Raw genomic sequence first — 57671 nt, 5'->3', positions numbered from 1 at the left:
ATGGGTGAGGAAGCGATCGCTCATTCAGGCACGTCCCTCGGCTCGATCGACAGCGACGACAGGCGGGAAGCCGGTGCGGCACAGGGCATCGAGACCTTCGAGATCCAGTCGCTCGAGGCCCAGTTCCGGAAGGAGGTCGTTCTCGCCTTCGAAGTCTCGGCCGTACATGGCCGAGAAGATGCGGATACCGGCCTCGTGCAGGTCTGCCGGGCATCCGGCAAGGCGCGCGAGCTGCGCCGTCACGACCAGACCGAAGGGGACATCCTCTGTTACATAGCGGCTGTCGGCCGTCGCAGGACCCGTGCCGTTATGTCCGGCCTCATGCATTTCCTGGTTCATCTGCGAGATCGTGCTGACCGGCACATGGAACGACAGGTGGAAATGCTGAAAAATGTCGCGCACCTTCAGCTGCAGCTTCTCGGCGACAGCCAGGCGTTCGAGGTCGAGTGTCTCCAGGAGACGACCGATATTGGGGGTGACGTTCTGGGCCTGAACCCAGGTCTCGCCGCGCTCCATGCGCGACATGTTGCCGAGCGCGATCCCGAGGTGGTTTTGCGGATTGAGGTTTGAAAGCGCGATCGCCAGAAGGCTGCCGCGATCGACAAAATGTTCGCCGAAGAGTGCCGTGCAGACCGCATGGCCGCGCGCACTTTCCGATGCCGGAACGGTCGCGAGATCGACCTGCTTGCGGATGGTGTTCACCTGCACCAGCGCAGGGCCGAGCTTCCGGCCGCTGACGATCGTCGTGCCCCAGGCAACGATCGGCAAGGTGATGCCGCGTGCTGCCAGAAGCGACGAGAGATAAAGCGCTCCGAACGAGGTATGCGAGCTGAAGATCACCACTTGACCGGCAGTCAGATGCGGCGCGATTGCGTCCAGCACGAAGCGGTGACCATAGGCCGGCAGCGCGATGAGGATCGCATCGGTATCGTGGACGAGATCTTCCGCACGCTTGGCAACGGCCGGAAGGAAGGTGCCTTCGATGGCGCCCTCGGCCGTGAGGCGCCCTCCCTCTGCGAGTGCCACAGTGCCGGTGCCGGACGGCGACCAGAGCGTTGCCTTGTGTCCCAGTTTTTCAAGAAGTGCAGCGGTGCCAAAGGCAATAGAGCCAGCACCTGCGATACCTACGCGCATGTCGTTTTCCACTTTCATTGATATCGGGTGACGGGCGCAGCCGGGGCGCCCGCTGTCGAGGTGTTGCGGCTAAGCCGCGTTTCGGGCGGGGATGAGCGTGGTCGCTTCGGACGACCAGCCGACCCAGATGTCGTCGCGGCTTAGGCCTTCCACCTCGCTCGGATGAACGAGCGCGTTGAGCAGATGCCCCTCGCCGATCTCGACCTTGAGCGATGTGTGGTTGCCCTTGAAAACCCGCTGGCGGATCCGTCCACGGATCCGGTTGGCGACACCCGGTTCCTGCGCCGAGCATTGGATCGCTTCCGGCCGCAGGACGACGTAGATCGCGTCGCCGGCCTTGGGCGAGAGCGCGCCGGCGGACGCCTTGATCGTCATGCCGTTCCACCGCACCGCCGCTTCGCCGGCGTCAGTACCGACGACGTCGGAATGCAACAGATTGGTTTCGCCGAGGAAGGTCGCCACGAAGGCGGAGCCGGGGCGCTTGTAGAGGGTCGCCGGATCGCCCATCTGCTCGATCCGGCCATTGTTCATGACCACGATCGTATCCGACATGGTGAGCGCCTCTTCCTGGTCGTGGGTCACGAACATGAAGGTCTTGCCGGTCTGTTCCTGGATCGCCTTGAGCTCGATCTGCATCGTCTGGCGAAGCTTGGCGTCGAGGGCGGAAAGCGGCTCGTCCAGAAGCAGAACGTCGGGATCGGGCGCCAAGGCGCGCATCAGCGCGACGCGCTGACGCTGGCCGCCCGACAGCTCGGACGGAAGACGTCCGGCAAAATCCTGCAGCTGCACGAGTTCCAGAAGCTCCGATACGCGCCGCTGGATCTGGCGGTTGTCGACACCCTTCAACTCCAGGCCGAAGGCGATGTTCTTCGCGACCGACATGTGCGGGAACAGCGCGTAATCCTGGAACACGATGTTGACGTTGCGCCGGTTCGGCGGAACCATTGTCACGTCGCGGCCGGAGAGCAGGATGCGGCCCTCCGTCGGCGTTTCGAACCCGCCCAGCATGCGTAGCGTTGTCGACTTGCCGCAGCCGGAGGGGCCGAGCAGGGTGACGAACTTGCCGCGCTCGATGTTGAGATTGAGATTATCGACGGCGACAAAGCTGCCGAAGCTCTTGCGGATATTTTCGAACTGAACAACCGGTTGCATCAGCGGATCCTCGAACGACGTGTGAGATATTCTGCGTAGAGCCCGACCACGGCGGTCACGACCAGGACGAGCGTCGCCATGACGTTGATCTCCGGAGACATGCCGGACTGCACCCGAGCGAAGATCAGCATCGGCAGCGTCGGGCGATAGCCGCCGAGGAAGAAGGTGCGGACGAAGTCGTCGCTCGACAGCAGCAGGCAGAAGATCATGCCGCCGAAGATGGCCGGTCCCAGATAGGGAAGCGTGACGCGGAAGAAGGTTACGATACTGTCGGCACCGAGATCGCGCGCGGCATCGACCAGATTGCCCGGCATCGAGCGCAGCCGCGTCAGCACCATGACCACCACGAAAGGCACGGCGTGGACGACGTGGCCGAGGATGATGGCGACCGTGCCCGTCGGCAGATCGATGGTGGTGATGAAGATGCGCAGCGAAATCGCCGAGATCATGCCCGGCACCACGGCCGGCAGGCAGGCCACCGCAAAGGCCACGTATTGAGCGGCCCCGCGCAGCGACCCGATCAGCATCGCGATCCAGACACCGATCACCGTTGCAATGGCCGTCGTCGCCGCGGCGATCATGATTGTATAGAGGCAGGCGTCCAGGAACTGCTTGTCCTGGATGACCTTGGCGTACCAGTCGATCGTCAGGTTTCCGAGCGGAAACGAAATGAAGCTCGCGTCCTTGAAGCTGACCGCCACCATCAGCGACAACGGCAGAAACAGGTACAGGACAAACAGCCAGTAGAAGGACTTGAGGGCCAGCCCGGGCCAATCGTGAAACAGGGCGCGCATCAGAATGTCCTTTGCTTCGAGCCGCCGACGACCCGCATGAACAGACCGACGGTGACGAGGGATGCGGCAAGCATGATCATCGCGAAGGCGGCACCGGCCGGCCAACGGCTGCTGGCGCCGTGGAAGAAACTGCTGATCGTCTCGGAGAACATGCTGGTGGTCGGCCCGCCGAGCAGAATGGGAGCGGCAAACACGCCCATGCAGGTGAGAAAGACCAGCGAGCATCCGGACACGATGCCGTCGCGCGAAAGCGGCAGGATGATGCGGCGGAAGCGCGTGAACGGCCCTGCCCCGAGATCGGCTGAGGCATCGAGCAGCGACTTCGGGATCTTCTCGATCGCCGAATAGAGCGGCAGCAGCATGTAAAGGCAGACCATGTAGACGAGGCCGAAGCTGATCGAAAACGAGGTGTAGAGCATCTGGATCGGACGCTCGGTCAGCCCGATTTCCCTGAGCAGCACGTTAACGGCACCGCGATTGGCGAGAAGCATGATGACCGAGAAGATACGGATGATTTCACCGGCCCAGAACGGGGCCAAGAGCAGGAGCAGCGCCCGTGACCTGTTGCCGGTCGCAACCACCTTCGCCACGTAATAGGCAACCGGATAGACCACGACCAGGGTGACGGCGGTTGCGATGGAGGCATAGATGAAGCTGCGCAGCAGCGGCATCCAGTAGAGCTTTTCACTGAAGAAGAGCGCGTAGTTGTCGAACGTGAATTCGGCCTCGACGCCCGGCTGCGGCGGATAGCTGGACAGGAGGCTGATGCGCAGCATCTCGTAGATGGGGCCGATATGCATCATCAGCATCCAGACGACCGGCACGCCGGCCAAAAGCAGGATGCGTCCGTATCGCCACTCGGCAACGGCGCCCAAGGTGTAGCGATAGAGCAGTGAGTTGATCACCCTCGCGACACCGGTCGAGTATTTCATGTGCGCAGCACGGACGGGGAGACCGCCACCTGCCGTATGTGTTCCCACGGCCATTGAATTATCCCAAAGCTTGTCCGCGACCCGACGGGCGTTGGCAGAACATGCGTCACCGTTCTGACCCCGCCGCCACGGCGAGGTCAGTCAGTCAGTCATCGCAATGCGATTGCTTAGGCCGCTTTCAGTTCGGCGACGGCGCGATCGATGATCTCGTTCTTCATCGAGCGGTTGAGCGAGCTGAAGAAGGTGACGCGCTCGAGCTCGTCCTGCGGCAGGGTCGATGCCAGCCGCTCCCTCTCGTCGAGCAGCTTTTCGACACCCGATATCGTCGAGCTGAAGCCGGAGGTGCGCGTCATCGCCGCCCCGACCTCGGGGTTCGCCAGGATCGCGTCGAACAGCTTGTAGGCGTTCTCGGCGTTCGGCGCGTTGTTGACGATGTTCAGCGTGTAGCAGAAGCCGTAGGTGCCTTCCTTCGGCACGGAGAGCTTGACCGGCACGCCGTCCATGATCAGCTTGGCGGCCGGGCCCGACCAGGCCTGCGCCAGATGGATGTCCTCGTTGATGAACATCTGCTGCACTTCGCTGGCCGCATCGTAGTATTTGCGAACCATGTGCTTGTGCTTGATCAGGTGGTCGCGCGCTTGGCTGGCGGCCTTCTGGGCCTCCTCGACCTTGTCGGTGTAGGTGACGAAGTCGCCGTCATGGCCCAGATACTTCATGGTGATCGACATGAAGTCGCCCGCCATATAGGCGGTCAGGCCTTCGTACTTCTCGTCGAACATGATGCCCCAGCTGTCGGCCTCCGACACGTAGTCGGTGTTGCGCACGAGGCCTTCGTAGCCGGCAAGGATCGGCAATCCCCAAAGGTTGCCCTCGAAGCGCGCCCAGGCGGCGTCCTGATAGGCGGGGTTGAGGTTCGCCCAATTACGCAGCTTTGCCGTATCCAGCGCCTGCACCAGCTTGGAGCCGATGAACTGGCCGTAGCGGTGGCCGGCGACCGTCACGATGTCCGTGGTCGGGTTTGCGCCTTCCGCCGTCAAGAGATTGTACTGCTTGCCCTGGTCGTCGGTCAGGCGGATGCGAACCTCGATGCCTGTGTCCTTCTGGAACTGCTCGATGAAATCCTGCGGCAGGAACTTGTCATAGGTGGTGATGTTGAGAACCGAGCTCTCAGCACGCGCCGACCGGATGAGGTAAGGCGCGGTGAGCACCGTTGCACCGCCTGCCCCCAACAGCTTGAGCGCGTTCCTGCGATTGATCTTCTGCCCGATAATCATTTGTTTCTCCTCTCGCCTCCCAGCGTGACTTGATGGCGCCAGAGCGCGCATACGCGCTTCTGATCCCGTCGCCGATCGCGCAGCCGGATCGATCCAGTTGCAGCCTGCATAAAGATTGGCGCAGCAAATTTGGTCCGTCTAATTGTTTTTGAGCCTGCATCCATTCCAAAAGGTTATAGCCCAGAATTTAAGCCGGCACGGCAAACGGCGATATTTTGCGGGGGTCTTGGTCGGCCGGATTGTCAACCTCCGCGCGCAAAGCTAGAGTATGGGCAAGTTTGCCCCGAATGAAGTTATGAAATGAAGCGCGCACCGAACCTGCGACAAATCGAGGCTCTTAAAGCCGTGATCGAATGCGGCACGGTCAGCCGTGCCGCGGAAGTGCTGCATATCTCGCAACCCGCCGTGAGCAAGCTCCTGGCGCATCTGGAAGAAGATACGGAGCTTGAACTCTTCGACCGCATCAAGGGGCGGCTCATTCCTTCGGAGCATGGCATGCGGCTCTACAAGGAGATCGATCGTGTCTTCGCCGGCATCAAGCAGATCGAGCGCGCCGTCGACCTGATCCGGCGCGAGGAACTGGGGCAGATCTCGGTCGGTGTGATGCCGGCGCTTTCCGGCCTCTTCATCAGCGACACCAACAAGCGCTTTCTTGCGGGGCATGGCGACGCCTACATCTCGGTGGTGATCCGCAGTTCGCAGTTCATCGTCGAATGGCTGCTATCCAAGCAGGTCGATATCGGCCTCATCAACCGCAATACGGACAACCCCTATATCGAGTGCGTTCCCTTGCGCGGCGGAGACCTCGTCTGCATTGCGCCGCGCGACCATCGCTTCGCTGCGAAACAGGAGATCGTGCCCGCCGATATCCACGGCGAGCCCTATATCGGCTTTGCAGCGGACAACCGCATCCGGCAAAAGATCGAAAGCACGCTCGATGTCTATGGCACGCGGTTGAACTACATCATGGATGCGACCCTTGCGCCGGCGGTATGCGAAATGGTCGCCAACGGACTGGGGATCGCCATCGTCGATCCGGTGTTCGCCTTTGGCCAGCGCGACCGGCTGACAATCAAGCCGTTTCTCCCCAGCATTGCGTCGGATCTCAGCCTCTGCTGGCTCCGCGAAACGAGAAACCGCCACCTGGTCGACGCCTATGTCGAGGCGACCCGCGCCACGGTGCAGGATATGCGGCTGGCGATGGAAGCGAACTGAGGCCCTGTCGGCGGCCCGTGGGATTTCGCGGCTTTACAAGCCCCGCCCCACAGCCGAGATTTGCGGCCCCGACAAAATGGTGAACCATGCCGACCGCTCCCCTCCTTGTTGACGCATTTTCCGAAGCGCATATCCCCGAGATGCTCGACTGGTTTTCAAGCCTGGAGGCGCTGGTGCAATGGGGCGGCCCCGGCCTCTCCTTTCCGCTGCAAGCGGCACAGCTCGAAGCGATGCTCGCCGGAACCAAGGGTGCCGAACCTGAGCGCTTGATGTTTGCAGGCGTCGCCGACGGCAAGCTCGCCGGCCATGCGCAGGTAGCGCTCGACTGGGCAAACGGCGTCGGCCGCCTCGCCCGGGTTGCCATCAATCCACGCATGCGCGGCCAGGGCCTCGCCCAGCCTTTCCTCAGCGAAGTCACCCGCCGCTTTTTCGCCGACCCCGCCTTCGAGCGGCTGGAGCTCAACGTCTACACGTTCAACGAGGCGGCGATCCGCACCTACCGAAGCCTCGGCTTTTATGAGGAAGGCGTCAGACGCTCCTCCGCCAAGGTCGGAGATGCCAGGTGGGACACAGCGATCTATGGCATGCTTAGAGGCGAATGGGCCGACCGCACCGCCGCCGCTCAGTAAGGCAAGCCGACATAGTTCTCCGCCAGCGCCGTTTCTGCCGCCACCGAATGGGTGAGGTAGTCGAGTTCGGCTTCCTGGATGCGCTGGTCGAAATCGTCGGTATCCGGAAAACGGTGCAGCATCGTCGTCATCCACCAGGAGAAGCGCACGGCCTTCCACACGCGCGCCAGCGCCCGCGCCGAATAGGCGTCGATGCCGGCATTCGAGCGATCCTGGTAGTGTTCGAGCAGCCCCTCGAAGAGATAATGGACGTCGCTGGCGGCAAGGTTCAGACCCTTCGCGCCGGTTGGCGGCACGATATGGGCGGCATCGCCGACCAGGAACAGCCGGCCGAAACGCATCGGCTCGGCAACGAAAGAGCGCAGCGGCGCGATTGATTTTTCAAAGGACGGTCCCGTTACCATTGCTTCGGCATGATGAGACGGCAGCCGCCGGCGAAGTTCGTCCCAGAAGCGCGTGTCGGACCAATCCTCGATCTTTTCGCTCACCGCGCACTGGATGTAGTAGCGGCTGCGCGTCGTCGAACGCATCGAGCAAAGCGCGAAACCGCGCGGATGGTTGGCATAGATCAGTTCGTGGTCGACCGGCGGCACGTCGGCGAGAATGCCCAGCCAGCCGAAGGGATAGACCTTCTCGAAGGTCTTGAGCGCCTTTTCCGGTACCGACTTGCGGCTGATCCCGTGAAAGCCGTCGCAGCCGGCGATGAAGTCGCAGTCGATGCGCTGCGCCGTGCCATCCTTCTCGAAGGTCACATAGGGCAGATGACCGTCGAAATCATGCGGTTGGACATTGGCCGCCTCGTAGATCGTGACAGCCCCTGAGCGCTCGCGATGCTCCATCAAGTCGCGCGTCAGCTCCGTCTGGCCATAAACCATGACGCGCTTGCCCCCGGTCAGTTGCCTGAGATCGATGCGGTGATCGCGGCCATCGAAGGCGAGCGAGAAGCCGTCATGCGGCAGGCCCTCCTGATGCATGCGCGCCCCGGCTTGAGCGCGATCCATCAGGCCGACCGTGCCTTCCTCCAGCACGCCGGCGCGCACGCGCCCCAGGATGTAGTCCTTGCTGACACGGTCGACAATGACATTGTCGATGCCCCCTTCCGTCAGCAACTGCCCAAGCAGAAGACCTGACGGGCCCGACCCGATGATGACCACCTTGGTGCGCATGCTCTCCTCCGGAATTGCCTTTTGTCAGAATTGTCTTTTGGCAAAATCTGCGCCGGGCCGGCTTCGCTCTCAATGGACAAATCCGCCATGAAATTGCACAAATCGAACATGGCTTCAGGATGTGCGGCATGAAGAAGACGGTTCCGACCTACGAACTCTACGGCGAAAAGACCGGAGAACGGCCGGATTTCTGGCTGCATTGCGAAACTATTCCGTCACGAAGCAGCCTCTACCACTGGGAGATCGGGCTGCACCGGCACGAGAGCTTCTTTCAGATCTTGTACATTGCCGGCGGCTCCGGCGATGCGGTCTTTGGCAATGCGGTCAACATGATCGAACCGCCGATGGTCATTACCGTTCCGCCGGCGCTCAGCCACGGCTTCCGCTTCTCGCGCGACATCGACGGCTTCGTCTTCACCATCCTTGCTTCGCACTTGAAGACAACGCCCGGCGAGCGCAGCCGCCTTGGCGCCTGGCTCGCCGTCCCGCACCTGATCCGGCTCGACGGCGGCGAAGATGCTGCCTACATCGCAGCAACCCTCACACGTCTTGCCAGGGAATGGGAAACCAGCCGCGGCAACCGCGCCGATCTTCTGGACGCCTACCTGACCGCCGCGCTGACGCTGACGGCCCGTCTCGACGAGACGAGCGACGACCGGGATGACAGCAGCCAGAGTGAAAACGAGCGGCGGGTCCAGCGCTTCCAGGCGCTTTTGCAGCAGCATCTCCGCTCGCATTGGCCGGCCGCCGCCTATGCCCGCGAACTTGGCCTGTCGCAAACCCATCTCAACCGGATCACGCGCGCCGTCGTTGGCCTCAGCGCCCACGAAATGATCTCGCGAAAGCTCGTCGGTGAAGCAAAGCGCGAACTCGTTTTCACCCGCGCCAGCGTCCAGGAAATCAGCTTCCGCCTCGGCTTCGCCGACCCCGCCTATTTCTCCCGCTTTTTCCTGCGCCAGACGGGCGTGACGCCCCGCGCCTGGCGGCTGGCAGAGCGCGAACGGCTTGGTGCGTAAAGCGCCAGCGCAGCTTTCGGCGGCTGGCCATGCACGCCAGGGTAAGATTGTATACAATCCGAAAAAAGCTTTTTGCAACGACTCAAAACGGGAGCAGAATCAAGCTCGGGTCCGAGGGGGCCCGGAGGAAATACGGAGGAAGACATGGCAGTACGCGATCCGTCGCCCTCGTTGTACAACGAGGATCTGGCACCGGCCGAGGAGCGCCGGTGGGGCGCTTTCAGCATCTTCAATGTGTGGACATCCGACGTGCATAGCCTGTGGGGATACTACCTCGCAGCAAGCCTGTTCCTGCTCTGCGGCAGCTTCATAAACTTCGTCATCGCGATCGGCATCGGCTCGTTGGTGATCTTCTTCCTGATGAGCCTCGTCGGCAATGCGGGCGTACGCACCGGCGTGCCCTTCCCCGTTCTCGCCCGCGCCTCCTTCGGTACCTTCGGCGCCAACGTTCCGGCGCTGGTGCGCGCCGTCGTCGCCTGTTTCTGGTACGGCGCGCAGACGGCTGCAGCGTCCGGCGCGATCGTCGCGCTTCTCATTCGCAACGAAAGCATGCTGGCCTTCCATCAAAACAGCCACATGCTCGGCCACTCGACGCTTGAGGTCATCTGCTACGTCGTCGTCTGGTCGCTGCAACTGCTTATCATCCAGCGCGGCATGGAGACCGTTCGCAAGTTCCAGGATTGGGCAGGCCCGGCCGTCTGGATCATGATGCTGATCCTCGCGGTCTATCTGATCGTCAAATCAGGCACGTTCTCCTTCGGTTCGGAAATCCCGCGCGACGTGCTCATCGAAAAGACCAAGGACGCACGCGTTCCGTGGGAGCCCGGCAGCTTCCCGGCGCTGGCCGCGGTCGCCGCCACCTGGATCACCTACTTCGCAGCGCTCTATCTGAACTTCTGCGACTTCTCGCGCTATGCGACCGACGTGAAGACGCTACGCAAGGGCAATCTCTGGGGCCTGCCGATCAACCTGCTCGCCTTCTGCCTGGTCGCCGGCGTGACGACGACCGCCGCATTCGCCGTCTATGGCGAAGTGCTGCTGCATCCGGACCAGATTTCGGCGAAATTCGACAGCTGGTTCCTGGCGCTGCTTGCAGCACTTACCTTCGCCGTCGCGACGCTCGGCATCAACGTGGTGGCGAACTTCGTGTCGCCGGCCTTTGACTTTGCCAACGTCTTTCCGCGGCAGATCAACTTCAAGCGCGGCGGCTACATTGCGGCGCTGATTGCGCTCATCCTCTATCCGTTCGCCCCTTGGGAAACGGGGGCTGCGCATTTCGTCAACTTCATCGGCTCGACGATGGGGCCGATCTTCGGGGTGATGATGGTGGATTATTATTTGATCCGCCGCGGCCAGCTGAATGTCGAAGCGCTCTATCACGAGGACGGCGAGTTCCGCTTCCAGGGCGGCTGGCACGGCAGCGCGTTTATCGCCTTTGCCATCGGCGCACTGTTCTCCTCGATCCTGCCGACCTTCACCACCATCCTGCCCGCCTGGTGGGGAATCTATGGCTGGTTCTTCGGCGTCGCCATCGGCGGGGCGATCTACTACGTCTTGAGGATCGGCGCCCGCAAGCCGGCCTTTGCGGCCTGACAACTTCACAATGCGCCCGGGCCTAAGTGCACCGGGCGCATTGCCGCTCACGTGGCGATGTGGGCGTTGAAATAGACAGCGCCCGCCTGATCGCGCGGGCGCTCGAACGCGCCGCTGACCGAAAACGTCGTCTCGACGAGCCCGCTGTCGGCGAGCGTATCGGCCGTGCCGCAAAACAGGGTCCGACCTTTCGCCAGCAGCACGATCCGGTCGGCAATCGCCATGGCCTGGTTGAGGTCATGGATGGCGACCACGACCGTTACCAGCCGCTCGCGGCGCAGGCGGCAAAGCAGTTCCAGCACTTCCACCTGATGACCGATGTCGAGAAACGAGGTCGGCTCGTCGAGCAGCAGGATCTCGGCTTCCTGCGCAAGCGCCGCCGCGATCCAGGCCCGCTGGCGCTCACCACCCGACAAGGCTCTCAGATCCCGATGCGCGATATCGTGCAGATCGGCGCTGTCGAGCGCCCAATCGACCGCCTGGCGGTCTGCGGTGGAAAAGCCGCCGAAGGCGCCGATATGGGCAAAGCGTCCATGCCGGACCAGCTGCTCGACCGTCATGCCCTCGGGCGAGAGCGGCGCCTGCGGCAGGAAGGAAAGCCGGCGCGCGAGCTGGCGACGCTTCCATGAGCGCACCGACCGGCCATCGAGCGTCACGTCGCCGGCCTCCGGCACCGTCAATCCTGCAAGCGCATGGAGTGCGGTGCTCTTGCCCGACCCGTTGGGGCCGATCAGCGCAACGATTTCGCCGCGGCTGAGCGCGAGGGCGAAAGTCGCGAGTGCGCAATGCCCGGCATAGCGAATGGTGACGTCGGCGGCTTTGAGATGCATCACGGCCTCATCGGTAGCGGCGAAGTAGAACGAGCAGGAACGGCGCGCCTGCAAAGGCGGTGACGACACCGATCGGAATTTCCTCGGCGCCGCCGGCAAGCCGTCCGGCGAGATCGGCCGCCACGACCAGTGTCGCGCCGATGAGGGCCGTCAGCGGCAGGACCGCCGCGAAATGGCGGCCGGCCAGGAACCTTGCAAGGTGCGGCACCACGAGCCCGATGAAAATCAACGGACCGACGACGCCGACGGCACTGGCGGCAAGAACGCAGGCAACGGCGAGAACCAGGGTGAAATGCAGGCGATAATTCAGCCCGAAGGAGCGTGAGACGTCCTCCTCGAAGCGCAAGAGCGTCAGCGAACGGTGGAAGAACGGAAGCACAGCGAGCGCGGCGAGCGTGAACGGCAGGAGAAAGACCACATGCTCCCAGCCTCGCGCATAAAGGCTGCCGGCAAGCCATTGCATGACGATCTCGAACCGGGCGCTGCCCCAACCGACGATGATGCCCATGGCAAGTGCATGCAGAAAGGCGCCGATCGCGACGCCGCACAGCGTTACGCGCAGAGCGCTCAATCCCCTGCGGACGGCAAGACCATAAATCAGCGCCCCGGCCGCAAGCCCGCCGATGGCGCCGACCAGCGGCAGCCAGGCAACCGGCAGGGCGTAAAGCGTGTTGGCATCGGAGGCGACGCCATAGATCGCGACGAAGAGGAACAGCGTCACCGCCAGCGTCGCCCCTTGAGAAATGCCCATGATGGTCGGGTCGGCTAGCGGGTTGCGCGTGACCGTCTGCAGCAGGGCACCGGCGACAGCGAAATGCATACCGGCGAGCATGCCGGTCAGGATGCGCGGGATCCGGATGGTCTCGATGATCAGCTGCGCATTGTCCGATCCGCGTCCGATGAGGACGGCGGCGACGTCAGACAGAGGCAGGTCGGCGACCCCGAGCAGGATCGCCACCAGCAGGAGGCCGGGAAATAGGGCGACCAGCAGCACGGTATGTCGCAGCGCCGGTGTTTCGGTCGTGGTCCTCGTCATCGACGCCCGCCTCCAGCACCGGGCCGCGGGCCGCGTTGGGTCAGATAGACGAACACCGGGCCGCCGATCAGCGCGGTGAAGATACTGACCGGAATTTCCCGTGGCGCGGCGACCGAGCGGGCGAGTGCGTCCGCCGTCATCAACAGGCATCCGCCAAGCGCGATATTGAGGAGAAGCGCCCAGAGCGCCGAGCCCGGCCGCAGCAGCCGGACAAGATGCGGGGCGGCCAACCCGACAAAGGCAACAGGCCCGGCAACCGGCGTTACGCCGGCAACGAGGCAAATGGCTGCGGCAAGCAGCACGAGCTTCAACAGAACGGGATTGGCGCCCATGCCGGCGGCGGCCCCGTCGCCGAGCGACAGGAGCGCGATGATGCGGTGGCAGCAAAGAGCGATGCCGAGCCCAACGACGATCCACGGCAGCATGTAGCCGACCTGCGCCCAGGATCTCCCTTGAAAGCCGCCGGAAAGCCAGAACAGCACCGAGGGCGATTGTGGCCCGCCTCGGACGAGCAGGTAAGTGGTGACCGCATTTAAGAACAGGGCGACCGTGATCCCGCCCAGCGCCAGGTGCAGCGGCGACGCCCGCCCGCCCCTTGCCGTCCACAGCGTCAGCGCGGCCGCCGCCAATCCGCCGACCATCCCGATTGCCGGAAAGAGCGTGGAAGATACGGCAGGGAAAAGGACGAAGCTCGCGACGATGAACGCCACGGCGCCGGCGGTGACGCCGGTGAGGTCGGGTGCGGCCAGCGGATTGCGCGTGATCGATTGCAGCAGGTAGCCCGAGACGGCGAGAGCTGCGCCTGCGAAGTAGGCGGCGATGCTTCTCGGCATGCGCAGTGTCCAGACGATGATCGAATCAGTACCGCCAGCCGGCGATGATAGTGCCGCCAGCGCCTGGGAAAGCGTCATCGGCTTTGCGCCGAAGATCAGCGCCGACACGCTGACAATCAGCGCTACCGCCAGCAACATCGCAAACCACAGCGGTGCGCGCGTCTGGTCGCTCATGGCCGTTGCTCCGAGACGTTCCCTACAGCGGTCATATCGGTCGTCGCGCGATGGAAGGCCCAGAAAAGACCGGTCGCGGCGGCAGCGAACCCAAGCCCCATGCCGAGCCAGACACCGACGGCGCCGGGAGCGAGGTGGAAACCGATGAGCCAGGCGGCCGGCGCACCGATCAGCCAATAGCTTGCAAGCGTGATCCAGAAGCCGCTCGCGGCACGGCCGACGCCGCGAAGCGCGCCGATACCGATGTTCTGCGCGAAATCGGGCAGCTGGGCGAGCGCCGCGACAGACACCAGCGCGGACGCGGCCAGATAGGTTGCGCCCTCGGATCCGGCCGGCGACAGGGAAAACAGAGCCAGGATCGGCGCCGGCAGCAACAGGATAATCAGAGCGAAGACGGAGGCGACTGAAATGCCGAGCAGCAGCCCCGTTCCGCCGACCCGCCGCGCGCGTTCGCTGTCGCCGGCCGCAAAGGCTTCGCTGACCCCGACCGAGGTCGCGTGCGAAAGCCCGACCGACAGCATGAAGACGACATAGACGACCTGATTGACCGCCGCCTGCGCGGCGAGCGCGGCGGCACCCCAGGCCCCGACCATAAGCGTGACCAGCGCGGTGAAGCCGGCCTCGGATGCGTAGGATCCGGCTGTCGGAATGCCGATCGCAAGCAGCCGCCGGATGGCTGCGACGACCTCCCCCATCGACACGAGGCGCGAGAACGACAGCCGCCGGTGCGTTATCCAGGCAATGGCAGCGAATTGTGCCAGGAAGGCGAGCGTGCTTGCGGCTGCGACGCCCGAAGCGCCGAGCTTCGGCAGGCCGAACGTGCCGAACAGCAGGCCATAGTCGAGCAGGGCATTGACCAGAATGGTCGCGAGCGTGATCGTAAGCAGGAAATTCGCCTGACGCCGGCCGACGACGACGCCACGATAGGCGTAAAAGCAGAAGAGCGGGATGATGCCGGGCGCCAGAAACATCAGATACTCGCGCGCAAGCTCGACGACGCCGGCATCCTGTCCGAGCCAGCGCAGGCCGCTGCCGCCGATCATCATCAACGCTGCCGAAATCAGCCCGGCAACGGCAGCGATGCTCAGCGAACCCAGCAAATGAGACGGCGCCACCTTTTCGCCGGATGCCTCGGCAACGAGATTCGACGTGCCGACGATCAGACCGAAGCCAATCGTGCGCAGCAGATTGAACACGGCGAGCCCGAGTGCGGCAGCCGAAAGCGCCTCGCCACCGACCCAGCCGAGCATCAGCAGGTCGGTGGTCGAGATTGCGACCTGCGCCAGCTGTACCAGCGCCAGCGGCGTTGCCAGCCCGACGATGCGGTGCGCTTCGGAAACTGTAGGACGGTTACGGGGCATGAGAATTTGCCGGCCCCGCAAGTGCAAGGGCCGGTTCACCTGTTACTGGATTGAGGCGGGGATGAACTTGCGGGCTTCCGCCTTCACGTCGATGGCTGGAAAGGCATCGGGATAGAGCAGATGCGCTGCCTCGCGCAGTACCATCTGGCGGGCGATCGGCCCGTGCGCCTCAACCCAATGGTCGCCGACATAGTGCACGCGTGCGTTCTTCACCGCCGAGAGCTGCTGCCAGATCGGATTGTTTTCCTGAGGGCGGTCCGGGCCGTAGTCATAGACGAAGATGACTTCCGGATCCTGCTCCAGCAGGGTTTCGAGGCTCATTTCCATGCCCCAGTTCCCGGGAACGGACGGCGTCGGGTTCTGACCGGCGATGTTGTCGCCACCAAGCGCCACCAGGATGGCGGCAGTCATGTTTTCCGATCGAAAGACCCAGGGAATGTCCCCGCCCCACATCACCACGAAACGCGGGTGCTTGTCCTTCGGCGCCTTCGCTGCAAAGGCCTCGAGGTCGCTCTTGAAGGCGGCGTTGATCTCCTGCCCGCGTTTCGGCTGGCCAAGGATCGTCGCCAGTTGCGCAATGGTGCGGTCGCTGTCGGCGTAGAGTTCAAGGTCGTAGGCGAGATAGGGCGCGACCTTCTCGTATTGGGCAGCATTGCCTTCGGTGTAGCGGCGGATCGCGACCGTGAGGTCCGGTTTTGCCTCCGCGAGCAGCTCGATGTTCGGGGTGGCGCGCTGGCCGATCTGCTTGACGCCATCGAGGTAGCCGCCGAGGAAATCGGGATGACGGCCTTCCACCATGTAGGTCGTCGCAACCGGCGTCAGGCCCAGGGCGAGCGCGACATCCGCGGCGAAATAGGAAACGGAGGCGACCTTCTGTGCCTTCGCCGGAATGGTGACCGCCACACCGCGATCGTCGATCACGTTGAAGGTAACGGCGTCTTCGGCACCGGCACCGGTCGCCTGGCCGAGCACGCAGCCTGCAAGAACGACGGCGCCGATCAGCTGCGAGCGTGCGGCTGTGAAAAGGGGGCTGGGCATGCGGGCTCCTTGTACCATTGCGGTGTCAACCTTGCTGAAGGCCGAAAGCCGGTAGCCACGGCCGTCACCGCACGGCTCGCCGCTTGCGGTAGACACATGCCGAAAATCGCCGGCAGCGTCTGCGCGCCGCTGCGGCCCGCCGAACCTCAGACGAAGAAAACGCGCGATCGCCATCAACAAACCTCCCGACATCAGGCTTCCTGCCTTCCAATATGGAGGATTGTTGATATTTATGGTCAAGTTATTTGCAAGCGAAAGGTTCTCACGCCGGCATGAAAAAATCGCAAGCCAAACGCTTCAAGCTTCCGCCGCTCAGTGTGCTGCCGGCCTTCTCGGCGACGGCGCGCACGGGCAGCCTGACGCTCGCAGCCGCGGAGATGCACCTGACGCCGGGCGCGGTCAGCCGCCAGATCAAGGCACTTGAAGACGCACTGGGCACGCCGCTTTTTCACCGCAGCCACAATGCGATCGCGCTGACGGCCGCCGGGCGACAGTTCCTCACCCACGTGAACGGGGCGCTCGCCACACTTGAGACGGGCGCGCGCGCGGTCAGCCCCGAACGCTCGCGCCTGGTGATCCAGGCGCCGATCACCATTGCCCGCCGTTGGCTGATCCCCCGGATCGGTTCCTACCGGCAGGCGCATCCGAGCGAAGATCTCGTCATCCAGTCCCTGGCGCTGGGTGCTGCCGAACCGGCGGATATCACGATCACCTATCGCCGCTGCGGCGACAGCGACGATCACGCGCTGGCCTTTCTGGTGGATCGAACGCTCGCCGTGTGCTCACCGCAGTTCTTTGCGCGATCGGAACGCGAACTCGACACCCGCGACGTGCTCGGCCTGCCGATCCTTCTCGACACGGCCGACGCCTGGTCCTGGCGGCGCTGGTGCGATGCGGCTGCGATCCCTTTCGAGCCGAAGGGCGGCAGCATCGGCTTCGACACGGACGAGGCCGCAATCGACGCCTGCATTTCCGGCCTAGGAATTGCTCAGGTCAGCCCGGCCTTCATCGAGAAGGAGCTGCGAAGCGGCCAGCTGATCGCGCTTTGCCCATCGATCTCGCCGATCGTCGGCGCCTATGAGATCGCGAGGCGCGCGCCGTCAGGCACGCCGGACAGCTTTTCCACATGGCTTTCCCAATGGGGCCACGCGGAAATCTAGCCGGGAACGCTACTCCGCACGCGACGCCGTCATGAGCTTTTCTTCGGGAGGCCGAGGATTTCGCGTACGCCGTTCTTGGTGAAGGGCTGCGCCAGTTGTGCCAGGAAGCCTCGGGCGATCTGGCCCTTGATGCCGATGTTAGTGGAGGACGGACGGTCAGGGTTGTAGTATGTGCCGAACAAAAGGTCCCAGACCACGACGTTCTCGCCGTAGTTCATGTTGCCCTCGCGAAGGTCCTTCGAGTGATGCCAGCGGTGCAGCCGCGGCGTGCTGAAGAGATAGTCGAAGGGGCCGGTGCGCATATCGACGTTGCAATGGGTAAGAATGCCCATGAAGGCCGTGACCGCGCCGAGCCACCAGAAAACGTGCAACGGAGCGCCCAGGCAATAGAGCGGGATCTGGCTCATGGCGATCTTGAACAGCGAATCGGCCACGTGGAAGCGGCCGGTATTGATGACCCAGAGCCGAACGACGCTGTGATGCAGCGCGTGAAACCGCCAGAAGAACAGCTTTTCGTGGGCGATCCGATGCGACCAATAGAGGCCGAATTCGGCAACGACCACGGCGATAGCCACCTGAAACACCATCGGCCAATCCGATGGCCAGAGACCAAACTTGAGCGCTGCGAGCGGCTGCAGGATGTTGGCGGCATACATGGGAAAGACGGCGGCGATCAGGCCAGCCGCCTGCAGCAGGCCCTTCGTCGCCAGCGTGTGGCCGATATCGTTCACCGTTTCGCCATCCGATTGCAGCCAGCCCCGCTCGTAGGGAATGTAGCGTTCGAGAAGAAACAGGATGAAGACGGCAGCCGCATAGACCGCCACGAATCCGACCATCGGTTTCGCGCTCGCGAACGCGTAGTAGGCGCCGAGCAGTCCACCGAAAAACACCAGCGGCCAGGACAGATACCCAAGCACTAATCTGAAAACCTGTCCGAGCCTCGACACGGTGGCTCTGCGCTCTGCCTTCATCAACGATGCTCCATCCATTCAAGCAGTTCCCGGCATGTGCGCGGCCGGCCGTCGCTGACGCGTCCGTTGCTGCATGCATCCAGGCGATGGTCCTGCTCGGACCAGCCGCCTCGTCCATGCCGGTACATGCGTCTGATCTCGGCGCAGGTTCGCGGCGTTCCATCACTTAGCCGACCATCACGACAGGGATCGTACAAAGGCTGCACGGTCCGATACGGATTGTCCGCAATCCACATTCCCTTTTCTTCGGCATGGCTCGGGCTCGCGCTGAAGAGGATCATCCACATCGGTAAAATGGCCAGGCGCATCGACAACGTCCTTTGTTGAAACGTTGCACGAGCTTTGCGGGGGGTGGGTTGCACCAGCATTGCAGGAGACGGGAAGATGCAATCAGTTGCTGGAGGATGCAACCGCCCATTGACGATGAAAAAAGAATCTATCATTCTCTTTTCATCGTCAATGGAATCTGGACAGATGCGCGCGCCCAATCTCGAATTTTCGCAACAGGAAACGGACGACTTTTCCGCGCTGGACGCAACGGAACAGGCGCGTCTCGTCTCGACGGGCCAAGCCTCGCCGCTCGAACTCGTCGATGCCGCCATCCGGCGCATCAAGCGGATCGAGCCGCACGTCAACGCCCTTGCATCCACGGATTTCGACCAAGCGCGCAAGTGCGCCGGAGCTCTTCGGCCGCACGCGGACATGCCGTTCCCGGGCGTACCGACCCTGCTCAAGGATCTGCTTGCCTACCCCGGCCATCCGGCCGGCTTCGGCTCTCGCCTCTTCAAGGGACAGCCCGCCCAAGGCGGATCGGATTACACGGACGCAATCGACAAGGCCGGTCTGATCGTTCTTGGAAAGACGACCACATCGGAGTTCGGCCTGCTCGGCACCACCGAAACCCTCGCCCATGGAGCGACGCGCAACCCCTGGAATTTTGCCCTTTCGACCGGCGGCTCGTCCGGCGGCGCGGTGGCGGCCGTTGCCTCCAGCATGGTGCCTATCGCCCACGCGTCCGACGGCGGCGGCTCGATCCGTGGCCCCTCCTCCTTCTGCGGGCTATTCGGTTTCAAGCCGAGCCGGGACCGCACGGTGAATGCCGGCCTGCCGCCGGCGATGCCGACGGCGCGGCTGATCAGCGACCATTGCGTCAGCCGTTCCGTGCGCGACAGCGCCGCGTGGCTGGCGGCGACCGAGCGGCAGGACCTGGCGCGGCCAATGCCTGCGATCGACGATATGCGCCGCGGCCCGCAGAAGCGGCTGCGCATTGGCGTCTATCGCCATGATGTTTTCGGGCGCGGCGTGTCTGAAGCGGTCGAGGACGCGCTCAACGCGGCGATCACGTTGTGCACGGTTTTGGGGCACGAGGTCGTCGAATGCGCGGGGCCTGACGTCAACGCGCAGGAAACCAGCCGCGCCTTTTTCAATCTGACCGGGATCGTTCTGTCCGGCCTGTTCGACCAGGTCGCGGCCACAATGGGCGGCGCCTTCGACGAGACCTTGTTCGAGCCCTACACGGTCGAGCTCGTCCGCCGCGCGAGGCGGCTGCCGGAGGCGGCAATCATGGAGGCGATCGGCGCGACGAAGAGGGCCGAGGCGAGCGCAAATCAGACGATCTCCGGCTATGACGTGCTGCTTTCGCCCACCGTCCCCTTCACGGCCTTTCCGCTGGGGACGCAAGGACCGACCGAGGATGCAGACCAACTCATCGCGTTTACGGAACGCCTCGCCGGCTTCACCAATGTGGCGTCCTTTGCCGGATGGCCCGCCATGTCGGTGCCGCTTTGCTGGTCGCGCGAGGGGCTGCCGGTCGGCTGCCATTTCGCTGCAGCAACGGGCGAGGACGCGCTGCTCTTCTCACTCGCCTTCCAGCTGGAAGAAGCTGCCCCCTGGCAACCAAGGCTCACCGAGCTTGCAGAAAGGCTCGCATGCCCCAGCGCCTGAAGCAGGAAGTGCGCGAGCGTCTGCTTGCGGCAGCGGCAGCGGTGTTTGCCGAGCAAGGGTTCGAAAAGGCCCGGCTGGCCGATGTGGCGGAACGGGCGGGTACGAGTTCGAGCAACATCTACAAGTACGTCGCCGACAAGGAAGCGCTGTTTTATGAGATCGTGACGCCGGCGCTCGCCGGGCGATTGTTGCGCCTGCTGCGCGCCCGTGTACGAGAACTGCGATCGATCGGCGATTGGCTGCAGGCCGATGCTTCCGGATCCGAACGTGCCCGGGCGCTGCTGTCCTTCTGGATCGACCAGCGGCTCGTGGTGCTGATCCTGCTTCGCGGGGCCGATGGGACGCGCTACGCCCATGTCCGCAAGCTGATGATCCGGGAGATGGTGCGGCTGGCTTCCGGCTACCTGACCGACAATGGCGGCGAGCAAGCCCTGACGCCTTTGATGGGTTTCATGCTCGAGCGAACCTTCACTCGAACGCTGGACACCATTGCCGATACGCTCAGCGAATACAGCGACGCCCCGTCTATCCAGTCGGCCATTTCGCTCTTCTGGCGCTACCAGCTTGCGGGGCTGCAATCGCTTCTGGACCCGGACGCGTTGGGCGGTGATCGTCAAGCCTTCACAGGCCCCGATCAGTCGTCCGAATAGCGCTCCTCGCGCCACGGGTCGCCGCGCATGTGGTAGCCGTTCCGCTCCCAGAAGCCGGGCATGTCGCCTTCGCGAAAATCGATACGCGTCAGCCACTTGGCACTCTTCCACAGATAAAGATGCGGAACGACGAGCCGCATCGGTCCGCCATGGGTGCGGCCGATCGGTTGGCCCTCCCAGTCGGTCGCAAGGATCGCGTCTTCGGAGGCGAAATCCGCAAGCGGCATGTTCGTGGTGTAGCCGTCATAGCTCGTCAGCATGACATGGCTCGCTTCGGGCTTCGGCATCACCTGGTCGAGCAGATCACGCGTGGCCACGCCCTGCCAGCGGTTGTCGTAGCGCGACCACGTCGTCACGCAATGCATGTCGGAGAGACGGTCGCTCTGCGGCAAAGCCTTGAAGGCGGCCCAGTCGAGCGACAGGGGATGCTCGATATGGCCGGTGATATCGAGACGCCAGCTTTCCGTCCGGATGATCGGCTGCTGGCCGAGGTCGAGCACCGGCCAGTCCTTGACCAGGTGTTGCCCGGGCGGAAGGCGCTCGTCCTCGGGGCGCACGATCCGCCCCGTCAGGAACTTGCCATCGGCGGCCCAGCGCCGCTTCGTCGTCGTGAGCTTGGTTTCCGGCGGCTGCGTATCGTCAGTCATAGTGGTCCACTCCCAGCCCGAATTCACACCCCAGGCGAGATAGAAAGCGCGTCGGGGCGTGGCGTCAAGCGCAAGGATGCCGCCAGCGCTATCTCAGTACGCCGCGCAAGGCTGCTTGTCTCCTTGAGTAGCGGCAGATAACGCCAGACCATCTCCGTCGCGGCGACGTGCGAGCGGGTGAAGCGTGGACGCATGGCCGCTGGCGTGCCGCATCCATACGCACTTCAAGCCAGCCTTGAAAAGCCAAACGGCCCCCTGCCAAGGTCACCCATGACCCGGACAGGCGGCCGCTTGGGTCGACTGCGTTCAATCAGAACTTGACGCTCAGATTTGCCTTGACGCTCTGGTCGCTGACACCTCCGCCGAATTGACCTGTGTAGGTCAAACCGAGGGTCGCCTCCGGCGCGACGGCGAAATCGAGGCCGGCTTCAAGCACCGCTGTGTTTTCGGCGATCGGGACGCCGGCGATGACAAACGTGCTCGCCGGCGAGAACCCGTTCGACGACAGCGGCAAGGTGTCGCCGAAGGCATGTCTCCAGCCGATGGTGCCACGAGCCGTCGCCAGCACGCCGCCAAGGTCGAAGCTGGACGCCGCGCGAAGACCAAGGGTCGTAAACGTCGTGTCCTGCGACGCGTCCTTGCCGAATAGCGCGGCGGCTCCACCCCGCTCGGCAAAGCCGTCGCGATTGAGATGCACATAGGCCAGGTTGGCAAACGGCTCCAGATCGACCGACCCGGCCGTGAACGCATAGGCGAACTCGCCGAAGACCTGGCCCGTCCCGGCGCTGTAGTCGGCATCGAGGCTGTCCGTGAAGCCCGGGAACGAAACGGTGCGGTTCGTCTCGATATCGTGCCAGCTATAGGCGGCGCCGGTTCTAAGCGACGCATCGCCCCAACGTCCGCCGGCATAGATGCCCAGATGATAGTTGTCCGAGGTGGCCGAAGAGAACCGCGCATCGATGTCCATCGAGGAACGCGAGTAGCCGGCAAGCGCGCCTACGGTCCATTCGTCCACCTGCGTATCCGCACCGACGAAGAAGCCGCCGATGGAGCGATCCGCCTTGGCGGCATTGCCGTCACCGTCGATCCGTCCCCAGGAACCGAAGCCCTGGCTCCACAGAGCAAGTTCGCCGCTCTCGATAGCGCCGGTGATCTCGCTCGATTGCTTCGCCGCCACGGTGCCGAGCACGGTGCGCAGACGATCGTTCGCGGCATCACGCAGGAACCGGCTGTCCTCGATCAGGATCGACTGGAACGAGCTGTGCACTTCGCCGGAAAGCAGATCGAAGGCCGTGCGCGCCGCCTCGGGCGTTGCGGCAAACGCCACCGCGTTGAAGATGGGGTTGGCAAAACCGAGCCCTTCGACACCGACGCTGGTGGCGGTCTGGTTGCGGGTCTGGCCGACGCTTGCAAAGCTGATATCGTTGCGGGTCAGCTTGAGCGAAAGGTCGTTGCCGTCGCCGCCGCTGTAGTCGACGGTCGGATCGAGGAACACCAGGTTGTCGACGATCGACGCAAAGGTGCCGGTGATCGTGCCGGAACTCGTCTTGTCGATGAGGATGAACGGGCCATTGACCGGGTTCCAGCTCGACGCCGTGTTGGGCGAAAGCAGGAGATCAAGGGTCCCACCGGAGATGTCGACGCTGCCCGAAACGACCAGCTTATCGGTGGCGGTGGGCGAGCCTTCGATCTGCAGAACCCCGTTGTTGGTGTAATTGCCGGCGATCGTCTGCGTGCCGATCGAGTTGCCCGGAGCGTGGACGCCGCCAGCCTGGATGGTCGTGTTGCCAAGCGTGCCGGTGCCGCCAAGACGCGCTCCGCGCCGGATCGTGGTCAGGCTGGAGTTCGCGAGCGAACCGTTGACGATCAGTTCGCCCGAGGTGATGTCTGTCGCGCCGGTAAAGGTGTTTGCGCCTGTCAGGGTCAGCTTGCCCGTGCCCGCCTGGGTCAGCGTGCCGTTGCCCGAGACCGCGCCGGCATAGGTCACGTCGTTCGAGCGGTTGTAGATCAGCGCGCCGTCGTTGGTGATCGAGCCGACGAATTTGCCGGTTCCGCCGATCCAGCCGGTCGTGCCGCCGTTGCCGAGTTGCAGCGTGCTGCCGGTGCCGATCGTCACCGCACCCGATGTGCTGTTGTTGGCCGTGAGCGTCAGCGTGCCCGCTCCGATCTGCGAGAACGACCCGGGGCCGGTGATCGAGCCGGCATAGGTCGAATTGGCCGAGCTGTTGAAGACGAGGGCACCGTAGTTGGTGACATTGGATGCGAGGGAACCACCCGCGCCGCCATCGCCGATCTGCAGCGTCGCCCCCTGGGAAATGCCGGCGCCGCCGGTAAAGCCGTTGGTGCCACTCAAGACCTGCGTGCCGGCACCGATCGAGATGCCACCGGTACCGTTGATCGTGCCCGAGAACGTGCCGGTCGCGTTATTGATGATCAGCGTTTTGCTACCGAGCACAACCTGCCCACTGCCGGCAAGCGACTTGACCTGTGCGGAAGCCGCAGCCGAGACGTCGAAGGTGCCATCGGCCGTCAAACCGCTCGAGGCGTTGATCCGACCCTGACCCGAAAGCGCGAGCGTGCCGCCGGCTCCGATGCTCGTCGCCCCGGTATAGGTGTTCATGCCCGTCAGCGTCAGCGTGCCGTTGCCCACCTTGTTGAGGCCGCTGCCGGTCGCGCCATCCTGCAGCACCGAGCCGATCGTGGTTGCGACGCCGTTGCCGACATTGATCGTCGCCGCCGTGCCGCTTGCCGGATTGAAGCTGAGCACCCCGCCATTGATGGTGTAGCCGCTGCCATCGTTGGTCGCGGAGAACTGCAGCGTATCGAAGCTCTGTGTGCCGACAACATTGACGGTGCCGCCGGCGGCACCGGCAAAGACGCCGACAGAGCCGCCGAAGCTGCCGTTGATGTTGGCGCGCCCCGGAGCGCCGGTCCAGTTGGTGCCACCAGACGTCCAGGTGCCGGTACCGCCGTTGACGGTACCGTTGCCCGTCGTGTCGCCGCCATCCCAGAAGTGCATCGTCTGGCCGGCGCCGAGCACCGACAAATTGACCTGCTTGGCAATGCCGGTCTGGACCTGTTGGCTGGCGATCGTGAAGCTAGGAACCGTCGACGTCGCGGTCGTCGTCGCAAAACTGCCCGACAGCGCGCCGTCATATTCGAACAGCCGGTAGTAACCGGCCGATGCCACCTGCGCGTTCAGTGCGCCGCCGAGCGTCAGGTTGCCGCCGACCTTCACCAGATCGTTGCTGCCGACGCTGCCGACGAGCCCAGGCGTATTGAGCTCGAAAACCGAATTGGAGCCGGCATTGAGCGTCAGATCGCCACCGATCGTGATTGTGCCCGGGCTGTTGCCGGCCGAGAGCGTGCCATCGACGACGACGCTGCCGCCGATCCTGCCCGATCCCCCGAGCGTACCGCCGGTGCCGACATTGACGTTGCCGCCAAGCTGGCCGTTGACATAGGTCGTGCCCGACGTCACCGACGTTGCTCCAGCGAACAGCGAACTATCCCCCGTCAGCGTCAGCTTGCCCGTTCCCGCCTGCGAAATCGTGCCGGTGCCCGAGACCTTGCCGGCATAGCTGACATTGTTCGAGCGGTTGTAGACCAGCGCGCCATTGTTGGTGATCGAGCCGACAAAGTTCCCCGTGCCGCCGATCCAGCCTGTGGTGCCACCATTGCCGAGCTGCAGCGTGCTGCCTGTGCCGATCGTCACCGCTCCGCGCGTGCTGCTGGTCGCCGTCAGTGTCAGCGTGCCGCTGCCGATCTGCGAGAATGTGCCGTTGCCGGTGATCTCGCCGCCATAGGTCACGTCATCGGAGCGGTTAAAGATCACCGAGCCGCCGTTGGTAATGTTCGACACGAGCGAGCCACCCGTGCCGCCATTGCCGATCTGCAACGTCGCGCCAGTATTCGTACCTGCGCCACCGGCAAAGGTATTGGTACCCGTCAGGACCTGCGTGCCGGCCATGACATTGATGCCACCGGTGCCGTTGATCGCGCCCGAGAACGTACCCGTGGCGTTGTGGATGATCAGATATTGACTTCCAAGCGTGACCTGTCCGCTGCCGGCCAGCGACCTGACCTGTGCAGAAGCGGCGGCGGAAACGTCGAAGGTGCCGTTCACCGTCAATCCGCTGGAGGCATTGATGCGTCCCTGGCCCGATAGCGCCAGCGTACCGCCCGCCCCGATGCTCGTCGCCCCGGTATAGGTGTTCATGCCCGTCAGCGTCAGCGTGCCGCTGCCGGATTTGATGAGCGAGCCGTCGCCCGTAATCGTATTGTTGATCCTGCCGTTGCTGTTCTGGTCGATCGTCAGGCTGGCGGTATTGTTGATCGCGATGTTGCCGGAAAGACCCGGGTTCGCCGCAGAGAACCGGAACGTGTTGGCGCCGCCATCGAAGGTCATGGCGTTGGCGGTCCCGCCATTGCCGCCGATGATCGAACCGGATGCGCCGAGAGTCACGTCCAGGTTTCGACCGAAGATCCCAGCTCCGTGCACGCCGCCGGTCCCGCCGGTTCCAACCACACCGCCCGTCACGCTGCCGCTGTTGATGATCACCGTGCCGCCGTTCAGCGCGCTGATGCCGTGACCGCCGTCGCCATTGAACTTTTCGAGAATGTGACCGCCGGCGCCGGCATTGCCGCCGTTGCCGGCCGTGACGTTCGTGTTCACCGTCAATGTGCCGCCACCGACGAGCGCCGCGCCGTCGCCACCGTCGCCGCCGCTGCCACCGATACCGATAGCCCCCGACGCTGCCCCGCCAGCACCGCCGTGTCCGCCCCGCCCACCGGAAACTGCCGGTCCGGTTATGCTCTCCGTTCCCCCGGCGGCAACAATCCGGCCGTATCCGCCGGCCCCGCCGCCACCGCCGTCCCCGTTCGGAGACGTGCCTCCATCGCCACCGCGGCCAGCGACATTGCCGACGCTGCCGTGCGCACCGCCGCCGCCACCCGCACCGCCGCCAAAGTCGCTGCCGTTGCCGATGCCGCTTCCGCCGGTTCCTCCGTTCGGGCTGCCGCTGGTGCCGCCGGCACCACCAGTGCCGCCAACCCCGGCGCCGCTCTGGCTTCCCGCGCCACCGGCCGCACCCGGCCCGCCGCCGCCGCCGCCGTTTCCGCTATCGATGGCATCGCCGCCGGGCGTTCCCTGCAGGTTGCCGTCGACGCTGCCGCCGGCGCCGCCCCAACTCCCGCCGGTGCCGCCCTTGCCTGCCGCATGCGCGACCGGAACGGACGCGACCATGCCGAGAGCAAGGCCGGTGGCTGCGAACAACCACAGAGCGGTGCTGTTCATCAGCAAGCGCCGGCTACTGGTTACCGAACGACGCGTCGTCCGCCGCCGATCGTTGCGCGCTTCGCTCTCACGTCCGCTTCCCAAGCCCTGATTCTGACAATTGATCTTTTTCAAAGGCTTGCCCCCGCCATCGTTCAAAAATGTCCCAGGAAGCTCGCTTGCATAGCAACCCTACAGCGGCAACGCCTTATCGACGAAACAACCTACGGGTTCGACGAAGCGACAAACCCCGATATCAGCCTCTGTGGAAAATTCAGATGCCGAGACGACTGCGCAATTCCTGCCTGTAGGGGCGGGACACGGTCCAGGATTCGTCTGTTCTGCGCAGACGCACGACCCAGGCCTGTTTCGTCGGACCGGAATGACGGTCCAGCTCGGTCACGTGCGACAGGTTGACCACCGCGGTCCGATGGATGCGCAGGAAGTTCGCCTTGGGCAAAAGGCCGATCCAGAATGAAAGCGGACGAAGATCCAGCACCGCGGCTTCGTCCTTCAGCCAGACCTGGGTGTAGTCCTTGGCAGAGCGAAGCCCGACGATCGCAGACAGCGGCACGCCGCGGGTGCGTCCCGGCATATGCAGATGGACGAGCGCGCCTATCTCAGCCGACGTCGTTGCGCCAGCATCGTCCCGGTCGCCATATGTCCGCGTGCGCCCGTAGCGCGCGATCCCGATCAGCTTTGCACAGCGGACGAGCTGGTGGATTTCTTCGACCGGCCACCGACGCACCGCCCGCGTCGCATCGAAACCGATGCAGCCACGCAACGTGCCCTCGTGAAAAACCGGGACGCAGAGAACGCTCTTGTCATTCTGGCGAAGCATTTCCGCCTGAAGCGCCCGCGCCGGACGCGGTAGCCTTGCGACATCGTTGATCATGACCGCCTTGCCCGCCACCAGCCACTGATGGAGCCAGCCGATCATCGTCACCGGCGTCTGCTGCAGGTCCCCGACATGTGACGACACCTCGCCTCGCACCCATTCGTCAGTGTTGCGGAAGCGCAGAAGATCGTCGGTGTATTCGAACATCCACGCCCGGTCGGCGCCGGCAAGCTTGCCGGTTTCCTCCAGGATCGCGGCGATCGCCGCGTTGGCCGGAGAACCGATGAGGTGGGTGGCGGCCAGATAGGCCCAGTCTCGTGTGGGCTGCGCCACGGCGGGGCAAGGCGGCTCGTTCGTCGCGATCAGTTCGTAGGGCGGCAGGCCTATGGAATGATCGGACCGGTGCAATTGCTCATTCATGACGCTCGATATGGAAAGGCGAAAAGGGATCGCTCAGCAAAAATTCGGGTTTCCCGGCGGTCCGGGTCGCAACAATGACAGCAACGCCCAGACATCGCCGAGAGCGGCGCTGGACAAAATTCGACAAATACCTGGCTCTTGCGGCGCGATGGCCCCCTCCATCGTCCTGTGCCGGCGTTTCTCACCGCCAGCACCACCCGCGTGGACCACTAAAATTTGTAGGTTAAATAAATGCAAGCGTAAACTGCATCGCCCGGTGGCTCATTTTTGGGTATTCCGGCCGTTCGGTCGCTACCCAAATCTATGCTTGCCGATGGAATGAGCTGCAGACCAAGCGGTCCGGAGCAGATGAACGGCATTGGCGCCAATGGAACGGCCTGACACGAGACGACGTGCACAGACCCAAGGGTGCCCATACTCAAATCCCCCATGCTCGTTGCCAGCCGTTCCGATCACCATCAATCGGCGCCAGCAAGGACCAGGTCCTGCGGTGCTGGCGTGCTTCCAACGCGCGACAGCAAAACATCAAGCGCCGACGCAGGGAGCTGTTATCTCAGCACCAGCCGGAGCGCCCCTTGCGTTTCCTTGAGCAGCGGCAGGTAACGCTCAACCATCTCCGCTGCGGCCACGTGGGCTGCCGGCGCGCCGATGTTTAGCGCCGCAACGATCCGGCCGCGGTCGTTTTCGAGCGGCACTGCGATCGAACAGAGACCGAGTTCGAGTTCCTGATCAATCAACGCATAGCCCTGGTCGCGCACACGGCGAAACTCGGCGATCAGGTCCTCCGGATCGGTCTTCGTATAGGGCGTGTTTGCCTTGAGGTTCGATCGGGCAAGGATCTCTCGTGCCTCATGCTCCGGCAGTGCCGCGAGCCATACCCGCCCCATGGAGGCGCAATAGGCCGGCAGGCGCGACCCCGTCGTCAGGTTGATCGACATCACCCGCTTTTGCGAGGCGCGGGCGATGTAGACGATCTCGGTTCCATCCAAGACCGAGGCCGAGGCGCTCTGCCCGGCGCGGTCGGACAATTGGTCGAGATAAGGTTGGATGATCGTCGGCAGCGGCGTTGCCGAGAGATAGGCATGGCCAAGGCGCAGGATCTTCGGCGTCAGCGCGAAGAACTTGCCGTCATAGTCTGCATAGCCGAGCTCGGAGAGGGTCAGCAGCGACCGGCGCACCGTCGCCCGGTCAAGCCCGGTAATCCTTGACGCCTCGGCAATCGACAGTTTCGGCCGGGTTTCATCGAAGGCTTCGATCACTGCCAACCCGCGCGCAAAGCCGCTGACGAAGTCCGTTTCCCGCATCCTTGCCTCCCAAATCATCGCCAACGATTTTGTGCGATATACGAACAAAAGTCAAATATCGCACAAAATAATTGACCGAGCGTTTCGATCGGCGCTTATTGGCATCCGGAAGAGGAAGGCGCCGGCTGCCCGTGGGGCGACGAAGGCCACGAACAGATCACTGAGACCAAGAGAGGAAACATGGCGAAGATCGTTTCGCTCGCCGAGGCTGTCGGCGACAATGTCAGGGATGGCGACACCGTCGCCATGGAAGGCTTCACCCATCTGATCCCCTATGCCGCGGGGCATGAGGTGATCCGCCAGGGTCGCAAGGACCTCTATCTGGTGCGTATGACGCCGGACATTCTCTATGACCAGCTGATCGGCGTGGGTGCGGCGCGTGGCATGAAGTTTTCCTGGGGCGGCAATCCCGGCGTCGGCTCGCTGCATCGCTTCCGCGACGCCGTCGAAAACCAATGGCCGCGGCCGCTGGAGATCGAGGAGCATTCCCACGCGGCGATGGCCAACGCCTATGAGGCGGGTGCCGCCAACCTGCCGTTTGCGACGCTGCGTGGTTACATCGGCGCCGACCTGCCGAAGGTAAACCCCAACATCAAGTCGGTCACCTGCCCGTTTACCGGCGAAGTGCTTGCGGCCGTACCGGCGATCCGCCCTGACGTCACGATCATTCATGCGCAACGCGCAGACAGGAAGGGCAACGTGCTGATCGAAGGCATCGTCGGCGTGCAGAAGGAGGCGGTTCTTGCCGCCAAGCGCTCGATCGTCACGGTGGAGGAGATCGTCGACGAGCTCAACCCACCGTCGCCCAACTCCCTCGTGCTGCCCCGCTGGGCCGTCACATCGGTTGCTCACGTTCCGGGCGGCGCCTTCCCGTCCTATGCGCACGGTTACTACCCGCGCTCCAACGCCTTCTACATCGGCTGGGACGAGATCGCCCGCGACCGCGATAGCTTCACCGCCTGGATCAAGGAAAACGTGCTCGACGCCAGGCCGGAAGATTTCGCCAAGCATGCCGGCAACAAACCGGCAAAAGCGGCCTGAGGGAGGATAGAATGAGCGACTTCACCCCTACCGAAATGATGACCATCGCCGCTTCCCGGGCGCTTTCCAACGACGACGTCTGCTTCGTTGGCATCGGCGCGCCCTCGGCCGCCTGCAACGTCGCGCGGCTGACGCATGCACCCGATATCACGCTGATCTACGAGAGCGGCACGGTCGGCACCAAGCCGGATGTGCTGCCGCTTTCGATCGGCGACGGCGAACTCTGCGACACGGCCCTTTTCACCGTGTCGGTGCCGGAGATGTTCCGCTACTGGCTGCAGGGCGGGCGTATCACGACAGGCTTCCTCGGTGGCGCCCAGATCGACAAGTTCGCCAACCTCAACACCACGGTCGTCGGCCCCTATGACCACCCGAAGGTGCGTCTGCCCGGTGGTGGCGGCGCTCCGGAGATTGCCTCCAATTGCGGCCGCATCTTCATCACCATGGCGCTCTCCAGGCGCGGCTTCGTCGAGAAGCTGCCCTTCATTACCTCCATGGGCCACGGCGACGGCGGCGACCACCGCGAACGGTTGGGCATGAAGACCAAGGGACCGACGCGCGTCATCACCGACCTCTGCATCCTGGAGCCGCATCCGCAAACCAAGGAACTGACCGTCGTTTCGATCCATCCCGGCGTCACGCGCGAGCAGATCGTCGAGAATTGCGGCTGGGCGATCAGGTTCGCCGAGGAAGTGATCGAGACGCCGGCCCCGTCCGAACTCGAACTCAAGACCCTTCGTGACATCAACGCTCGCACCAAGAAGGCGCATCAGGGCGACAAGGAGGCTGCGTGATGGCCGAGGCTTTCATCTGCGACTACATCCGCACCCCGATCGGCCGGTTCGGCGGCTCACTCTCATCGGTGCGGGCCGACGATCTCGGCGCAATTCCGCTGAAGGCACTGATGGAGCGTAATGCCGATGTCGACTGGGACGCCGTCGACGACGTGATCTTCGGCTGCGCCAACCAGGCGGGCGAGGACAACCGCAACGTCGCGCGCATGTCGCTGCTCCTGGCCGGCCTGCCGGTCGGCGTCACCGGGACGACGATCAACCGGCTTTGCGGCTCCGGCATGGATGCGGTCATCACGGCAGCCCGCGCCATCAAATCGGGCGAAGCCGAGCTGATGATCGCCGGTGGCGTCGAGAGCATGTCACGCGCGCCCTTCGTGATGCCGAAGGCCGATGCCGCCTTCTCCCGCAACGCCGAAATCTACGACACGACCATCGGCTGGCGCTTCATCAATCCCCTGATGAAGAAGCAATATGGCGTCGATTCGATGCCAGAGACGGGCGAGAACGTCGCGGCTGACTTTCACGTCAGCCGCGAAGACCAGGATGCGTTTGCTGTGCGCAGCCAGGCAAAGGCAGCGGCCGCGCAGGCCAATGGCCGGCTGGCGAAAGAGATCGTTTCGGTGACGATCCCGCAGCGCAAGGGCGAGCCCGTTATCGTCGATCGCGACGAGCACCCGCGCGCGACGACGATGGAGGCGCTTGCCAAGCTCGGCACGCCCTTCAGACAAGAAGGCGGCACGGTGACCGCCGGCAACGCCTCCGGCGTCAACGATGGCGCAACGGCCCTGATCATCGCCTCGGAAGCGGCAGCGAAGAAATACGGCCTCAGGCCGATCGCCCGCATCCTCGGTGGGGCTACCGCCGGCGTACCGCCGCGCATCATGGGCTTCGGCCCGGCTCCGGCATCGAAGAAGCTGATGGCCCGCCTCGGTCTCACGCAGGCGCAATTCGACGTGATCGAACTCAACGAGGCCTTCGCCTCGCAGGGGCTCGCCACGCTTCGCGACCTCGGCATTGCCGACGACGATCCGCGCGTTAACCGCAACGGCGGCGCGATCGCGCTCGGCCACCCCCTCGGCATGTCCGGCGCCCGCATCACCGGCACGGCGGCACTCGAACTGCACGAGACCGGCGGGCGCTATTCGCTGTCGACCATGTGCATTGGCGTCGGCCAGGGCATCGCCGTGGCGCTGGAACGCGCCTGACCACGGAAAAAGTACGAAACGCAAAGAGCCCGGCCTGTTTCCAAAGCCGGGCTCTTTGCTTTTAGGTGCTACCGGTCGGTCGGCGGGCGATAACCCGCCTTCCGATCACTCCGTCCAGATCGCGACGTCGACCGGGCCGAGCTTGCGGCCGCCGACATGGAAGGTTGCGCCCGCAGACGCCGGCACGTCCACCGCCGTCTTGCCGTAGTTGAAGGCGAAAGTGAGCTTGCCGCGGCGGGTGATGCGCAGATCGCCAAGATCGGCGAGCGCCTCAACCGAAGCCCAGCCGAGCGCATCGCCAATCACCTTGTCCAGGAGCTCGCCGCGTGCACCCGTTGCCATGTAGCGTGCCTTGTCGTTGCCGACGAGCGCCGGAGCGCCATTGCGATAGTCGCCCTCGAAGGTCGCAAGCACGGTTTCGTTGGTGCGAACCGTCTCGCGCCAGACGCCGGCCGGATAGGTCTCGTTGCCGTAAAGCACACTCTCGCCGTGGAATTCCGGCAGCGACTCGACACGCGCGACGCTGACGTCGATCAGCGCGGCGAGCGGACCCGGCGGCAGGCCCTCCGGAATATGCATGTCCTCGGTCTTGCTGCCACTGCGCGGTCCGAAAAGCACCTTGGCACCCGACGCCGCAAGCTTTTCGACAAAGGCCTGTTCGGGGATCACGAGGTCGGGTGCCAGCACCAGCTGGTAGCCTTCGAGGTCCGAGTGCTGGCCGATGATGTCGACATCGACGCCGAGGCGGGCGACGGTCGAATACCAGTCGAGCGCGATCTGCGAAGCCAGATAGGTGCGGCCCTGCGGCAGCGCCCGGGTCGCCCAGCGCGAATTGTAGTCGAGCAGGATCGCGACTTTCGCCTTCTCGCGGCGCTCACCCTTCGGCAAACGCTTCATTTCCTCGGCAACCTGCGCGACTTCGAGATAGCCCTGGTCAGCCTCGCTGTTCGGAAGCAGCAGACCCGCATGGAACTGTTCCTGCGCAAACGGAACCTGGCGCCAGCGGAAATAGGAGACCATGTCGACGCCGTGGGCATAGGCGAGCCAGGTCCAGAGCCGCACCATGCCGTCGGCCGGCGACTGATTGTGCGAGGCCCAGTTTACCGGGCCCGGCTGCTGCTCCATCACCCAGACGCGGCCGTTGCCGACGGCGCGGTAGAGATCGTGGTTGAAGGCCGGTTGGTCGGGATCGCCGACGCGCAGATACCGGCCCTTGTCTTCCGACGAGAGACGACCATTGAGCAGGCCACCCATCGGATAGACGTCCCACGACGCGATATCGATGTCCTCGCCGACCTTGTAATGGTCGAAGTCGGTGTTCTGCGACATGAAGTTGTGCGTCACCGGACGGCCCGGCGAGTGCTTGCGGATGATGTCGACCTGCGCCTTGTTGAAGCTCTTCACCTGGTCTGAGGAGAAGCGGATGTAGTCGACGATATGGGTCGGGCTCGGCTCTTCGACGAGGTTGTTCGGAAGCTCGACCTCGTCGAAGCTCAGATAGTTCATCGCCCAGAAGGCCGTACCCCAGGCGCGGTTCAGCTCGTCGACCGTGCCATAGCGGGCCTCAAGCCATTCGCGGAAGGCGCGCAGCGCCTCGTCGGAATAGCTGTAGATCGTGTCGTGGTCGCCGTACTCGTTATCGGTTTGCCAGGCATGGACGAAGGCGTTTTTGCCGTAGCGCTCGGCCATGGCTTCGGAAATCCGCGCCGCCTCGATGCGGTAGCGGCGGCTGGAGAAGCAGTAGTGACGGCGGGCGCCGAACTTGCGCACCACACCCTTGACGTCGACGGGCAGGATGTCCGGGTAGCGGTCGATCAGCCACTTCGGAGGTGCGGCGGTCGGTGTTCCCAGAATGACCTTAAGACCGGCCTTGCCGAGCACCTCGATCGCGTCGTCCAGCCACTCCCAGTGGAATTCGCCCGAGCGGGGCTCGATCTTCGCCCAGGCGAATTCGCCGATGCGCACCCAGGCAAGGCCGAGCTCGACCATGCGGCGGGCATCCTCTTCCCATTTTTCGCGCGGCCACTGCTCCGGATAGTAGCAGACGCCGAGTTCCAGCATGTCCGTCTGCTGTTCTTTGGCGTTGAAGCGGTTCGATCTCGTCAGGGGCATGTGCACGGGTTCCGGTCCTTCGTCATGTCTTACGGCCGGTTGGGTCCGACCTCGGGTTTTGTCTGTGCGCCCTCGAATATAAACGTTTATATTCAAGGGCATGAATGAGCGCCCTGAGCGGGCGTGAAATTCGTCAACGGTTCGGGTTCAAGCGGTCGTCGCAACGCTCGATCAGGTTCGGCATGAGCAGCGTCTGCAGCGCTTCCGGCGGCTCACCCTCCATGCGCCTGAGGATATAGGCGCCGAGCAGGCTGCTCGGCTCGCTGATCGGCAGGTAATAGGTGGTGATCGGCGGCGCGAAATACTGGCTGACGTTGAGATCGTCGGTGGCGTTGATCACCGCATCGCGGCCATGCACCAGCCCGCGCTCGTGGAAGCCCGAGAAGGCGCCGAGCGCGGAGGCTTCATTGGCGCAGATATAGGCGGTCGGCGGGTTGCCGAGCTCCGACATGGTCAGCACGTTCTCGCGGCCGAAAGCCGGCGTCAGACGGCCATGGGCGACGAGCGCCGGATCATAGGGAAGCCCCGCGACATCAAGCGCATGCCTGTAGGCTTCGTGCCGGGTGATGCCGTAGCTTAAGTCCGAGAGCGGGTTGAGCAGCGCGATGCGGCGATGACCGCGCTCGGTGAGCCGCGCCATCGACACCCGGATCATCTGCTCGTTGTCGGCATCGACATAGGCATGCGGCGCATTGTGAATGCTGGTGCCATAGGTGACGAAGGGGAAATCGGCCGCCTGCATCGTGCGGATGCGGGGATCGTCGGCGCGGGTGCCCGAGATGATGATGCCATCGGCCTTCTTCAGCGAAACGATCTGCTTGATGACCGCCTGGCTCTCCTCGAAATTGCGGACCGCATAGAGCGAGACGCGATAGGGACTGTCTTCCAGCGCCCAGGAAATGCCGCTCAGGAGCTGGGCGTATTCGACGCCTTCCCATTCGTTCTGCTTCGGACCCGGCGCGGTCATGATGGCTGCGACCTGATAGGTCTTGCCGGTGCGTAACTGCACGCCATGCATGTTCAGTTCGTAGCCGACGCGTTCCGCCGCTTCGATCACGATCGCGCGCGTCTCCGGACGAACCTGAGGCGAATGCTTCAGGGCCTTGGAAACGGTGGCGATGGAAAGCCCCGTCTCCTGCGCAATGGTCTTGATCGTCGGTCTCTGCATGGCGGTTCTGCTCGTCACGGGTTGTCAGCGCTGAGCGATGCTGCCAGCACAAGATAGACTGCGGATGTCCAGGCGAACGCGCGATCGCGAAGGCCCCTCCCCGAGCGCGCGTCGAAGTTTTCGGCCATACCGCTTTTGCTCGCAAGTGAACAGAACTTTTCCGCGACTTCGCGCGCGAGCTCAATCTTCCCTTGCCGGCGCAGTCCATCCCAGAGAAGCAGTGTGGTCGGCGCCCAAATCGGCCCGCGCCAGTAACCGTCGTCTTCGTAGAAGGAACTCTTCGGGCTTTCCGTCGCCGGGCCCCATTCGGTGATGAAGCCGCCAGCGACGAGCCGCGCGACCAGCTTCTCGCGCATGTCGGGCGTCAGCCGCGAACCGAGCAGCAGCGGCATGAACTGGATGAGGTTTTCGCCCGGCAGTATCCGCTCCGGATCCGCAGCGAGCCGGGCGCCAAAGGTGTCGCCGGTCCAGAGGCGCTCGAACAGCAGCACCTGCAGGTCGTCTGCCTTCTGCCGCCACACCGCCCGGCGTTCTCGATCGTCTTCAAGAAGCTCGGCCAATGCCTCGCAGGCAAGGATCAGGAAAACCGGCAGATCCGGCGAGATCACCGGGCCGCCTTCGGCAAAGAAGGTGGCGTTGTCCCAGCCGCTGTCGTTGCCGTGGAAATAGGACGGCAGGCTCGTGGCATCTTTGCGTCCATGGGTCAGCCAGTAATCGACCTGTCGGCCGATGGCGTCGCGCAGGTAGGACTTGCGCTCCGCTGTCAGGAAGCCCGGATTGGCAGCTGCGATCAGCGACACCGCCCAACCGTGCACCGGCGGCTTGGTGAAGGCAAAGAGCACGTCGCGGTCGTTGATGTAATCCGGCAGCAGGCCGGAGGCGTCCTGGTGGTCGAAGATTGCTGCGAACTGATCGAAGGCGAGATCCTGATCGAAGGCCGCAACGCCCAGCGCCGAAAAGGCGTTGTCCCAGCTCCAGATGTTGATCATGTGGTTCTTGGACATGTAGATCGCCGGCCGCGTCAACGCGCCACCGGCCGGCACGCCGTTCGCCCAGAGCAGATAGCTTGCCAGCCGATGCGCCTCGCCCTGGCCGTCAACACCTCCGGGAACGCGCGCGTGCCACACAGAGAATTCTGCCTTCGCATCCGAAAGCGCCTCGGCGAACCGACCGGGCCGATCAGCCGGCAACACGGTGCGGAAGAAGTCGACATTGCCCTCGAAGGCACCGGTCCCCGAAAAGGCGAAGGACACGTCTTCGGAATGATCGCGCTGCCAGGCGCCGGTGACCTTCAGGTCGCCGGTGATCGCCCGCGGGATGAACTTGACGTTTTCGACCGCAGCGACGAGGCAATCCTCTCCGTTCGGCGTGCGGTAGACATAATCGTAACGCGAGCCTTCGAGATGAAAGCGCACGCCGGCTTGTCTGCCGGATATGTGCAGCCGCTCCCCTTCGCCGATGACGAAGGTGACTTCGCCGTCACCGACGCGTGCGTCGAGTCGTTCGGGTGAAAGCACGAGCACCGGGGCCACGGCCCTGCCTTCCGCATCGAGAAATTCCACGCGGCAGAGGCGACCGAGCGATGGCCGCTCGTCGCCGCCTGCCACGTGGCGGAGATAAAGTGCCCGCTCGCCGTCGCGGCCCGGCACGCGCATCATCGAGAGCGTCAGGAACCGGCCCCTGCGGCTGAAGGGCACGGTATCGATGTCGAACAGCATGCCGTTATCCCTTCACCGACGAGCCGACTGCGCCATCCATGATGTAGCGCTGGGCGACGAAGAAGAGGGCGAGCGGCGGCAGGCAGAGGATGACCGTGATCGCGGCGATCGAGGTCACGTCCACCTCGTGCAGGCCCTTGAACATGGAGAGGCCGAGCGTGAGGGTGTATTTCGACTGGTCGTTGAGGAAGATCAACGGGCCGAGATAGTCGTTCCAGGCATTCATGAAGTGGAAGGTGCCGACCAGCACCAGGGCCGGCATCATCAGCGGCAGATGGATGCGCCAGTAGATGTCGAAAGCGTTGGCGCCATCCATGCGGGCCGCCTCGTCGATCTCCATGGGCACAGTCATGATGTACTGGCGCAAAAGGAAGACGAAGAAAGCATCGGCGAAATAGGCGGGCACGATCAAGGGCTTCAGCGTGTTGATCCAGCCGAGCAGGTTGAACTCCATGTAGAGCGGGATCATCTTCACGTCCCACGGGATCATCATGGTGGCGAGCAGCAGGATGAACAGCGGGTCGCGGCCGGGGAAGCGGAAGCGGGCAAAGCCATAGGCAACCAGCGACGACGAGATCAGCTGGCCGATCGTCGACAGCACCACGACGATCACCGAATTGGTGAGGTAGGTGCCGAAGGGCTGCTTGTTCCAGGCGGCGGCAAAGTTCTCCCAGTGCCATTCAGACGGCCAGAAGACTGGCGGGAACTGGTAGAGCTCGGCGGAGCTTTTGATCGCCGTCATGAAGGTCCAGTAGAACGGCGCGATGAACAGCGCCGAGAGCAGGATGAGCGCGGAATAGAGCAGCGTCTTACGCATTGTGCTCTCCATCGTTCTGGCGGACTTCGCCTTCGTAATAGACCCAGGCAGCCGACCAGCGCATGACGCCGAGGCTGAGCAGGAGCACGATGATGAACATCACCCAGGAGCCGGCGGCGGCATAGCCCATGTCGAAATACTTGAAGGCGTTGTCGTAGATGTACATGGCGAAGAAATAGGTGGAGCCGAGCGGTCCGCCCTTGGTCAGAAGCAGCGCGATCGTCAGCTGCTGGAAGGCCGAGATGATCGAGGTGATGAAGGTGAAGAGCAGCATCGGCCCGAGCATCGGCAGGGTGATGAAGACCATCTGCGCCCAGCCGGGAACGCCCGAAACGGTTGCGGCCTCGTAGAGCTCCTTCGGGATGGCTGTCAGGCCCGTCAAGAGGATCAGCATCGTGCCGCCGAGCCCCCAGAGGCTGGCGATGATGATGGCGACGATCGCGAGGTTGGGATCGCCGAGCCAGTTCGGCCCGTCGATGCCGACGAAGGAGAGCATGAAGTTCAAAAGCCCGTATTCCCGGCTGTAGATCCAGCTCCAGATCGTCACCAGCGCGACGCCGGAAATGACGCTCGGCAGGTAGAAGGCGGTGCGGAAGAAGCCGCTGGCGAAGGTAATGTTATGCAACATCAGCGCCAGCAGGAACGACATGACGATGTTGAACGGCACATAGATTGCCGCAAACTTGACCGTAATCCAGAGGCTTTCCCAGAACTGCGGATCCTCGAACAGCATGGAACGATAGTTTTCGAGCCCGACGAACGTGCGTTCACCGACGACGGGCCAGTCGTAGAAGCTCATTGTCAACGAGAAGACGAGCGGGCCAAGCGTGAAGAACAGAAACCCGAGGATCCACGGGGAAATGAACAGATAGGCCGCGATGTGGCGGGCGAAGGCCGAGCGCTTGCGCTTGGCCGCGGCCGGCACTGCGGCTGTTGCATAGGTCATGTCCATCTCCCCGGGCTCCCTTGTCTTACTTGATCAGCCGCTTCGAGCGGGCAACCGCCTCGTCGAGATGCTGCTTGGCATTGCCCTGGTCGATCATCGTCGCCTCGATGGCGCGAGCGAGATTGTCCTGGACCTTGCCCCAGTTGGCGTTCTTCAGGAACGCATGGGTTTCGGTGTTGGAGGTCGCGAGAATGTCGAAGAACGGCTTGTAGATCGGGTCCTTGGTCATGCCCTTTTCTTCCGCAACGCTGGTGCGCACCGGCAGGTCGTTGATGCGCGTGGCAACCGCTTCCGGCGAGGAGAAGAACTTGACGAATTCCCAGGCGAGGTCCGGATGGGCCGCATCCTTGGCGATCGAGATCGCCGAAACGCCGAGCGCCGAGTGGGCGGTCTTGTCGCCGAACTTCGGCAGTGGTGCTACGCCATACTTGATGCCGGATGCATCGATGCCGGACTTCGACCACATGGCGCTCTGGAACATCGCGATCTTGCCGCCCTTGAACAGCGTGCTGCCCGACGTGTCGTCGCCGAGGTTCAGCGTGATCGCTTCCTGCTTCTTGGCCATGTCGCCGAACATGTCGAGGACTTGGGCGGCGGCGTCGCTGTTCATGTAGCCGTCGATCTTTTTGCCATCGTCGGAAATGTACTTGGTGCCGTTCGACCAGAGGAACTGCTCGAAATCATAAGGGTCGGGCTTGGCGTCGACGGCAAAGCCGTAGACCTTGTTTGGCTCGTCGCGGAACTTGGCAGCCTTGGCGCGCAGGTCGTCCCAGGTCCAGCCGTCCTTCGGTTCCTCGACGCCGGCCCTGGCGAACATGTCCTTGTTGTAGAACACCACCTGGGTGGTGAAGCCCGACGGCATGCCGTAGGTCTTGCCCTCGACACGAACCGTGTTCATCAGGCCCTTCGGGAAATCGTCCGGCTTGATCTCGGCCGCATCCTTGGCGATCAGATCGTCGAGCGGCTTCAGCGACGTGTAGTATTGCGGGAAGTTCCACATATACATGACATCAGGCGGGTTGCCGGCACCGAAGGCGGCGATCAGCTTCTGATCGTAGCCATCGGCGTAGGGTTCGACCTGAACCTTCACGCCTGGATGCTTTTCCTCGAACTTCTTGGCGATTTCCTGCTGGATCGCCAGGCTTTCGTCCGTATCCCAGGTCGCAAAACGCAAGGTCTCTTCTGCGCGAGCCGTGGCGGTTCCGGCGATCGCCAGAACCATCAGCGAGCCGATGATCGACTTCCTGTTGAGCATGTTTCTCCTCCTCCTTCGGGTTACGCGACCCGCTTTGCCTTTTCCTGATTGATGAGCGCCTGCGTCTCGCCATCGAGACGTCGGGCAACCGCCTGGCCATCGCCGTCGAACAGATGGCAATGCTCGGCCGGCAGACGCAGATGCACGCGCTCGCGGGCGGAAACCGGATGCGTGCCGCGCACGACCGCGGTCATGTCGCCACCATTCTGAAGGCTGATATGGACGTGGCTTTCCGTGCCGAGCCGCTCGACGAGGCGCACGTCGCCGACGAGGTGACCCTCCTCGGCCGAAACCAGCTCGATCTTGTCCGGGCGAATGCCGAGCGTCACCGACTTGGGCTTGGCGACCGGTGCGGCCGAGAGCATTTCGAGCGTGAGCGGATGGGCGAGACCACCGCCGTTGAGCGTCACCGCCGTATCGACCTGCGACGTCACTTCGGTGGTCACGAAGTTCATGCGCGGCGAGCCGATGAAGCCGGCGACGAACAGGTTGGCCGGCTGATAGAAGAGTTCGAGCGGCGTACCGAACTGGCTGACCTTGCCCTTGTCGAGCACAACGACACGATCGGACAGCGTCATCGCTTCCACCTGGTCGTGGGTCACATAGATCATCGTCACGCCGAGACGTTCATGCAGCGCCGCAAGTTCGACGCGCATGGTGACGCGCAGGCCCGCGTCGAGGTTCGACAGCGGCTCGTCGAGCAGGAAGAGCTTTGGCTCACGCACGATCGCGCGGCCGATCGCCACCCGCTGGCGCTGGCCGCCGGAAAGCTGGCGCGGCTTGCGGGCCAGCAGTTCCTTGATGCGCAGGATGTCGGCAGCGCTCTCGACGCGGCGGTCGATCTCGTCGCGTTTCATGCCGTTCAGCGCCAGACCGAAGGACAGGTTCTTGCGCACGTTCATGTGCGGATAAAGCGCGTAGTTCTGGAAGACCATGGCGATGTCGCGCTTGGCCGAAGCGACGTCGGTGATATCGCGATCGCCGAGATGGATCGAGCCGCCGTCGAGATCCTCGAGGCCGGCGATCGAGCGCAGCAGCGTGCTCTTGCCGCAGCCGGACGGACCGAGGAAGCAGACGAACTCGCCGTCGGCGATATCGAGGTTGATACCCTTCAAGACTTCGAGCGAACCAAAGCCTTTGCGCAAATTGTCGATGCGGATCGCTGCCAACGGGCCCTCCCTGCCGGCGGAGCACTGCTGCGGCCAACGGCCGAGTTGCAGCACCAAGTTAAACGTTTATATGCACGATAAAAACGTTTAACTTTCTTGTAAAGCGGAAAATCGCATCGATCCGATTTTGCTGTTGAGAGCAGAGAGCAATGACAAAACGGCCGCCCGGAGGCGGCCGTTTTTGGTCTTTTGTCTCAGACGCTTAGACGCTGAAGCGTATCGTCCAGCGCATCGAGGAAGCGGTCGCAATCCTCGGCGCTGAAGGGCGCCGGCGGCTTCACCTTCAGCACATTGTGGTGCGGTCCCTCGCTGCTCAAGAGAATGCGGTGCTTGCGCTTCATCTCGGCAATGACGAAATCAAGCTCGCGCGCTGCCGGCTCCAGCGTCTCGCGGTTGCGCACCAGTTCGATGCCGTTGAAGAGGCCGTGGCCTCTGACATCACCGATGATCGCGTGTTTGCCGGCGAGCGTCCGCGCCCCGTCCATCAGCCTGTCACCGACGACGCGGCAATGGTTCATTAGCCGCTCGTCGCGGATGACATCGAGCACGGCAAGGCCGATCTCGGCCGAGACCGGATTGCCGCCGAAGGTGTTGAAATACTCCATGCCGTTGGCAAAGGAGGCCGCGATCGCTTCGGTCGTGACGACGGCCGCCATCGGGTGGCCGTTGCCTATCGGCTTGCCCATGGTGACGATGTCAGGCACGACGCCCTGGAGTTCATGCGCCCACATGTGGCTGCCCACGCGGCCGAAGCCCACCTGCACCTCGTCGGCGAGGCAGAGGCCGCCGGCGGCGCGCACATGCGCATAGGCTTCGCGCAGATACCTTTCCGGAAGCGACAATTGCCCACCGGTCCCAAGAATGCCTTCGCTGAAGAAAAGCGCCGGGCGGCGACCATCGGCAGCAAGAGCCGCAACCTGGTTGCGCACATCCTCGGCATATTTCCGGCCCGCATCCGCGTCACCATAGCGATAGCGCCCGCGATAGAGGTCCGGCATCTCGGCGACCCTCACATGCAACGCCTGCCCCTCCCCGCCCTTGCCGGCGAACTTGTAGGGGCTGACGTCGATCAGGCTCGACAGGTGGCCGTGATAGGCGTGGTCGACGGTGATGATGTCGCGATTGCCGGTATAGGCACGCGCCAGCCGGATCGCGAGGTCGTTCGCCTCGCTGCCGGAATTGACGAAGAAGCAGACGTTGAGCGGATCGGGAAACTGCGCGGCGAGCCTGCGGGAATATTCGACCAGCGAATCGTGCAGGTAGCGCGAATTGGTGTTCAGCCGCTGCATCTGCGCCTGTGCGGCCTTGACGACGCGCGGGTGGCAATGGCCGACGTGGCAGACATTGTTGACCATGTCGAGCCAGCGCGTGCCGTCCTCGTCGATCAGATGCGCGCCCTCGCCACCGACGATCTTCAAGGGTGTCGCGCTATAGGCGATGCTCAGCGACCGACCAATGCGACGATGGCGTTCACGCACAAGAAAGGCCTTGTCGCGCGGGACGATCACAGAGACCGGCACCGAAAGGCCAAGCACGACGCTCGGGTCCGGGCTCACTTCGCGCCAGACCTGCCATTGATCGCGCACGCCGACGCCATGCATCTGTCCGGCGAGACCGAGATGATCGGTGACGATCTGGAAATGCAGATGCGGCGCCCAGTTGCCGTTTTCGTCAGCGGAACCGAAGGCGGCAAAAACCTCGCCCTTGGCGATCGCCTGCCCCTTGGCGAGCTTGGCAACGCTGTTGCGCGAAAGATGACCGTAGAGCGTCCAGAAGCGCAGACCGCCTTCGACCTCGTGCTCGAGAAGTACGGTCGGACCGAAACCAAAGGCAACCGCGTCGTCGTGTATGTAGGCGACCTTGCCGGCGAAGGGTGCCGAGACCGGCTCGCCCGCCGGCGCGAAGATGTCGACGCCGAGATGCACCGAGCGCCGCGCGCCTTCGATCGCGGTCTCATAGGCGTCGCCCTGGTAGATCCCGCGATCCTCGCCGTAGAGGCCGATGCCGAAGGCGGCGCCTTCGCTGCCGATCTGGGCCATGATGCGGGCTTCAGCTTCCGCCGCATCGAGGCTTGACCATCGCGCGGCCTCCGGGCCGGCGGCGGAGAAATCGAACACCGTCACCTTCGGTTTTTTGACCGAGGGCCGAACGATCGGCGCGAAGTCATGCGCGTTCTTTTCGAGCCAGCGAACCACGGCCGCGGCATGCGGGATCGGCGCAAAGCCGCAGGCATCGCGGATGCGCGCGATGGCGATTGCGCGGTTTTCGCCCTGCAGACGATTGAGCTCGCGCCAGACATCCTCCTGGCTGACGAGCAGATAGGTATTCTCAGGATTGTCCCGGATCTGCTTTGCCGCCATGCACATGCTGACGGCATAGCGGGTCTTGACCAGATCGAAGACCAGGTCGACTTCCGCCTCGCTTAACGGATTGACCTGATGGTAGGCGCCGGCAAGGGCTGCAACCGTGCCGACCGGATTGGGAGACCCGATCAGCGCATAGGCAGAGGCGACGGCGATCTCGATCACGCGCCAGGTCTCGACCATATCACCGAAGTCGAGCAAGCCGCTGACAACGCCATCCTTGTCGAGCAGCACGTTGTAGTCGTTGGCGTCGTTGTGAATGACCTGCTTCGGGCAGGAGGCAAGACGCGGAAGGACCGTCGAAGAAAAGTGCTCGAGGATCGCCTGAACCGCTTCCCGCTTGTCGGCGCCGTCGATCAGTTCCACATGGCAAGCGTGCATGTCGGCGCGGCCGATGTCCCAGGCATAGAGCCGCTTGGCGCCCGCATGGGAGAAATCTTCGAGGCCGCGGTCAAGACCGGCGAGCAGGCGCCCGAGGCTTTCGGCGCTCGCCATGTGGCGAAGCGGCGCCTTCGCCCAGATATCGCCGGGCAGCCAGGCGAGCAGCCGTGCGGTGCGCGAGCCTCGAAGTTCGATCTTGCTGGTGACGCCACCCGAGCGATCGCGAAACGTCCGTGAGATCGGCAGCCCCGAATCCTTGGCGGCGATGTGTTCGAGCACCGCAATCTGCATCTCGAGTTCGTCCGCATCGCCGGCAGCGTGCAGCTTCAACAGATACTCCTGGCCATCGGCAGCCGAGACACGATAGTTGAGATCGTGCTCGCCCTGCAGCGGCGAGAGGCTTGCCTCGATGCCGTAGGTCTCAATGAGCCAGATCCGGATCGTTGCCAATTCCTGCTCGGTTCTCAAATCTCTGTCTGCCATTTCACTGTCCTGTCACCACGAAACCCGGCGCCCGTCATAGGCGCGGAAACTGCCGCTATCGGCCAAACCTGTGCCGTCGATGATCGCCTTCAGCCCGGCAGCACTTGTCGCCACCGAAACGACTGCTTCGCTGCCGCCCATATCCGTCTGCACCCAACCAGGATGCAGCGAGACGACGGAAATCCCGTCGCCCTTCAGATCCTGCGCCAGCTTGACCGTCGCCATGTTCAGGGCCGCCTTGGAGCAGCGATAGGCATAGTCGCCGTCATCATCGTCGAGCGTGCCTTCGGCAAGGGAGCCGGCGCGGCTGCTGATATTGGCGACGACGCGATGTTCGCCGGCGCGCAGGTTCGCAAGGAGCGCCCGCGTCACCAGCAGCGGCGCCAGCGCATTGACGCGCATAACATCGAGAAACTCGCCCGGTTCAAGCGTCGCGAGGCCGCCGGTATCGCCGCGCACGGCCGCATTGTTGATCAGCAGATCGATCGCGACGCCTTGCAGCGACTGACCGAGAGCCTCGATCGATGCGGGATCGGCAACGTCCAGCACCAACCGATCCGCCGAACCTTCGCTCGCGACCGGTCCCCGCTGGCAGGCGATCACCCGCCAGCCGTCTTCGGCGTAAAGCCGCGCGAGTTCCGAGCCGAGGCCGCGGGAGGTACCTGATATCAGCACCGTGCGAGATTTAGCGGTGCTTGATGTCATATTTCCGCTCGATCATGTTGACGAGGCTGGCCGCCGCCAACGTCAGGAAGATGTAGAAGATCGCCGCCGAGTTATAGGGCGCGAACGGCAGGAAGCTTGCCGACTGGAACTCCCGCATGCGCTGGGTGATGTCGCGGATCGACAGGATCGACAGCAGCGACGTGTCCTTGAGGATCGCGATCAGTTCGTTGCCAAGCGGCGGGATGATGATGCGGAAAGCCTGCGGCAGCACGACGAGACGCGCCGTCTGCCAACGGTTGAGGCCGATGCTGCGCGCCGCTTCGACCTGGCCGACCGGGATCGCATTGATGCCCGAGCGGAAGATTTCGGCGAGATAGGCCGAATAGGCGAGTGCCATCGCGACGATGCCGCGCATCAGGTTTGGCGGGTCGAGCACCCCTTGCGTCGCGTCCTTCAACGCCCCGCTCAAGGGCAGGCCGACATAAAGCACGATCACCAGCATCGGAATGCCGCGGATCGTATCGACGATGAACTCCGAGCCGATCGCCAGAGGATGGCGCTGGTGCAGATAGCCGCCGAAAGTGAGAAGGCCAAGGATGATCGCAAGCACGGCGACGGTGACACCGGCGGCACGGTCGCGGTCGTTGAGCGCCTCGGTCTTCCACAGGACCGGCATGTCTGCCGGAGCGGAGGCAGCCGGCAGCAAGGCCCCGGAAACGCCCTCGCCCTTGGCGATCGACGCCAGCGCCTCGGTCGGGCCGACGAAGGTGCGGACCGGCGTTTCCGTCTGCGGCGCGCCGTCATACTGACCGAAACGCACGGCGCTGATGAGCCCCGCCGGCGTATTGGTGATGATGCCGACCTTGCCGTCCAGCGTGCCGGCGAGCACGTAGGTGTCGCGCGGCTGCATGAGGAACCAGCCGGCCGCAACCGCCAGCACCAGGGTGGCGATCGCAAAATAGAGGCTGGTCCTCACCGTCGAGTGCAGTTGCAACAGCCCAACCCAGACAAGGCCCATGAGCGCCGCCAGGATATAAGCTGCGATCGCCGCGCGGATGGTGGTCGCCACACCGGCCGCAAAGGCGATATGGGCGAAGAAGAAGATGAAGACGAGACCCGCACCGTTGACGAGGCCGATGATCCAGCGCGCGATGCGGCGCGACCTTCCGTCAGGAGGAGCATCGGGACGTCTGCTCCAGAAATGAAGACCAAGACCAATCAGCGTGACCCCCAGATAGGCGGGAAACAGCCAGGCCTCGACGCCCTGCACCATGAGATCCGCAGCCTCGGTCAATTGCCGCGGCGTCACGCCCTTTGCGATCAATGTCGACTTGAACGGATCGACGCCATTGGCGACGACGGACGCGATGAAGGGATGGATACTGTGGCCGATAACGAGAACGGCGGCGGCAGCGAGATTGAGCAGCGCCGCCACATTGGCAAGGCGCGGACGCGGCGCCTTGGCGCGCGAGAATACGAGCACCGCGATGCCCGAAGTAAATGCGATCGCCAGCGCCAGAAAGCCAGGCACGAAGGCCGACGAACCGTTTTCGACACCGAGGATCGCCCGCAGCGAGCGCTGATAGTCGCCGGAGGAAATAAACAGATAGATGATGAAGGGCAGCGCGGTCAGGATGATCAGATTGCTCGGACGCACGCTTCTCAGGAACGACATTCATTCCTCCGGGGGCATAGATTAGACAGACGGAGGACCCGGAGCATGCTCCGGGCCCGATCGGCACTCTGGGCTTACTTAAGGCCCCAGTATTTGCTGATCAGCTGGTCGAGCGTGCCGTCGTCCTTGATCATCTTCAGGCCTTCGTTGAAAGCCGCAACATTCTCGTCGCCCTTGCGGAAGACGAGGCCGAGCGGATCGGATTCGAGGTCCTTGATTGCAACGACGAGCTCGCCGGCGAACTCGCGCTCGTAGGCAGCCGCATTGGCGCCGTTGATGACGACGCCGTCGACATCCTTGTTTTTCAACGCGATGATGGCGGCACTGAACGTGTCGTAAGCGGCGACGTTCTCTTTGCCGACGACGCTTTCGGCGACCTGGGCGTCCGTCGTGTTTGCCTGGGCGGAGAGCTTTCTGCCGGCGTCCTTGAAGGCGTCGAGTGTGATGCCCTGGTCGTCAGCGCGCATCAGCACAGCCTGGCTGTTGACGATGTACGGATCGGAGAAGTCCATCGCCTTCTTGCGTTCCTCGGTGATCGAGACGCCGGAGGCGACGAGGTCGAAGCTGCCCTGGTCGAGGGCTGCGAAGATGCCGTCCCAGCCGGTCGTGATGAATTCGGCCTGGCAGTTGATCTTGGCGCAGACGGCATTGACCACGTCGACATCGAAACCGACCACCTGTCCGGTTGCCGGATCGATGCTCTCCATCGGCGGCGAGGTCGTGTCGGATCCGACCTTCAGCAGTTTGCCGCCGAGATCGGCGGCGTGGGACACGCTCGAAGCAAGGGCTGCTACAGCCAGGGCAATCATCAGTTTCTTCATGGTTCTCCTCCTTGGATGATTAACTTTGGATCAGGCGGCCACCGAGATTATCGGGCTGGCGCGCGATCAGTGTCGGCCTGAAGACCTGCCGCAACACCCCAGGGTCCTCCCCCTCCATACGGCGCAGCAGGAATTGCCCGAGCGTGCGACCGAGCACCTCGATCGGTTGATAGAAAGTCGTGATCGGCGGCGTGAAGTAGGCGCTGACGTTGATGTCGTCATAGGCGATGACGTCAACATCGACGCCGACCTGGCGTCCGAGGCTGCCGAGCCCCGAGAGCACGCCGAGCGTGGTGGATTCGTTGATGCAGACGAAGGCGGTCGGAGCGTCGTCGAGCTGCAGGAAATCGATCACCGTCTGCCGGCCGAAATGGGTCGAGAGGTCGCCTTCGGCAATCAGATCCATCGGGGCTTCCAGGCCGGCCTCGCGAAACGCCCGGACGAAACCGTCGATCCTGTCGAGCGCGTAGGAAAGCCGCCGCTCCGGATTGACGAGCGCGATCCGCCGGTGGCCGCCGGCGATCAGCCGCGCGGTCGCCGCATGCGCTGCCCATTCGTTGTCGATGTCGACATGGGCATAGTCGAGATCCCCGCGGCAACGCCCCATCGAGACGAAGGGGAAATCCTCAGCGACGAGCAGGTCGATGCGCGGGTCATCGGCGAGAATACCGGAGAAGATCAGGCCATCGGCTAGCCCCTGATCGACGATGCGGCGCGCCGCGTCCGCGCCATCGGCCGCGTCGCGGATCACGTGCACCGACATGCGGTAGTCGGTGCCATCGAGTGCCTGGCTGATGCCACTCAGGGTCTGGGTGTATTCGACGCCGTCCCATTCATAGTCGCGTGCCGCGGTCACCGGCATCAGTACGGCGGCCTGAAAGCTCTTGCCGGTGCGAAGCGCCATGCCGCGGGCGTTGGCCTGATAGCCGACCTCACGGGCTGCCTTGTAGATGATGTCTCTGGTCGCCGGCGCGACCACGGGAGATTCGCGCAAGGCCTTCGAGATCGTTGCGATGGAATAGCCCGTCATCTCGGCCAGGGTCTTGATCGTCGGCGTCGGCGCGCGCCGCGCCCTGTGCATCTCAGTCGCCATGCACCCTCCCAGGCGTCGACCTCTCCTGAACATAGAGGTAGCAGCCAATAAAAACGTTTTCAAGAAAAATAAAAACGTTTTTATTTCTTCTTTTGCGGCAAGCCTTGCGCGAAGCCGGCCGCGCGCATCTACGTGCCCAGAACCATGGGGAGATGATTGGAAGGGTGAATACGGCGGCTGCTAGTGAGCAGTGTAGGCGCCATCAACGAGGTGAACGCTTCCCGTGATGAAGCTTGCCTGTTCCGACAACAGGAAACAGATCAGAGCCGCGACTTCCTGCGGGGTGCCGCGACGTCCCATCGGCTGCAGCGACATCATGCGCCTGCTGCTCGCCACGTCGGCATTTTCGGTCGATAGCGGCGTGTCGATCCAGCCGGGCGCAACGGCATTGATGCGAATACCGCTGCGGGCATACTCGATCGCAGCGGCCTTCGTCAGCCCGACCACTGCGTGCTTGGCCGCCGTGTAAGCGGCGGCTGTCGGCAGAGCGACGGAACCGAGAATGGACGTCGTGTTTACGATCGCCCCTCCACCCTGCGCCGCCATGGCCGCGATCTCATACTTCATACAATAGAAAACGCCGTGAAGGTTGACGTCCATCAGCGCGTGCCAGTTGTCGATTGGATAGTCGGCAGTCGCCTTGCGCACGCCGTCGATCCCGGCATTGTTGACTGCGAGATGGAGGCCGCCACAAGTCTGAACGGCGAACGCCACCAGCCTTTCAACGGCGCCTGAATCCGCAACGTCCAACGCGGCGTGATGAGCCTTGCCTCCATTCGTGCAAATGTCTTCGACGACAAGACGCACTGCGTCAGCATCAACATCGGTAGCAATGACTTCCGCGCCCTCGGCTGCGAGTTGTCGACATACGGCCGCGCCGATTCCTGAACCGGCGCCTGTCACCAGAGCGACTTTGCCAGTGAAGCCTAAATTCATACCGTCATTTCCAATTGTCACGCTCGACCAATCGAGCGTGCACGACATCGCAAATCATTTCATGCATTTGACGCGCGGCACAGATTTATCGATCAACCGTCCACAGAAAGTCGCGAAAATCGCCAGCAATTTTAACGAAGTTCCGATGCACCATTCAGATTCGTCCTCACAAATACATAATTCTTCCGCGGACTTTCCCGCGGAGCGTGCATAAATATCTCCTGTTCCGGTCGCGTACGATGACGCATGGTTTAGTTTGACTGATCGGAACTTTGTCGGCAAATATTGTAATGCTAAAAGCGAGTCGGGGTGTACCATTTTTCTCAGCAGGTAAAGATGGACAATCAGCGCATTACTCGGAGGGCCCTGGTTATCAGCAGCCTTGGCTTGCTGGCCGGGTGCAGTTCAAGCTGGCAGGGCATTTCATTCCCATCGCTGTACGGTGGTACACCGGGCGTGGATCCACGCTACCGAAAGAGACACGTCCGGTATGACGGCAAGGAACCGGCCGGAACGATTCTCGTCGATACATCGCAACGCTATCTCTATTCGATCGAAAATGGCGGGTGGGCGATGCGTTATGGGATCGGCGTCGGAGAGGAAGGGCTTACACTCAAAGGGCGAGCCGTCGTCGGCAGAAAGGCCGAGTGGCCGTCATGGACGCCGACCGCAAGCATGATCCGGCGCAAACCGGAATTGGCGCAATACGCCGGTGGCGTTACAGGCGGCCCTCACAACCCGCTAGGGGCGTCGGCTCTATACCTTTATCGCAACGGACAGGACACCAAGTTCCGGCTCCACGGCACAAATGCACCCTGGACTATAGGCCAGGCAGTTTCCAACGGCTGCATCCGACTCACCAACGATGACGTCGTCGATCTTTACGCCCGCACGCCAATTGGAACTCCGGTATTGATCATTTGAAGCCCTACTCTATCTGAGTTTCACATTGGAGTAGGGTCAGCACGCTTTGATGGATTATTTAACCTTCGGTAACGATAAACCGACCGACGAGCGTGTTATTTCTGCACTAGGACGAATCTCGAATTGCCGGTAATACTGTGAATGTTGCCTTCGAATAACCATTCCGACAACAGAGGAAAGGAAATATTGATGAGCAGAATTCTAATCGTGACAGTTGCGTTGCTTTCCGTTGCCAGCCTCGCCGCTTGTGGAACAATCGGTAAAGGCAAAGGCAAGGCGCCACCACCGGTGGCTGAAGAGCCAGCGCCCGTTTACAAATAACTACCGACCTTAGTTCGGGGAGGACCTCACGGTCCTTCCCGCCCTGTCTGACCGTGGCCGGCTGGCCACATTTCGCGACGCGGATCGAAAGCCACCAGTGGCGCATTCGCAGCCTGATCAGAATTTGGGAGAGATGGCGCAGAAATGACTCGTTCACGAGGTCGTATTTCGTTCGCCGTCCTAGCCGCAATCGCGGTTACGGCGTGTCAATCGCAGGACAAGGGCCCTCAGCCGCGATTCGTCTCAAGCTATGCGGGCACCACGTCACAACAGCGCGATCAGGGCTATTTCATTGAATTCCGCTCTCGTTATGCGCTCAGTTACGGTCACTCCTACGTAATTTTTGGCCGGCTCAGCAAGTCTGGAGCGATGATCAGTCCAGAAGTTGCGGGGCTTGCACCCGCGACAAGCGACACTGCTCCCTATGTTATTGGCCACCTTTTGCCGGTTCCGGCCGAAACTGGCGCCAGCGACGGTGATCTGGAGGAACAATACAGGTCCGCGAGCTGGCGCGTCATGTTGACGGAGACGCAATATCGCGACGTCGTTGCCAAGATCCGAAAGCTCAAGTCCGAAGCCCGCTTCTGGCAGGCGTCAATCTACAACTGCAACGCTTTCGTCGCCGACATCGCGCGTTCCATGGGGTACAAGACACCTGGCATCTGGCTGAGGCCGCAGCAGTTCATCACGAGGCTACGTGAGATGAACGGCGGCTAGGCGGACGAGCGCACCACGCCACACCTGATCAGGCGCCAGAGAAACACTTCCATCGGCCGCCAACCGCCTTCTCGACCGCTGCAGTTTTATTGCCTTGTCAGGTCCGAGCGACGCATGGCAGTCTCGTGCGTGATTGCCGTTTTGCGGACCAGCAGCCGCACAGAAAAGCTTGGGTGAGCCAACGTGAACATATCTGCCGCTTCCATCGGCGAAATCGTCTGGGTCGTGGGCATAATTGCCTGGTATGTGGTGCGTTACCCGTTCGAACGCCGTGCAAAGCGTGTGCGGGTGATGAGCAACCGACGATCGACGACCGATACGATTGGCCTTGCTGCTGCTTCGCTGGGCCTTGCGATTGTGCCCGCGCTTTATGTTGCGACAGGAATCCCGCGATTTGCCGACTATGGCGCCCATCTATGGCTGGTCGGACTTGGGGCGCTTGTCTTCGCCGCAGCGCTCTGGACCTTCCGTCGAACGCACAAGGAACTCGGCCGCAACTGGTCCATCTCGCTGGAAATCCGCGAAAAACACAAGCTGATTAGTACAGGCCCTTACGCCGCCGTCCGGCACCCGATGTATACGAGCTTCCTGCTTATGGGGATCGGTCAGATGCTGTTGCTGTCGAACTGGGTGGTTGGACTTGCAGGGCTTCTTGGATTCGCTGTTCTTTTCTTCCTGCGTGTGGGCAAGGAGGAGCGCCTGATGCTGGAATTCTTCGGGCCCGAATATCGCGCTTACATGGACAGGACGAAGCGAATTATCCCCTTTATCTATTAGAGGTGGCACTATGCGGGGCCGACCGATCAAGCTTTCCGCCGCACGACGCCTCGTCGGCGATCTGATGCGATTTTCCATCGGCGTGCCGCGGGTCACGGTGCAGCGGCAGATGGATATCCGCGCGTTGCACAAAGCCCGTGCAAGCCGATCCGACCGGCCATCGTGGATGGTGTTGTTTCTCAAGGGTTACGGGTTACTCTCGATGGAGACACCCGAGTTTCGCCGGGCTTATGTCAAGCTTCCGAGACCGCAACTCTATGAGTATCCCGGAAGCATCGCGTCCGTGGCGCACGAGCGCGAGCACGAAGGCGAACGGGTCGTCCTTCTCAGCACGATCAAGCAACCCGAGAGGCGGTCCCTTGCCGAATTGAGCGCCCTGCTCCAGGAGGCCCGGTCCCGCCCCGTGCTCGAGATCAGGGAATTCCGGCGGGCGTTGAAGATTGCACGCCTGCCCGCGCCGTTGCGGCGGCTGCTGATGTGGCTCAGCCTGAACATGGGGCGCCAGCGCGGCCACCGCTTCGGCACCTTCCAATTGTCGGTCTATTCCGGCCTGGGTGCGGAGTCGCTCAATCCGCTGACGCCTTTGACGACCATCTTCAACTATGGGCCGATCGGTGACGACGGATCGGTCACGGTCAGGATCCACTATGACCACCGTGTCATGGACGGCGCCAATGTCGCGCGAGCCCTGGCTCGTTTCGAGGAAATATTGAACGGCGAAATCGCCGACGAGGTGGCAGAGCTTTCCGAACTCGACCAGCCGCCAATCGCTACGCCGGAGCCATCGGCATGACATCGCAGCAGTCACCACGACCCGCCATTGTCGTTGTCGGAGCGTCCCGGGGCATAGGCAGGGCAATTGCAGAGCTTGCCGCACGAGACGGCGCGCCGGTCGTTCTGGTCGCGCGATCCATCGAAAGCTTGCACGTCGTGCAAGCCGCGATCGAACAGGCGGGCGGCGAGGCATTCTCCCAGCCGGTCGATCTTGCCGCGCCCGATGCCACGCGCATTCTCGACGAATTTCTTTCGCGCGAAGGCCTCGTCTGCGACGTTCTTGTCAACAGTGCCGGCTATGGCCTGCGGGGCGCGGCGACCGCTTTGCCGATTGCCGACCAGATTGGTATGATCGACGTCAATGTGCGTGCGCTTGCGGCCCTGACTTTGCACCTGTTGCCGGGCATGGTCGCGCGCGGCCGCGGCGGCGTCATCAATCTAGCCTCGGTCGCGAGTTTTACGCCCGGCCCGTACATGGCAATGTATTATGCGAGCAAAGCCTTCGTTCGTTCGTTCTCCGAGGCGCTATACCAGGAGACGCGAAGGACGGGCGTAACCGTGACCTGCGTTGCGCCGGGACCGGTATCGACCGAGTTCCTCGAAAAATCCGGCGCCAACAGGGCTGCCTTGTTCAAAGCGCTCCCGAAAGCCACTCCGGAATACGTGGCAAGAAGTGCCTGGCACGGCTTCAAGGCCCGGCGGCGGCTGGTCATTCCCGGCATTTCCGCCAGGCTGGCAATCCTGATGGCGGGCCTCCTTCCCTCCGCAACGCTCTTGCCGCTTGTTGGTCGTCTGCAACTGCGCGGCAACGACCCCTGCCCCTGCGGATCTGGCAAGCAACTGAAGCACTGCTGCCGCGCAGGCCACGCCAAAGGCGGAACGGCCCCGGCGTGATCCGGCTCCGCAGCCTGCTTCTCGTCACGTCCTTCGCCAAAGGGCGCAGGGAACGGACTTCGATCGATGGCCACGATCAGTGGGCTGCGGCGCCAGCGGAGAGGAAATTTGCCTCCCACTCACTTTCCGGAATTTCGTCACCAACCTGAAACTCAAATGCGGCGACGCTTTTGATATCCGGCGCCACGGCGCAGCCAAACTTGATATTGAACCAGCGACCCTTGCTGCGAAAGGCGGCGCCATCCGCACGGAGGTTCCGCCCAGCCAAAACGATATCCGACGTGGCGTAGGCGACGAGCAGGTCGGGGGTAAAGTCAACGCGCCAGCGATGAACCTGCTCCATCGCCTCGAGATTGCAGAGCTGGACAATCTGTTCATCGGCGGCGAGCTGTGACAGCCCTTCCAGCGCCTGTCTGCTGCGTGGATCAGCCAGTATCGCCGCCGAGAAGAACCGCTTCGCTTGCACCATCGGCTGGGCAGCTGGCGGCAGCGTGGCTGTTTCCGCGGCAGGCGCCGTCTCCGGGACGGAATGCGCGACGGGCGGCGCATCTTGCGGTCCGAGCACGGGCTGCACCACCTCAGGGCGTGGGAGCGGCAATTCCAGTATCTGAACGGCGATCCCCTCGTCCGGGCTCGGAACAGGTGGCCGCGGTGACGGGAGGAGGAAAAGCGCCAACACGACGAGCGCATGAAGGATGAGAGCAAGCGTCAGGCTTGGCCAGATCGGTGTCTCATTGCGACGATGCTTTACTGCTTGCACCGATCAGATCATCCCATGCGCGACATTAGGGCCGGAAGGGTCACGACCGCTCCTGGTGCAGGCGACACTACCAGCAACTTGAAGATAGAAAAGCCGCCGCCAACAACCTGTCAGCGACGGCTCGAAATCCTGGCCTGGGGCTGCGCCCGGTATCAATCCATGTCGTCGTTGTCGGGCGAGCTCATATGGTCGCGGTTGCCGTAGATGATCTCGCGCTTGCCGACGTGGTTCGCCGACCCGACGAGGCCTTCCTTTTCCATGCGCTCGACCAGCGAGGCCGCACGGTTGTAGCCGACGCCAAGGCGGCGCTGGATGTAGGAGGTCGAGCACTTCTTGTCGCGCAGGACCACCTTGACGGCCTGGTCGTAGAGTTCGTTGCCGTCTTCCGACGCAAGCGCGCTCTTGTCGAAGACCGGGGTCTCTTCCTGCGGCTCTTCTTCCTCTTCTTCCGCCGTGACGGTGTCGAGATATTCCGGGCGTCCCTGCGTCTTCAGATGTGCGACGACGTGTTCAACCTCAAGATCCGAAACGAACGGGCCATGGACACGGGCTATACGTCCGCCGCCCTGCATGTGCAGCATGTCGCCCTGGCCGAGCAGCTGCTCGGCCCCCTGCTCGCCAAGGATCGTGCGGCTGTCGATCTTCGACGTCACCTGGAACGAGATGCGGGTCGGGAAGTTCGCCTTGATCGTGCCGGTGATGACATCGACCGAAGGACGCTGCGTCGCCATGATCAGGTGGATACCGGCAGCACGCGCCATCTGCGCCAGCCGCTGGATCGCGCCTTCGATTTCCTTGCCGGCGACCATCATCAGGTCGGCCATCTCGTCGACGATGACGACGATGTAAGGCATCGGCGCCAGGTCCATTTCCTGCTGTTCGAACAGCGGCTCGCCGGTGCCCTTTTCGAAACCGGTCTGCACCGTGCACATCACCGGTTCGCCCTTTTCACGGGCAGCGGCGGCGCGCTGGTTGTAGCCGTCGATATTGCGCACACCGAGCCGCGACATCTTGCGGTAGCGGTCTTCCATCTCGCGAACGGCCCACTTCAGCGCCATGACCGCCTTCTTGGGGTCGGTAACGACGGGGGTGAGCAGATGCGGGATGCCGTCATAGACGGAGAGTTCGAGCATCTTCGGATCGACCATGATCAGGCGGCACTGATCCGGGCTCAACCGATAGAGCAGCGACAGGATCATGGTGTTGATCGCGACCGACTTGCCCGAGCCGGTGGTGCCGGCGACGAGCAGATGCGGCATCTTCGCAAGCTCTGCGATGACAGGCTCGCCGCCGATCGTCTTGCCCAGGCAAAGCGCCAGCTTGTAGCCGGTCTTGCGGAAATCGACAGATTCGATCAGCTCGCGGAAATAGACGGTCTCGCGGGTGGCATTCGGCAGTTCGATACCGATGACGTTGCGGCCGGGCACGACCGCGACGCGGGCCGAAAGCGCCGACATGGAGCGGGCGATATCGTCGGCAAGGTTGATGACGCGCGACGATTTCACACCGGGCGCCGGCTCGAATTCATAGAGCGTGACGACCGGGCCGGGGCGAACATGGATGATTTCACCCTTGACGCCGAAATCTTCGAGCACGCTTTCAAGCAGGCCGGCATTCTGTTCCAGCTGCTCCTGCGTCATGAAGAAGCCCTGACCGACGGGCGCTTCCTGCAGCAGTTCCTCGGATGGGAACTCGTAGCCGTCGGCGCTCGGCGCGCGGTCGGTCGAGCCGATCGCCGGCATGTTGCTGGGCGCGCGGGTGACCTGCGCCGGCATGGTGATGGCCGCCTTCGTGGCAACCGGCGCCGGCTGTTCGATTTCGACCGGTTCGGCGTCAATGATTTCAGCGGCGGCTACAGTCACCGGTTCTTCAGCCGCGGCAACGGGTGCCGGCGCAGCGTCGGCAACGGCCTCAGCGGCGGCGGGCGGTTGCTGGGCTGGCACATCCTCCGGCTTTGCGCCGCGGACATCGACAACACGGAACAGCGAAGTGATCGCCGTCGGCGGCATACGGCGGATTTCAACCGGGCGCACGGGCGCTGGCGGCGTGACCGCAATAGGCGCAACGGCGACGGGAGCGATGGCGGGCGTCATCGCAACCGGGGCTGGCGTCTCGACAAAGGGCTTCGGATGGGTGGCTTCCGTGCCGGCAACCTCAGCATCGTCGGCCGGGCCGAATTCGAAGAAGGCGAAATCCGACAGGAAGACAGAATGCGCAGCGCCCTGATCGACGGAAGCGTCGCCTGCCTGAGCGGGCGCGGGTTGGACTTCGGCGACCGGCGCGGAAACGGCGATCTGCGTCGTCAGAACGGGCGCAAGGGCTACGCCCTCGTCGGCCGGAGCTTCGACACGCGCGAGCATGGCCGGCTCGATCGTGTTTTGCGCGGCGGTCCAAGTGGGCAACTGGTTGGTCAGCATGCGCAACAGTTCGGACGGGCTGTAGGACGGCAGCGCGACCTCGGCCAACGGCGCCTCG

At 63.2% G+C, this 57671-nt stretch carries 49 protein-coding genes (2 of these 49 running past the window's edge); 16 read left to right on the top strand and 33 right to left on the bottom strand.

What is annotated here, in order from left to right; all coding sequences use genetic code 11:
* From IB279_RS16670 to IB279_RS16645, 6 genes are all read right to left on the bottom strand, one after another.
* Nucleotides 1-24, bottom strand: the beginning of a protein-coding gene (locus tag IB279_RS16670) for a glycine C-acetyltransferase (RefSeq protein WP_192339366.1). The gene continues 1164 nt to the left of window position 1, outside the view; 24 of the gene's 1188 nt are visible here — the first part of the coding sequence; the start codon lies at nt 22-24; the stop codon falls past the left edge of the window.
* Nucleotides 25-1134 carry an NAD/NADP-dependent octopine/nopaline dehydrogenase family protein gene (locus IB279_RS16665; RefSeq protein WP_192339365.1) on the bottom strand — a complete coding sequence of 370 codons (1110 nt, stop codon included), beginning with the start codon at nt 1132-1134 and terminating at the stop codon, nt 25-27.
* Nucleotides 1135-1203: 69 nt separating this feature from the next.
* Entirely contained in the window at nt 1204-2286 is a 1083-nt protein-coding gene (locus IB279_RS16660) for an ABC transporter ATP-binding protein (protein ID WP_060580985.1), read from the bottom strand.
* Nucleotides 2286-3080 carry an ABC transporter permease gene (locus tag IB279_RS16655; protein WP_060580986.1) on the bottom strand — a complete coding sequence of 265 codons (795 nt, stop codon included), beginning with the start codon at nt 3078-3080 and terminating at the stop codon, nt 2286-2288. Before IB279_RS16655 ends, IB279_RS16660 begins: the two co-directional genes overlap by 1 nt.
* Complete coding sequence (locus IB279_RS16650) at nt 3080-4066, bottom strand: ABC transporter permease (RefSeq protein ID WP_051659715.1); 987 nt, start codon at nt 4064-4066, stop codon at nt 3080-3082. The genes IB279_RS16655 and IB279_RS16650 overlap by 1 nt, the downstream gene beginning before the upstream one ends.
* A gap of 113 nt (nt 4067-4179) precedes the next feature.
* On the bottom strand, nt 4180-5286 hold the full coding sequence (locus tag IB279_RS16645) for an extracellular solute-binding protein (RefSeq protein ID WP_060522058.1): 1107 nt from the start codon (nt 5284-5286) through the stop codon (nt 4180-4182).
* Between the two features lie 300 nt (nt 5287-5586).
* Here IB279_RS16645 and IB279_RS16640 point away from each other — a divergent pair, with 300 nt between their 5' ends.
* Both IB279_RS16640 and IB279_RS16635 read left to right on the top strand, forming a co-directional pair.
* Entirely contained in the window at nt 5587-6501 is a 915-nt protein-coding gene (locus IB279_RS16640) for a LysR substrate-binding domain-containing protein (RefSeq protein ID WP_034805874.1), read from the top strand.
* Between the two features lie 86 nt (nt 6502-6587).
* A complete protein-coding gene (locus tag IB279_RS16635; protein WP_060522057.1) occupies nt 6588-7130 on the top strand; it encodes a GNAT family N-acetyltransferase in 543 nt (180 codons plus the stop codon).
* Here IB279_RS16635 and pobA read toward each other — a convergent pair.
* Complete coding sequence (pobA, locus tag IB279_RS16630) at nt 7124-8296, bottom strand: 4-hydroxybenzoate 3-monooxygenase (RefSeq protein ID WP_192339364.1); 1173 nt, start codon at nt 8294-8296, stop codon at nt 7124-7126. The two genes, IB279_RS16635 and pobA, sit on opposite strands and share 7 nt — an antisense overlap.
* 128 nt (nt 8297-8424) lie before the next feature.
* Here pobA and IB279_RS16625 point away from each other — a divergent pair, with 128 nt between their 5' ends.
* Both IB279_RS16625 and IB279_RS16620 read left to right on the top strand, forming a co-directional pair.
* Nucleotides 8425-9312, top strand: coding sequence for a helix-turn-helix domain-containing protein (locus IB279_RS16625; protein ID WP_192339363.1), 888 nt, complete (start codon nt 8425-8427; stop codon nt 9310-9312).
* Between the two features lie 144 nt (nt 9313-9456).
* Nucleotides 9457-10905, top strand: a complete 1449-nt coding sequence (locus IB279_RS16620; RefSeq protein ID WP_192339362.1) for an NCS1 family nucleobase:cation symporter-1 — start codon at nt 9457-9459, stop codon at nt 10903-10905.
* A 47-nt stretch (nt 10906-10952) separates the two neighbouring features.
* On the opposite strand, the gene IB279_RS16615 is transcribed toward IB279_RS16620, so the two are convergent.
* Genes IB279_RS16615 through IB279_RS16595 form a run of 5 tightly spaced genes read right to left on the bottom strand, consistent with a single transcriptional unit; the run spans nt 10953 to nt 16177 of the window.
* Nucleotides 10953-11735 carry an ABC transporter ATP-binding protein gene (locus tag IB279_RS16615; RefSeq protein ID WP_060644795.1) on the bottom strand — a complete coding sequence of 261 codons (783 nt, stop codon included), beginning with the start codon at nt 11733-11735 and terminating at the stop codon, nt 10953-10955.
* 7 nt (nt 11736-11742) lie between these two features.
* Entirely contained in the window at nt 11743-12771 is a 1029-nt protein-coding gene (locus tag IB279_RS16610; protein WP_113294042.1) for an iron ABC transporter permease, read from the bottom strand.
* Complete coding sequence (locus IB279_RS16605; RefSeq protein ID WP_192339361.1) at nt 12768-13778, bottom strand: iron ABC transporter permease; 1011 nt, start codon at nt 13776-13778, stop codon at nt 12768-12770. The genes IB279_RS16610 and IB279_RS16605 overlap by 4 nt, the downstream gene beginning before the upstream one ends.
* Entirely contained in the window at nt 13775-15139 is a 1365-nt protein-coding gene (locus tag IB279_RS16600; RefSeq protein WP_192339360.1) for an MATE family efflux transporter, read from the bottom strand. The genes IB279_RS16605 and IB279_RS16600 overlap by 4 nt, the downstream gene beginning before the upstream one ends.
* A 42-nt stretch (nt 15140-15181) precedes the next feature.
* Nucleotides 15182-16177, bottom strand: coding sequence for an ABC transporter substrate-binding protein (locus tag IB279_RS16595; protein ID WP_083523547.1), 996 nt, complete (start codon nt 16175-16177; stop codon nt 15182-15184).
* 272 nt (nt 16178-16449) lie between these two features.
* Here IB279_RS16595 and IB279_RS16590 point away from each other — a divergent pair, with 272 nt between their 5' ends.
* On the top strand, nt 16450-17337 hold the full coding sequence (locus tag IB279_RS16590; RefSeq protein ID WP_192339359.1) for a LysR substrate-binding domain-containing protein: 888 nt from the start codon (nt 16450-16452) through the stop codon (nt 17335-17337).
* 29 nt (nt 17338-17366) lie between these two features.
* Here the strand turns inward: IB279_RS16590 and IB279_RS16585 are convergent, their stop codons facing one another.
* A complete protein-coding gene (locus tag IB279_RS16585; protein ID WP_060644712.1) occupies nt 17367-18308 on the bottom strand; it encodes a sterol desaturase family protein in 942 nt (313 codons plus the stop codon).
* Nucleotides 18308-18751: a hypothetical protein gene (locus IB279_RS16580; RefSeq protein ID WP_143556290.1), complete on the bottom strand. Its 444-nt coding sequence runs from the start codon at nt 18749-18751 to the stop codon at nt 18308-18310. Before IB279_RS16580 ends, IB279_RS16585 begins: the two co-directional genes overlap by 1 nt.
* A 31-nt stretch (nt 18752-18782) precedes the next feature.
* Here IB279_RS16580 and IB279_RS16575 point away from each other — a divergent pair, with 31 nt between their 5' ends.
* Nucleotides 18783-20252 (top strand): amidase, encoded by a 1470-nt coding sequence (locus tag IB279_RS16575; RefSeq protein ID WP_090296998.1) that lies wholly within the window; start codon nt 18783-18785, stop codon nt 20250-20252.
* On the top strand, nt 20237-20902 hold the full coding sequence (locus tag IB279_RS16570; RefSeq protein WP_060580992.1) for a TetR/AcrR family transcriptional regulator: 666 nt from the start codon (nt 20237-20239) through the stop codon (nt 20900-20902). Before IB279_RS16575 ends, IB279_RS16570 begins: the two co-directional genes overlap by 16 nt.
* Here IB279_RS16570 and IB279_RS16565 read toward each other — a convergent pair.
* The 4 genes from IB279_RS16565 to IB279_RS16550 all read right to left on the bottom strand — a co-directional run bounded on the left by IB279_RS16565 (nt 20887) and on the right by IB279_RS16550 (nt 29386).
* Nucleotides 20887-21549 (bottom strand): sulfite oxidase-like oxidoreductase, encoded by a 663-nt coding sequence (locus IB279_RS16565; protein ID WP_090296946.1) that lies wholly within the window; start codon nt 21547-21549, stop codon nt 20887-20889. The two genes, IB279_RS16570 and IB279_RS16565, sit on opposite strands and share 16 nt — an antisense overlap.
* Before the next feature lie 310 nt (nt 21550-21859).
* Nucleotides 21860-26845 carry an autotransporter domain-containing protein gene (locus IB279_RS16560; protein WP_192339358.1) on the bottom strand — a complete coding sequence of 1662 codons (4986 nt, stop codon included), beginning with the start codon at nt 26843-26845 and terminating at the stop codon, nt 21860-21862.
* A 253-nt stretch (nt 26846-27098) separates the two neighbouring features.
* Nucleotides 27099-28082: a GAF domain-containing DNA-binding protein gene (locus tag IB279_RS16555; protein ID WP_060580995.1), complete on the bottom strand. Its 984-nt coding sequence runs from the start codon at nt 28080-28082 to the stop codon at nt 27099-27101.
* A 548-nt stretch (nt 28083-28630) separates the two neighbouring features.
* Nucleotides 28631-29386 (bottom strand): IclR family transcriptional regulator, encoded by a 756-nt coding sequence (locus IB279_RS16550; RefSeq protein WP_060580996.1) that lies wholly within the window; start codon nt 29384-29386, stop codon nt 28631-28633.
* 180 nt (nt 29387-29566) lie between these two features.
* On the opposite strand from IB279_RS16550, the gene IB279_RS16545 reads away from it, so the two are divergent.
* Genes IB279_RS16545 through pcaF form a run of 3 tightly spaced genes read left to right on the top strand, consistent with a single transcriptional unit; the run spans nt 29567 to nt 32426 of the window.
* Nucleotides 29567-30427, top strand: coding sequence for a CoA transferase subunit A (locus IB279_RS16545; protein ID WP_060580997.1), 861 nt, complete (start codon nt 29567-29569; stop codon nt 30425-30427).
* 11 nt (nt 30428-30438) lie between these two features.
* Nucleotides 30439-31221: a CoA-transferase subunit beta gene (locus tag IB279_RS16540; RefSeq protein WP_060522042.1), complete on the top strand. Its 783-nt coding sequence runs from the start codon at nt 30439-30441 to the stop codon at nt 31219-31221.
* On the top strand, nt 31221-32426 hold the full coding sequence (gene pcaF / locus IB279_RS16535) for a 3-oxoadipyl-CoA thiolase (protein WP_060580998.1): 1206 nt from the start codon (nt 31221-31223) through the stop codon (nt 32424-32426). Before IB279_RS16540 ends, pcaF begins: the two co-directional genes overlap by 1 nt.
* Nucleotides 32427-32531: 105 nt before the next feature.
* On the opposite strand, the gene IB279_RS16530 is transcribed toward pcaF, so the two are convergent.
* The 13 genes from IB279_RS16530 to IB279_RS16470 all read right to left on the bottom strand — a co-directional run bounded on the left by IB279_RS16530 (nt 32532) and on the right by IB279_RS16470 (nt 50029).
* Nucleotides 32532-34544, bottom strand: coding sequence for a beta-galactosidase (locus tag IB279_RS16530; protein ID WP_060580999.1), 2013 nt, complete (start codon nt 34542-34544; stop codon nt 32532-32534).
* 127 nt (nt 34545-34671) lie between these two features.
* Complete coding sequence (locus IB279_RS16525; RefSeq protein WP_034805837.1) at nt 34672-35706, bottom strand: LacI family DNA-binding transcriptional regulator; 1035 nt, start codon at nt 35704-35706, stop codon at nt 34672-34674.
* A 14-nt stretch (nt 35707-35720) separates the two neighbouring features.
* Nucleotides 35721-37424 (bottom strand): amylo-alpha-1,6-glucosidase, encoded by a 1704-nt coding sequence (locus IB279_RS16520; RefSeq protein WP_060581000.1) that lies wholly within the window; start codon nt 37422-37424, stop codon nt 35721-35723.
* A 4-nt stretch (nt 37425-37428) separates the two neighbouring features.
* Nucleotides 37429-38241, bottom strand: a complete 813-nt coding sequence (locus tag IB279_RS16515) for a carbohydrate ABC transporter permease (protein WP_034805833.1) — start codon at nt 38239-38241, stop codon at nt 37429-37431.
* Nucleotides 38234-39187 carry a carbohydrate ABC transporter permease gene (locus tag IB279_RS16510; protein WP_226020773.1) on the bottom strand — a complete coding sequence of 318 codons (954 nt, stop codon included), beginning with the start codon at nt 39185-39187 and terminating at the stop codon, nt 38234-38236. The genes IB279_RS16515 and IB279_RS16510 overlap by 8 nt, the downstream gene beginning before the upstream one ends.
* Nucleotides 39188-39212: 25 nt before the next feature.
* A complete protein-coding gene (locus IB279_RS16505) occupies nt 39213-40442 on the bottom strand; it encodes a sugar ABC transporter substrate-binding protein (RefSeq protein WP_192339357.1) in 1230 nt (409 codons plus the stop codon).
* Between the two features lie 20 nt (nt 40443-40462).
* The gene (locus IB279_RS16500) at nt 40463-41611 is read right to left on the bottom strand and encodes an ABC transporter ATP-binding protein (protein ID WP_060522036.1); all 1149 of its coding nucleotides are present in this window, start codon (nt 41609-41611) and stop codon (nt 40463-40465) included.
* 194 nt (nt 41612-41805) lie between these two features.
* Complete coding sequence (locus IB279_RS16495; protein ID WP_060601646.1) at nt 41806-44838, bottom strand: aminotransferase class III-fold pyridoxal phosphate-dependent enzyme; 3033 nt, start codon at nt 44836-44838, stop codon at nt 41806-41808.
* A gap of 12 nt (nt 44839-44850) precedes the next feature.
* Nucleotides 44851-45513 (bottom strand): SDR family oxidoreductase, encoded by a 663-nt coding sequence (locus tag IB279_RS16490; protein ID WP_060522034.1) that lies wholly within the window; start codon nt 45511-45513, stop codon nt 44851-44853.
* 10 nt (nt 45514-45523) lie between these two features.
* A complete protein-coding gene (locus tag IB279_RS16485; RefSeq protein ID WP_060530453.1) occupies nt 45524-47179 on the bottom strand; it encodes an amino acid ABC transporter permease in 1656 nt (551 codons plus the stop codon).
* A 74-nt stretch (nt 47180-47253) separates the two neighbouring features.
* Nucleotides 47254-48000 carry a transporter substrate-binding domain-containing protein gene (locus IB279_RS16480; protein WP_060522032.1) on the bottom strand — a complete coding sequence of 249 codons (747 nt, stop codon included), beginning with the start codon at nt 47998-48000 and terminating at the stop codon, nt 47254-47256.
* A gap of 19 nt (nt 48001-48019) precedes the next feature.
* Nucleotides 48020-49093, bottom strand: a complete 1074-nt coding sequence (locus tag IB279_RS16475) for a LacI family DNA-binding transcriptional regulator (RefSeq protein ID WP_060530452.1) — start codon at nt 49091-49093, stop codon at nt 48020-48022.
* A gap of 180 nt (nt 49094-49273) precedes the next feature.
* On the bottom strand, nt 49274-50029 hold the full coding sequence (locus tag IB279_RS16470) for an SDR family NAD(P)-dependent oxidoreductase (protein ID WP_090296915.1): 756 nt from the start codon (nt 50027-50029) through the stop codon (nt 49274-49276).
* A gap of 336 nt (nt 50030-50365) precedes the next feature.
* On the opposite strand from IB279_RS16470, the gene IB279_RS16465 reads away from it, so the two are divergent.
* The 6 genes from IB279_RS16465 (at nt 50366) to IB279_RS16440 (ending at nt 54436) form a co-directional block, all read left to right on the top strand.
* Nucleotides 50366-50953 carry a L,D-transpeptidase gene (locus tag IB279_RS16465; protein WP_060522029.1) on the top strand — a complete coding sequence of 196 codons (588 nt, stop codon included), beginning with the start codon at nt 50366-50368 and terminating at the stop codon, nt 50951-50953.
* A 189-nt stretch (nt 50954-51142) separates the two neighbouring features.
* Entirely contained in the window at nt 51143-51274 is a 132-nt protein-coding gene (locus IB279_RS16460; RefSeq protein ID WP_077963089.1) for an ABC transporter, read from the top strand.
* Between the two features lie 144 nt (nt 51275-51418).
* Nucleotides 51419-51991, top strand: coding sequence for a hypothetical protein (locus IB279_RS16455; protein WP_060601659.1), 573 nt, complete (start codon nt 51419-51421; stop codon nt 51989-51991).
* Between the two features lie 189 nt (nt 51992-52180).
* On the top strand, nt 52181-52768 hold the full coding sequence (locus IB279_RS16450) for a protein-S-isoprenylcysteine O-methyltransferase (RefSeq protein WP_060601697.1): 588 nt from the start codon (nt 52181-52183) through the stop codon (nt 52766-52768).
* A gap of 10 nt (nt 52769-52778) precedes the next feature.
* A complete protein-coding gene (locus IB279_RS16445) occupies nt 52779-53561 on the top strand; it encodes a hypothetical protein (protein ID WP_060601663.1) in 783 nt (260 codons plus the stop codon).
* Nucleotides 53558-54436 carry an SDR family NAD(P)-dependent oxidoreductase gene (locus IB279_RS16440; RefSeq protein WP_060601665.1) on the top strand — a complete coding sequence of 293 codons (879 nt, stop codon included), beginning with the start codon at nt 53558-53560 and terminating at the stop codon, nt 54434-54436. The genes IB279_RS16445 and IB279_RS16440 overlap by 4 nt, the downstream gene beginning before the upstream one ends.
* Before the next feature lie 76 nt (nt 54437-54512).
* Here the strand turns inward: IB279_RS16440 and IB279_RS37945 are convergent, their stop codons facing one another.
* A complete protein-coding gene (locus IB279_RS37945; RefSeq protein WP_226020774.1) occupies nt 54513-55196 on the bottom strand; it encodes a DUF930 domain-containing protein in 684 nt (227 codons plus the stop codon).
* Nucleotides 55197-55348: 152 nt separating this feature from the next.
* On the bottom strand, nt 55349-57671 hold the 3' portion of the coding sequence (locus IB279_RS16430; RefSeq protein ID WP_060601668.1) for a DNA translocase FtsK. Its footprint extends 545 nt past the window's final position; 2323 of the gene's 2868 nt are visible here — the last part of the coding sequence; its start codon lies off the right edge, out of view; the stop codon is at nt 55349-55351.

It is taken from the genome of Ensifer sp. ENS06 (assembly GCF_014852205.1).
Lineage (GTDB): Bacteria > Pseudomonadota > Alphaproteobacteria > Rhizobiales > Rhizobiaceae > Ensifer > Ensifer adhaerens.
The sequence above is the reverse complement of the archived record's forward strand: the minus strand, read 5'-3'. Positions and strand labels throughout refer to the sequence as shown.

Coding starts and splice junctions, on each gene's coding strand:
- IB279_RS16465 (WP_060522029.1), top strand. CDS start 50,366: ATGGACAATCAGCGCATTACTCGGAGGGCCCTGGTTATCAGCAGCCTT.
- IB279_RS16540 (WP_060522042.1), top strand. CDS start 30,439: ATGAGCGACTTCACCCCTACCGAAATGATGACCATCGCCGCTTCCCGG.
- IB279_RS16515 (WP_034805833.1), bottom strand. CDS start 38,241: ATGCGTAAGACGCTGCTCTATTCCGCGCTCATCCTGCTCTCGGCGCTG.
- IB279_RS16595 (WP_083523547.1), bottom strand. CDS start 16,177: ATGCCCAGCCCCCTTTTCACAGCCGCACGCTCGCAGCTGATCGGCGCC.
- IB279_RS16600 (WP_192339360.1), bottom strand. CDS start 15,139: ATGCCCCGTAACCGTCCTACAGTTTCCGAAGCGCACCGCATCGTCGGG.
- IB279_RS16510 (WP_226020773.1), bottom strand. CDS start 39,187: ATGACCTATGCAACAGCCGCAGTGCCGGCCGCGGCCAAGCGCAAGCGC.
- IB279_RS16620 (WP_192339362.1), top strand. CDS start 9,457: ATGGCAGTACGCGATCCGTCGCCCTCGTTGTACAACGAGGATCTGGCA.
- pcaF (WP_060580998.1), top strand. CDS start 31,221: ATGGCCGAGGCTTTCATCTGCGACTACATCCGCACCCCGATCGGCCGG.
- IB279_RS16640 (WP_034805874.1), top strand. CDS start 5,587: ATGAAGCGCGCACCGAACCTGCGACAAATCGAGGCTCTTAAAGCCGTG.
- IB279_RS16485 (WP_060530453.1), bottom strand. CDS start 47,179: ATGTCGTTCCTGAGAAGCGTGCGTCCGAGCAATCTGATCATCCTGACC.
- IB279_RS16525 (WP_034805837.1), bottom strand. CDS start 35,706: ATGCAGAGACCGACGATCAAGACCATTGCGCAGGAGACGGGGCTTTCC.
- IB279_RS16445 (WP_060601663.1), top strand. CDS start 52,779: ATGCGGGGCCGACCGATCAAGCTTTCCGCCGCACGACGCCTCGTCGGC.
- IB279_RS16505 (WP_192339357.1), bottom strand. CDS start 40,442: ATGCTCAACAGGAAGTCGATCATCGGCTCGCTGATGGTTCTGGCGATC.
- IB279_RS16635 (WP_060522057.1), top strand. CDS start 6,588: ATGCCGACCGCTCCCCTCCTTGTTGACGCATTTTCCGAAGCGCATATC.
- IB279_RS16585 (WP_060644712.1), bottom strand. CDS start 18,308: ATGAAGGCAGAGCGCAGAGCCACCGTGTCGAGGCTCGGACAGGTTTTC.
- IB279_RS16495 (WP_060601646.1), bottom strand. CDS start 44,838: ATGGCAGACAGAGATTTGAGAACCGAGCAGGAATTGGCAACGATCCGG.
- IB279_RS16645 (WP_060522058.1), bottom strand. CDS start 5,286: ATGATTATCGGGCAGAAGATCAATCGCAGGAACGCGCTCAAGCTGTTG.
- IB279_RS16440 (WP_060601665.1), top strand. CDS start 53,558: ATGACATCGCAGCAGTCACCACGACCCGCCATTGTCGTTGTCGGAGCG.
- IB279_RS16650 (WP_051659715.1), bottom strand. CDS start 4,066: ATGGCCGTGGGAACACATACGGCAGGTGGCGGTCTCCCCGTCCGTGCT.
- IB279_RS16520 (WP_060581000.1), bottom strand. CDS start 37,424: ATGCTGTTCGACATCGATACCGTGCCCTTCAGCCGCAGGGGCCGGTTC.
- IB279_RS16660 (WP_060580985.1), bottom strand. CDS start 2,286: ATGCAACCGGTTGTTCAGTTCGAAAATATCCGCAAGAGCTTCGGCAGC.
- IB279_RS16550 (WP_060580996.1), bottom strand. CDS start 29,386: ATGCGGGAAACGGACTTCGTCAGCGGCTTTGCGCGCGGGTTGGCAGTG.
- IB279_RS16460 (WP_077963089.1), top strand. CDS start 51,143: ATGAGCAGAATTCTAATCGTGACAGTTGCGTTGCTTTCCGTTGCCAGC.
- IB279_RS16475 (WP_060530452.1), bottom strand. CDS start 49,093: ATGGCGACTGAGATGCACAGGGCGCGGCGCGCGCCGACGCCGACGATC.
- IB279_RS16560 (WP_192339358.1), bottom strand. CDS start 26,845: ATGAACAGCACCGCTCTGTGGTTGTTCGCAGCCACCGGCCTTGCTCTC.
- IB279_RS16480 (WP_060522032.1), bottom strand. CDS start 48,000: ATGAAGAAACTGATGATTGCCCTGGCTGTAGCAGCCCTTGCTTCGAGC.
- IB279_RS16570 (WP_060580992.1), top strand. CDS start 20,237: ATGCCCCAGCGCCTGAAGCAGGAAGTGCGCGAGCGTCTGCTTGCGGCA.
- IB279_RS16545 (WP_060580997.1), top strand. CDS start 29,567: ATGGCGAAGATCGTTTCGCTCGCCGAGGCTGTCGGCGACAATGTCAGG.
- pobA (WP_192339364.1), bottom strand. CDS start 8,296: ATGCGCACCAAGGTGGTCATCATCGGGTCGGGCCCGTCAGGTCTTCTG.
- IB279_RS16615 (WP_060644795.1), bottom strand. CDS start 11,735: ATGCATCTCAAAGCCGCCGACGTCACCATTCGCTATGCCGGGCATTGC.
- IB279_RS16580 (WP_143556290.1), bottom strand. CDS start 18,751: ATGATAGATTCTTTTTTCATCGTCAATGGGCGGTTGCATCCTCCAGCA.
- IB279_RS16605 (WP_192339361.1), bottom strand. CDS start 13,778: ATGAGCGACCAGACGCGCGCACCGCTGTGGTTTGCGATGTTGCTGGCG.
- IB279_RS16610 (WP_113294042.1), bottom strand. CDS start 12,771: ATGACGAGGACCACGACCGAAACACCGGCGCTGCGACATACCGTGCTG.
- IB279_RS16590 (WP_192339359.1), top strand. CDS start 16,450: ATGAAAAAATCGCAAGCCAAACGCTTCAAGCTTCCGCCGCTCAGTGTG.
- IB279_RS16655 (WP_060580986.1), bottom strand. CDS start 3,080: ATGCGCGCCCTGTTTCACGATTGGCCCGGGCTGGCCCTCAAGTCCTTC.
- IB279_RS16455 (WP_060601659.1), top strand. CDS start 51,419: ATGACTCGTTCACGAGGTCGTATTTCGTTCGCCGTCCTAGCCGCAATC.
- IB279_RS16665 (WP_192339365.1), bottom strand. CDS start 1,134: ATGCGCGTAGGTATCGCAGGTGCTGGCTCTATTGCCTTTGGCACCGCT.
- IB279_RS16575 (WP_090296998.1), top strand. CDS start 18,783: ATGCGCGCGCCCAATCTCGAATTTTCGCAACAGGAAACGGACGACTTT.
- IB279_RS16625 (WP_192339363.1), top strand. CDS start 8,425: ATGAAGAAGACGGTTCCGACCTACGAACTCTACGGCGAAAAGACCGGA.
- IB279_RS16470 (WP_090296915.1), bottom strand. CDS start 50,029: ATGAATTTAGGCTTCACTGGCAAAGTCGCTCTGGTGACAGGCGCCGGT.
- IB279_RS16565 (WP_090296946.1), bottom strand. CDS start 21,549: ATGACTGACGATACGCAGCCGCCGGAAACCAAGCTCACGACGACGAAG.
- IB279_RS16555 (WP_060580995.1), bottom strand. CDS start 28,082: ATGAATGAGCAATTGCACCGGTCCGATCATTCCATAGGCCTGCCGCCC.